Annotated in this window: 55 protein-coding genes and 1 other RNA gene (2 of these 56 running past the window's edge); 38 read left to right on the top strand and 18 right to left on the bottom strand. The window is 64.6% G+C overall.

Annotation, left to right across the window (positions count from 1 at the left end):
- Nucleotides 1–327, top strand: partial view of a DUF2336 domain-containing protein gene (locus AC1RQP_RS36535; RefSeq protein ID WP_197967870.1) — the 3' end only. It extends 798 nt beyond the left edge of the window; only the last 327 of its 1125 coding nucleotides appear in the window; its start codon lies off the left edge, out of view; it ends in the stop codon at nt 325–327.
- Nucleotides 328–374: 47 nt separating this feature from the next.
- Nucleotides 375–617, top strand: coding sequence for a hypothetical protein (locus AC1RQP_RS36540; protein WP_197967869.1), 243 nt, complete (start codon nt 375–377; stop codon nt 615–617).
- 32 nt (nt 618–649) lie between these two features.
- Here AC1RQP_RS36540 and AC1RQP_RS36545 read toward each other — a convergent pair whose 3' ends face one another.
- The 10 genes from AC1RQP_RS36545 to ssrA all read right to left on the bottom strand — a co-directional run bounded on the left by AC1RQP_RS36545 (nt 650) and on the right by ssrA (nt 10315).
- Complete coding sequence (locus AC1RQP_RS36545; protein ID WP_239626331.1) at nt 650–2368, bottom strand: ATP-binding protein; 1719 nt, start codon at nt 2366–2368, stop codon at nt 650–652.
- Nucleotides 2368–3879, bottom strand: coding sequence for an ATPase domain-containing protein (locus tag AC1RQP_RS36550; protein WP_492942204.1), 1512 nt, complete (start codon nt 3877–3879; stop codon nt 2368–2370). Before AC1RQP_RS36550 ends, AC1RQP_RS36545 begins: the two co-directional genes overlap by 1 nt.
- Before the next feature lie 227 nt (nt 3880–4106).
- Nucleotides 4107–4604, bottom strand: a complete 498-nt coding sequence (locus AC1RQP_RS36555; RefSeq protein ID WP_492942296.1) for a GNAT family N-acetyltransferase — start codon at nt 4602–4604, stop codon at nt 4107–4109.
- Nucleotides 4605–4787: 183 nt separating this feature from the next.
- Nucleotides 4788–6656: a ferrous iron transporter B gene (gene feoB, locus AC1RQP_RS36560; RefSeq protein ID WP_492942206.1), complete on the bottom strand. Its 1869-nt coding sequence runs from the start codon at nt 6654–6656 to the stop codon at nt 4788–4790.
- Nucleotides 6657–6692: 36 nt separating this feature from the next.
- Complete coding sequence (locus tag AC1RQP_RS36565) at nt 6693–6968, bottom strand: FeoA family protein (RefSeq protein ID WP_061879324.1); 276 nt, start codon at nt 6966–6968, stop codon at nt 6693–6695.
- A 115-nt stretch (nt 6969–7083) separates the two neighbouring features.
- Nucleotides 7084–7335 (bottom strand): ribbon-helix-helix domain-containing protein, encoded by a 252-nt coding sequence (locus tag AC1RQP_RS36570; protein WP_025038043.1) that lies wholly within the window; start codon nt 7333–7335, stop codon nt 7084–7086.
- Complete coding sequence (locus AC1RQP_RS36575; RefSeq protein WP_028177109.1) at nt 7332–7520, bottom strand: DUF4169 family protein; 189 nt, start codon at nt 7518–7520, stop codon at nt 7332–7334. The genes AC1RQP_RS36570 and AC1RQP_RS36575 overlap by 4 nt, the downstream gene beginning before the upstream one ends.
- A gap of 278 nt (nt 7521–7798) precedes the next feature.
- Nucleotides 7799–9226, bottom strand: coding sequence for a class II fumarate hydratase (gene fumC / locus AC1RQP_RS36580; RefSeq protein ID WP_492942298.1), 1428 nt, complete (start codon nt 9224–9226; stop codon nt 7799–7801).
- A gap of 87 nt (nt 9227–9313) precedes the next feature.
- Complete coding sequence (locus AC1RQP_RS36585) at nt 9314–9832, bottom strand: SspB family protein (protein WP_492942209.1); 519 nt, start codon at nt 9830–9832, stop codon at nt 9314–9316.
- A 117-nt stretch (nt 9833–9949) separates the two neighbouring features.
- Nucleotides 9950–10315, bottom strand: a transfer-messenger RNA (tmRNA) gene (ssrA, locus tag AC1RQP_RS36590).
- 84 nt (nt 10316–10399) lie between these two features.
- On the opposite strand from ssrA, the gene AC1RQP_RS36595 reads away from it, so the two are divergent.
- The 12 genes from AC1RQP_RS36595 (at nt 10400) to AC1RQP_RS36650 (ending at nt 21126) form a co-directional block, all read left to right on the top strand.
- On the top strand, nt 10400–10996 hold the full coding sequence (locus AC1RQP_RS36595) for a chromate transporter (protein ID WP_239626324.1): 597 nt from the start codon (nt 10400–10402) through the stop codon (nt 10994–10996).
- Entirely contained in the window at nt 10993–11523 is a 531-nt protein-coding gene (locus AC1RQP_RS36600) for a chromate transporter (RefSeq protein ID WP_197967864.1), read from the top strand. The genes AC1RQP_RS36595 and AC1RQP_RS36600 overlap by 4 nt, the downstream gene beginning before the upstream one ends.
- 95 nt (nt 11524–11618) lie before the next feature.
- On the top strand, nt 11619–12380 hold the full coding sequence (locus AC1RQP_RS36605) for a tripartite tricarboxylate transporter TctB family protein (RefSeq protein ID WP_492942212.1): 762 nt from the start codon (nt 11619–11621) through the stop codon (nt 12378–12380).
- A gap of 7 nt (nt 12381–12387) precedes the next feature.
- Nucleotides 12388–13902, top strand: coding sequence for a tripartite tricarboxylate transporter permease (locus tag AC1RQP_RS36610; protein WP_239626320.1), 1515 nt, complete (start codon nt 12388–12390; stop codon nt 13900–13902).
- 136 nt (nt 13903–14038) lie between these two features.
- Nucleotides 14039–15019, top strand: coding sequence for a tripartite tricarboxylate transporter substrate binding protein BugD (locus tag AC1RQP_RS36615; protein WP_492942214.1), 981 nt, complete (start codon nt 14039–14041; stop codon nt 15017–15019).
- 188 nt (nt 15020–15207) lie between these two features.
- A complete protein-coding gene (locus tag AC1RQP_RS36620; RefSeq protein ID WP_492942216.1) occupies nt 15208–16002 on the top strand; it encodes a thymidylate synthase in 795 nt (264 codons plus the stop codon).
- A 5-nt stretch (nt 16003–16007) separates the two neighbouring features.
- The gene (locus tag AC1RQP_RS36625; protein ID WP_239626315.1) at nt 16008–16493 is read left to right on the top strand and encodes a GNAT family N-acetyltransferase; all 486 of its coding nucleotides are present in this window, start codon (nt 16008–16010) and stop codon (nt 16491–16493) included.
- A complete protein-coding gene (locus AC1RQP_RS36630; RefSeq protein ID WP_492942218.1) occupies nt 16493–17026 on the top strand; it encodes a dihydrofolate reductase in 534 nt (177 codons plus the stop codon). The genes AC1RQP_RS36625 and AC1RQP_RS36630 overlap by 1 nt, the downstream gene beginning before the upstream one ends.
- A gap of 128 nt (nt 17027–17154) precedes the next feature.
- Complete coding sequence (gene hflK / locus AC1RQP_RS36635; RefSeq protein ID WP_271530818.1) at nt 17155–18294, top strand: FtsH protease activity modulator HflK; 1140 nt, start codon at nt 17155–17157, stop codon at nt 18292–18294.
- A complete protein-coding gene (gene hflC, locus AC1RQP_RS36640) occupies nt 18291–19187 on the top strand; it encodes a protease modulator HflC (protein WP_239626309.1) in 897 nt (298 codons plus the stop codon). Before hflK ends, hflC begins: the two co-directional genes overlap by 4 nt.
- Nucleotides 19188–19258: 71 nt before the next feature.
- Nucleotides 19259–19465, top strand: coding sequence for a DUF2065 domain-containing protein (locus AC1RQP_RS36645; protein WP_028177121.1), 207 nt, complete (start codon nt 19259–19261; stop codon nt 19463–19465).
- Between the two features lie 143 nt (nt 19466–19608).
- Nucleotides 19609–21126, top strand: a complete 1518-nt coding sequence (locus AC1RQP_RS36650; RefSeq protein WP_239626307.1) for a Do family serine endopeptidase — start codon at nt 19609–19611, stop codon at nt 21124–21126.
- A gap of 95 nt (nt 21127–21221) precedes the next feature.
- Here AC1RQP_RS36650 and serB read toward each other — a convergent pair whose 3' ends face one another.
- Nucleotides 21222–22127, bottom strand: a complete 906-nt coding sequence (gene serB / locus AC1RQP_RS36655; protein WP_492942221.1) for a phosphoserine phosphatase SerB — start codon at nt 22125–22127, stop codon at nt 21222–21224.
- 10 nt (nt 22128–22137) lie between these two features.
- Between serB and miaA the strand changes: the two genes are divergently transcribed.
- From miaA to ilvC, 7 genes are all read left to right on the top strand, one after another.
- On the top strand, nt 22138–23079 hold the full coding sequence (gene miaA, locus AC1RQP_RS36660; RefSeq protein ID WP_492942223.1) for a tRNA (adenosine(37)-N6)-dimethylallyltransferase MiaA: 942 nt from the start codon (nt 22138–22140) through the stop codon (nt 23077–23079).
- A gap of 425 nt (nt 23080–23504) precedes the next feature.
- Nucleotides 23505–25280, top strand: a complete 1776-nt coding sequence (locus tag AC1RQP_RS36665) for an acetolactate synthase 3 large subunit (RefSeq protein ID WP_492942225.1) — start codon at nt 23505–23507, stop codon at nt 25278–25280.
- Between the two features lie 24 nt (nt 25281–25304).
- Complete coding sequence (gene ilvN / locus AC1RQP_RS36670) at nt 25305–25847, top strand: acetolactate synthase small subunit (RefSeq protein ID WP_028177127.1); 543 nt, start codon at nt 25305–25307, stop codon at nt 25845–25847.
- 3 nt (nt 25848–25850) lie between these two features.
- A complete protein-coding gene (locus tag AC1RQP_RS36675; protein ID WP_492942228.1) occupies nt 25851–26546 on the top strand; it encodes a class I SAM-dependent methyltransferase in 696 nt (231 codons plus the stop codon).
- Nucleotides 26547–26716: 170 nt separating this feature from the next.
- Nucleotides 26717–27592, top strand: coding sequence for an EamA family transporter (locus AC1RQP_RS36680; RefSeq protein ID WP_492942230.1), 876 nt, complete (start codon nt 26717–26719; stop codon nt 27590–27592).
- 7 nt (nt 27593–27599) lie between these two features.
- The gene (locus AC1RQP_RS36685) at nt 27600–28202 is read left to right on the top strand and encodes a LysE family translocator (RefSeq protein WP_492942232.1); all 603 of its coding nucleotides are present in this window, start codon (nt 27600–27602) and stop codon (nt 28200–28202) included.
- Between the two features lie 133 nt (nt 28203–28335).
- The gene (gene ilvC / locus AC1RQP_RS36690) at nt 28336–29355 is read left to right on the top strand and encodes a ketol-acid reductoisomerase (protein WP_257176015.1); all 1020 of its coding nucleotides are present in this window, start codon (nt 28336–28338) and stop codon (nt 29353–29355) included.
- A gap of 273 nt (nt 29356–29628) precedes the next feature.
- Here the strand turns inward: ilvC and AC1RQP_RS36695 are convergent, their stop codons facing one another.
- Nucleotides 29629–30249 (bottom strand): hypothetical protein, encoded by a 621-nt coding sequence (locus AC1RQP_RS36695; RefSeq protein ID WP_492942234.1) that lies wholly within the window; start codon nt 30247–30249, stop codon nt 29629–29631.
- 107 nt (nt 30250–30356) lie between these two features.
- Between AC1RQP_RS36695 and AC1RQP_RS36700 the strand changes: the two genes are divergently transcribed.
- A complete protein-coding gene (locus AC1RQP_RS36700) occupies nt 30357–31010 on the top strand; it encodes a TetR/AcrR family transcriptional regulator (protein ID WP_492942236.1) in 654 nt (217 codons plus the stop codon).
- Nucleotides 31011–31326: 316 nt separating this feature from the next.
- Nucleotides 31327–33039: a sulfatase-like hydrolase/transferase gene (locus tag AC1RQP_RS36705; RefSeq protein ID WP_492942238.1), complete on the top strand. Its 1713-nt coding sequence runs from the start codon at nt 31327–31329 to the stop codon at nt 33037–33039.
- 6 nt (nt 33040–33045) lie between these two features.
- Here AC1RQP_RS36705 and AC1RQP_RS36710 read toward each other — a convergent pair whose 3' ends face one another.
- Complete coding sequence (locus AC1RQP_RS36710; RefSeq protein ID WP_492942240.1) at nt 33046–34605, bottom strand: glycine betaine ABC transporter substrate-binding protein; 1560 nt, start codon at nt 34603–34605, stop codon at nt 33046–33048.
- On the bottom strand, nt 34602–35384 hold the full coding sequence (locus AC1RQP_RS36715) for an ATP-binding cassette domain-containing protein (protein WP_492942242.1): 783 nt from the start codon (nt 35382–35384) through the stop codon (nt 34602–34604). Before AC1RQP_RS36715 ends, AC1RQP_RS36710 begins: the two co-directional genes overlap by 4 nt.
- A 145-nt stretch (nt 35385–35529) precedes the next feature.
- Here AC1RQP_RS36715 and AC1RQP_RS36720 point away from each other — a divergent pair, with 145 nt between their 5' ends.
- From AC1RQP_RS36720 to AC1RQP_RS36770, 11 genes are all read left to right on the top strand, one after another.
- Complete coding sequence (locus AC1RQP_RS36720) at nt 35530–36348, top strand: ABC transporter ATP-binding protein (RefSeq protein WP_492942245.1); 819 nt, start codon at nt 35530–35532, stop codon at nt 36346–36348.
- Nucleotides 36348–37136 carry an ABC transporter permease gene (locus AC1RQP_RS36725; protein ID WP_061879298.1) on the top strand — a complete coding sequence of 263 codons (789 nt, stop codon included), beginning with the start codon at nt 36348–36350 and terminating at the stop codon, nt 37134–37136. Before AC1RQP_RS36720 ends, AC1RQP_RS36725 begins: the two co-directional genes overlap by 1 nt.
- 90 nt (nt 37137–37226) lie before the next feature.
- Nucleotides 37227–38252, top strand: coding sequence for an ABC transporter substrate-binding protein (locus AC1RQP_RS36730; RefSeq protein ID WP_239626282.1), 1026 nt, complete (start codon nt 37227–37229; stop codon nt 38250–38252).
- Between the two features lie 30 nt (nt 38253–38282).
- Complete coding sequence (locus AC1RQP_RS36735) at nt 38283–38987, top strand: NUDIX hydrolase (RefSeq protein WP_492942248.1); 705 nt, start codon at nt 38283–38285, stop codon at nt 38985–38987.
- A 94-nt stretch (nt 38988–39081) separates the two neighbouring features.
- A complete protein-coding gene (locus tag AC1RQP_RS36740) occupies nt 39082–40392 on the top strand; it encodes an ABC transporter substrate-binding protein (RefSeq protein ID WP_492942250.1) in 1311 nt (436 codons plus the stop codon).
- Nucleotides 40393–40407: 15 nt separating this feature from the next.
- Nucleotides 40408–41175: an ABC transporter ATP-binding protein gene (locus tag AC1RQP_RS36745; protein ID WP_061879292.1), complete on the top strand. Its 768-nt coding sequence runs from the start codon at nt 40408–40410 to the stop codon at nt 41173–41175.
- Between the two features lie 3 nt (nt 41176–41178).
- Nucleotides 41179–41883, top strand: coding sequence for an ABC transporter ATP-binding protein (locus tag AC1RQP_RS36750; protein ID WP_492942252.1), 705 nt, complete (start codon nt 41179–41181; stop codon nt 41881–41883).
- A 5-nt stretch (nt 41884–41888) separates the two neighbouring features.
- Nucleotides 41889–42770 carry a branched-chain amino acid ABC transporter permease gene (locus AC1RQP_RS36755; protein WP_492942254.1) on the top strand — a complete coding sequence of 294 codons (882 nt, stop codon included), beginning with the start codon at nt 41889–41891 and terminating at the stop codon, nt 42768–42770.
- Complete coding sequence (locus AC1RQP_RS36760; protein ID WP_028177145.1) at nt 42767–43786, top strand: branched-chain amino acid ABC transporter permease; 1020 nt, start codon at nt 42767–42769, stop codon at nt 43784–43786. Before AC1RQP_RS36755 ends, AC1RQP_RS36760 begins: the two co-directional genes overlap by 4 nt.
- Entirely contained in the window at nt 43746–44675 is a 930-nt protein-coding gene (locus tag AC1RQP_RS36765; RefSeq protein ID WP_492942256.1) for a polyphosphate kinase 2 family protein, read from the top strand. Before AC1RQP_RS36760 ends, AC1RQP_RS36765 begins: the two co-directional genes overlap by 41 nt.
- Nucleotides 44672–45709, top strand: coding sequence for a patatin-like phospholipase family protein (locus AC1RQP_RS36770; RefSeq protein WP_194392461.1), 1038 nt, complete (start codon nt 44672–44674; stop codon nt 45707–45709). Before AC1RQP_RS36765 ends, AC1RQP_RS36770 begins: the two co-directional genes overlap by 4 nt.
- A 290-nt stretch (nt 45710–45999) precedes the next feature.
- On the opposite strand, the gene AC1RQP_RS36775 is transcribed toward AC1RQP_RS36770, so the two are convergent.
- Nucleotides 46000–46884: an MBL fold metallo-hydrolase gene (locus tag AC1RQP_RS36775; protein WP_492942258.1), complete on the bottom strand. Its 885-nt coding sequence runs from the start codon at nt 46882–46884 to the stop codon at nt 46000–46002.
- Between the two features lie 717 nt (nt 46885–47601).
- On the opposite strand from AC1RQP_RS36775, the gene AC1RQP_RS36780 reads away from it, so the two are divergent.
- The 4 genes from AC1RQP_RS36780 (at nt 47602) to AC1RQP_RS36795 (ending at nt 52920) form a co-directional block, all read left to right on the top strand.
- Nucleotides 47602–49932 carry a mechanosensitive ion channel domain-containing protein gene (locus AC1RQP_RS36780; RefSeq protein ID WP_492942260.1) on the top strand — a complete coding sequence of 777 codons (2331 nt, stop codon included), beginning with the start codon at nt 47602–47604 and terminating at the stop codon, nt 49930–49932.
- Between the two features lie 286 nt (nt 49933–50218).
- Nucleotides 50219–51871 carry an NAD-dependent malic enzyme gene (locus AC1RQP_RS36785; RefSeq protein WP_492942262.1) on the top strand — a complete coding sequence of 551 codons (1653 nt, stop codon included), beginning with the start codon at nt 50219–50221 and terminating at the stop codon, nt 51869–51871.
- Nucleotides 51872–52121: 250 nt separating this feature from the next.
- Nucleotides 52122–52640: a septal ring lytic transglycosylase RlpA family protein gene (locus AC1RQP_RS36790; RefSeq protein WP_492942264.1), complete on the top strand. Its 519-nt coding sequence runs from the start codon at nt 52122–52124 to the stop codon at nt 52638–52640.
- A gap of 103 nt (nt 52641–52743) precedes the next feature.
- Nucleotides 52744–52920, top strand: coding sequence for a hypothetical protein (locus AC1RQP_RS36795; RefSeq protein ID WP_492942266.1), 177 nt, complete (start codon nt 52744–52746; stop codon nt 52918–52920).
- A gap of 142 nt (nt 52921–53062) precedes the next feature.
- On the opposite strand, the gene AC1RQP_RS36800 is transcribed toward AC1RQP_RS36795, so the two are convergent.
- The 3 genes from AC1RQP_RS36800 to AC1RQP_RS36810 all read right to left on the bottom strand — a co-directional run.
- Entirely contained in the window at nt 53063–53368 is a 306-nt protein-coding gene (locus tag AC1RQP_RS36800) for a hypothetical protein (protein ID WP_239626257.1), read from the bottom strand.
- 98 nt (nt 53369–53466) lie between these two features.
- Entirely contained in the window at nt 53467–53739 is a 273-nt protein-coding gene (locus AC1RQP_RS36805) for a hypothetical protein (RefSeq protein WP_239626255.1), read from the bottom strand.
- A 131-nt stretch (nt 53740–53870) separates the two neighbouring features.
- Nucleotides 53871–56027: the 3' portion of a flavin-containing monooxygenase gene (locus tag AC1RQP_RS36810; RefSeq protein ID WP_492942268.1), read on the bottom strand. Its footprint extends 525 nt past the window's final position; 2157 of the gene's 2682 nt are visible here — the last part of the coding sequence; the start codon falls outside the window, past its right edge; the stop codon is at nt 53871–53873.

A 56027-nucleotide genomic window follows, 5' to 3' on the forward strand; every position in this document is an offset into this window, starting at 1 on the left:
CGCTTCGACGAGGTGCAGATCGGCCTGTCGCTGCTCTCGTCGCTTCCTGTCGACGTGATCGAGCGCGCGCTGATGGACCGCAACCGCGAGATGATCCTGGTCTTGTGCAAGGCGCTCGACTTCTCCTGGGACACGACGATGTCGCTCCTGTTCCTCGGCGCCAAGGATCATCTGATCACGGCGCGCGAGCTCCAGGACAACGAGCGCGAGTACGGCCGGCTCAAGATCGAGACCTCGCGCAGCATTTTGAAGTTCTACCAGTCGCGCAAGAATGGCGCGGGTGCCGAGACCGTTACGGGCCGTCAGCCCGAGTTCCAGGTCCACTAGTCGGGTGCACTGAGCATCATCCCGGAATTCGAAGGGGAGTATTTGCAATGTTGCCTCAATTCGGCACCGCCGTTCGCAAGAAGAACCTCGGCAATGCGGTCACCGCCGATCTCGGCGGCGGAGCACCGGACAAGGCGTCGGTCGACGCCGCCTGGCTCGTGCTGGAAGCCGCCAACGATCTCGGCGACCACGCCGCCGTCGATGCCTGCCGTCGCGTCATCGACGCGGAGTTGAACGGCGCGGTCGCGGGCAGCGCGGATGTCGATCTCGTGCTGGGATATTTCCGGTAGGCACGGGTCAATCCTGCCTGACGCACCGAACCTCAAGAGTTCAGCAAAGAGCTGGAGCGTTTGGATTGCGTATCAATTTGAAGGGTCGACTTCGCGGCATTCAGTGCCGCGGCCAGCTCGTCGATGTGATACGGCTTGGCTAATATCTGGATACCCGCCGTTTCGGCTTCATGGATCGCGGCCTCGGCGTATCCGCTGGTCAGCAGTACGGGTATGTCGCTGCGCCGTCTCCTGATCTCCCGCGCGAGTTCCACGCCATTCATGCCGCCCGGCATCATGATGTCCGAAAAGATGAGATCGACGGAACGACCATCGGCCAGAGCACCGAGAGCAGCTGCAGCGCTGGCGGCCCGCGTGACTTCGTAGCCGAGCTGACCAAGCATCTCACCAACGAGTGCGGCCACCTCGTCGTCATCTTCGACCAGCAGGATTTGGCCCTGGCCGTTCTTCTTCGGCCGTACCGCCCTGTTGAAATCGATCAAGTGTCGTTGCTTGGAAGCGAGATTCAACGAGCGGGGCATGTAGAGCTCGATGCTGGTGCCCTGATCGACTTGCGATTTGATGCGGACGGTCCCGCGTGACTGGGTCGCAAACCCGTGGACCTGCGCGAGCCCCAGTCCGGACCCCTTGCCGACGTCCTTAGTCGTGAAGAACGGCTCGAAGACCCGCGACAGGATCTCCGGAGGCATGCCGACGCCCGTATCGATGACCGACAGCCTTACATAGTCGCCGGCGATCTCCCCGTCATTCAGACCAGGCAGATTCTCGCCGCGGACGACGATGGTGCCGCCGTTGGGCATCGCATCCCGGGCATTGACGGCCAGATTGAGAATGACCAGCTCGAGCTCGCCGGGATCGACCTCCACCGGCCAAAGAGCATCCGGGAAGTCGAATTCGACGTGGACGTCGCCTCGCAGGCTTCGATCGAGCAGCTCGCGCATACCGCCGATCTGCATGGCGACGTCGACGGCTTCCGGGCGCAGCCTCTGCCGGCGTGAGAATGCCAGCAGCTGCTTGGTCAGGCTGGCGCCGCGCTGTGCGGCCTGGATCATCCCGTCCATCAGACGCCGGCGCCGGTTTGGATCCGTCTGGCGGTCCAGCATGTCGAGGCCGCCGGAAATCACCATCAGCAGATTGTTGAAGTCGTGCGCGACCCCGCCGGTGAGCTGGCCGATAGCTTCGATTTTCTGCGCCTGGCGAAGCGTTTCCTCGACGCGAGCGCGCTCGTTCATTTCGAGACGCAGTTGCTCGTTGGCCTCCTCCAGCTCTCGCGTGCGCTCGACCACCAGTTTTTCGAGCTCCTGCGCAGTCTGCTCGCGCGCTGCGATCAGGGCCCGGATCTCATATTGACGCCGCCGCGCCCGCATCGCCGATTGAACCGCGCTGGTCAGCGTGATCGGCTGGACCGGTCGTTCGAGCAGCGAAACGTTACGAAGCAGGGCGACGATATTGCGGCGCCAGGCGACGACCGCGGGCTGCTCTCGATGGCTGGTGAGAACGACAAAGGGGAGGTCGGACCATGGCGGTTGGCTCGCGATCCATTCAGCGAGCGGCGCCGTGTCTTTCCCGAATAGTCCTTCCTCGGCAAGGAAGACCGCGCCCACGCCGGCACTCATCTCGCTGACGAGTTCGGGCAGACTTCGGCAGTTGACCGCTTCGAGGCTCGCACCGCGGAAAAGCTCGGCCGACGCCGGCCCGTCGCGGCCGATCGGAGCGAAGATAAGAACGCGGTGTCCGCGGTCGGCGCTCATCAGGCCGATCCTTCCGGGATGTCCGTGCCGGTATAACGCGGATTGCCCGAAAAGATGCCCATGAAGTTGGTGAGAGGCGGGCCGAGCTTGACACCGGTGCTGCCGAGCCGAAACTCGCGGATGGTGTGCTCGTGGTTGCCGCTGCGCTTCTTGACGACAGACAAGGCGCGCCGCACCGATCCGCCGGCCTCGAAATAGCGCAGCATGAGCACCGCGTCGCTCAAATAGCTGATGTCGAGCGGTGTATCCATCGGGCCGACCAGCCCATGTTGAGCGAGGATCAGGATGGTGAGCACTCCCTGCTGCGCCAGGTAGGTCAGCAGTTCGTGCATTTGCAGGATGAGAAACCGCTCGTCCGGCATCGCGTTCAGGTAGCCGTTCAGGCTGTCGATGATGACCACGCGGGCGTTGTCAATTTCCGCGCTCCGGCGCAGGGTCGCCGCGAACTCGCCCGGCGACAGCTCGGCTGGATCGATCTGTTGAAAGCGGATAAGGCCGGACTCGACGTACTTTTCGAGCGGCAGGCCGAGCGTCCGGGCGCGAGCTTCCACGGTGCCGCGGCCTTCATCGAAGGCAAAAAACGCAGCGTGCTCGCCGCGTTCCGCGGCCGCTATCGCATAAGTGAGTGCGAGCGAGGATTTACCTACTCCGGCAGCGCCGATGAACAGTGCGTTGGTGCCGCGCTCGAGCCCGCCTCCGAGCAGTTGGTCCAGCTCGGGATTGCCGCTGGGCGTGAACTCGCCGGGAAACGGTTTGTGATGCTCGGCCGCCACGAGGCGCGGGAAGATCCGCAAGCCACCCTTTGCAATCGTAAAGTCGTGGAAGCCGCCGCGGAATCGAATGCCGCGCATCTTGATCACGCGGACCCGTCGTCGCTCTGCCCCGTAATCGACCGCGAGCTGTTCGAGCATGACGACGCCGTGCGCAATCGAATGCAGTTGCAGATCATCCTGGGAGGACGAGAGATCGTCGAGGAGCACGACGGTGCAATTGCGGTTGGTGAAGAAATGCTTCAAGGCCAGCACCTGGCGCCTGTAACGAAGCGGGTTCTGGGCAAGCAGACGCAGCTCGGAAAGGCTGTCGAGCACGACGCGCGTAGGGTTGATCCGCTCGACCTCCTTGAAGATCAGACCGGTCGTTTCGCTCAACTCCATCTCGGCGGGATGGAAGACCGTGAGCTCCCGGTCCGGATCGAGCGTGGTCTCGGGGGGGACCAGCTCAAAGATGTCCACCCCTTGCAGGGACCAGCCGTGCCGCTGCGCGACGACCGTCAGCTCCCGCTTGGTCTCGGACAGGGAGATATAGAGCACGCGTTCGCCATCACGCACGCCGCTAAGAAGGAATTGCAGAGCAATCGTGGTTTTGCCCGTGCCCGGCCGCCCCTCGTACAGATACATCCGATTGGCGTCGAAGCCGCCGCCCAGAATGTCATCCAGGCCGTCGCTGCCAGTCGAAACTCTCGGTAAATCCTTGAGGGCGCTGTCTGGAGCGGCCTGGGATGGGCCAGTCATTGTACCCCCTTACGCAGGTTCCGGAAGCCGATGTTTGCCCCAAGCGTCCACAAGCTGGGTTGGACCGAGATTGGTCCGTACAAGGAACTCTTCAGCAGCGGTCGAGTTCCCGGCGAGCTGTGTCCTGCCGCTCAGAAGCAGGTGCGGATGATGCTCGTTCTGTCTGTTCAGGATTGAACACAATCAGGGCCGGACTTCAGCGCGCTCCAATCCGGTGATTGTGACCTTCACCGCCGGATGCGATAAATCACGACATCCTCGCCGTGGCGGTTCGTGCTCCGCTCGAGAAGGTAGTTCGACTTCTCCAGCACGCGGCGGGATGCACCGTTCCCGACATGCACGATGCCGACGACGGACGTTAGCGCGAGCTGTGACAATCCGATGCGCGTCATCGCGGTCGCGATCTCACCGGCAAGTCCCCGGCCCCAGAGCTTGTGCGTGAACGCGTAGGCGATCTCGATCTCGTCGATGTCATCCACCAGGATGTGCCGGAGGCCCGCCCGTCCTGCGAACGCCCCGTCGCCCGTTCGCAGCGCCCACAGCCCAAAGCCATACCGGTCCCAATGCGCCATGTTGACGTCGAGATATTCCTTCGTCGTCTCGGCCGAGCGCACGCCGCCGAGATGACGGGACACCTCGGGATCCAGATGCAATGCGACGAGATCTGCGAGATCAGCCTCGCGCAGTCGTTCGGCGGTCAGTCGTTCGGTGACGAAGCGATCGATGGAGCCAGATGGACGCATTTCGAGAAGGTCGCCATGCCGTATGCCGTTGCGAGCCGATGATGCCATTATGCCGCTGTTTTGCCCGACGGTGCAAGCGGACTTAGGATAATCCGTAAGTCATTGTTTTCACGGCTCCCGTCTACTGTGCATGGGGTTGTTTTCGCGTTTTTGATCTGGCGAGGGCTATCCCGCTCCGAACGCGACCGCGACATTGTACGTCACGAGGCTCGCCGCATAGGCCAGCACCAGCATGTAGGCGAAGGTCACGGCCATCCAGGCCCAGCTTCCGGTCTCGCGCCGGATCACGGCCAGCGTCGAGGCGCATTGCGGGGCGAAGATGTACCAGGCCAGCAGCGACAGCGCGGTCGCCAGCGACCATTTCGTCGCCAGCACCTGGCCGATCTGCTCGGCCGCTTCCTTGCCGCCCTCGATCGCATAGACGGTGCCGAGGGCAGCGACCGCGACTTCGCGCGCCGCCATGCCCGGGATCAGCGCGACCGCGATCTGCCAGTTGAAGCCGACCGGCGCGAGCAGCGGCTCCATCGCCTTGCCGATGATCGCGGCGAGACTGAAGTCGATGGCGGGTTGGGTGGCGCCCGCGGGCGGCTGCGGGAACGAGGCCAGGAACCAGATCAGCACCATCATCGAGAAGATCGTGGTGCCGGCGCGCTGCAGGAACATCTTGGCGCGGGTGTAGATGCCGATCGCGATCGATTTCAGCCGCGGCATCTTGTAGTCCGGCAGTTCCAGCATGAACGGCGCCGGTGCAAAATCGCGCAGCATGAAGAATTTGATCAGGAACGAAACCAGCAGCGCACTGATGATGCCGGCCGCATAGAGGCCGAACATCACGAGGCCCTGGAGGTTGATGAAGCCCCAGACGTCCCTGGCCGGAATGAAGGCCGAAATGATCAGCGTGTAGACCGGAATGCGCGCCGAGCAGGTCATCAGCGGCGCGATCAGGATCGTGGTCAGCCGGTCGCGCTTGTTGTCGATGACGCGCGTCGCCATGATGCCGGGAATGGCGCAGGCAAAGCTCGACAGCAGCGGAATGAAGGCGCGGCCGTGCAGGCCGGCGCCGCCCATGATGCGGTCCATCAGGAAGGCGGCGCGCGCCATGTAGCCGAAATCTTCCAGCAGCAGGATGAACAGGAAGATGATGATGATCTGCGGCAGGAACACGATCACGCTGCCGACGCCCGAGATCACGCCGTTCTGGAGGAAGCTCTGGAGCAGGCCGCCGGGCAGGGTGTCGTGGACGAACTCGCCGAGCGCATCGAAGCCCGAATTGAGCAGGTCCATCAGCGGCTGCGCCCAGGCGAACACCGCCTGGAACATCACGAACAGGATCAGCGCGAGCACGATGAGGCCGCCGACCGGATGCAGCACCACGGCGTCGATCCGCGCGGTCCAGGTGTCGGGCCTGGCAGGCAGGCTGACGCAGTCGGCGATGATGCGGTCGGCCTCGCGCTGGGTGGCGCGCAATTCGCTGACGCTGAGCGCGCGCCAGCTGTTCTCCCGCGGCTCGGCGAGCTTCGCCGAGATGTCGTCGGTCAACTGGAGCAGATCGGCGGTGCCGCCCTTGCGCACCGCGATCGAGGTGACCACGGGCACGCCGAGCTCCTTGGCGAGCCGCTCGACGTCGACGGTGATGCCGCGGCGGCTCGCGATGTCGAACATGTTGAGCACCAGGATCATCGGCCGTCCCGTGCGCTTGAGCTCGAGCAGCAGGCGGATGGTCAGGCGCAGATTGGTGGAATCGGCGACGCAGAGCACGAGATCGGGCACCGTCTCGCCGCTGGCCTTGCCGAGCACGAAGTCGCGGGTGATCTCTTCGTCCGGGCTGCGGCCGCGCAGTGAATAGGTGCCGGGCAGGTCGACCACCGAGACCTGGCGTCCCAGGGGGGTGACGAAGAAGCCCTCCTTGCGCTCGACCGTGACGCCGGGATAATTCGCGACCTTCTGCCGGCTGCCGGTCAGGGCGTTGAACAGCGAGGTCTTGCCGCTGTTCGGCGTGCCCACCAGGGCGAGATGCAGCAGGGGTAGTTCCATGTGATCAAGGGCCCGGATGAGGCGTCCCGTCGCGATCTAGGCGACGATGATGGCCATGGCTTCGCGACGGCGGACCGCGATGGTGATGCTGTCGACCCGTACGGCGATCGGATCGCGCCCGACCAGCCCCTCATGCAAGATCTCGACCCGGGCGCCCTCGACGAAGCCGAGTTCGATCAGGCGGCTTTCGAGCTCGACGTCCGAGAGCGCCGAGCCCGCCTGCTTGGCGGAAAGGTGCTGGATGACGCCGGTATAGCCGCGCTGGGCCAGACCCAGCGGCATGTGCGGACGCGTGTCAGTGGTGTCGGTCATGCCCTGTATTTTCAACGCAAGGCATCGAGGTCAAGCGCGCACGTTCGCGGAAGCTGCACCTTAGAGTGATTTTAAAGTATTGCAGCCGGGGTGCCCTCGTGGGCGCCCCCGAGGGCTACTGGGCCGGGACCTTGTCCGGCTGGGCGGCCATGGCGCGGCTCTTGAAGTAGTCCAGGACGAAGAGGCGGATCGCCGACGACAGATTGCCTTGCTGGCGGTTGTTGTCGATCTCGCCGACCAGCTCGGACAACGTCATGTTGCGCAGGCCGGAAATCTCCTTCATGCCGTTCCAGAACGCCTCTTCCAGGCTGACGCTGGTCTTGTGGCCGGCGACGACGATTGACCGTTTCACGACGGGCGACTTCATGGCTGCTCCTCGTGATCGATCCGGTGCTGGTCCAGGTGCTCCTTGGCCTGGTCCGCCCGCTTCTCCTCCGCCGAGCGTGCCGCCTTCGTGCGACCGAATTTCGCCCGGTTGGCGTCCGCCTGCTTCGCCGAGGCTTCCCGCTCGGCGCGCTTCCTGAATCGATTCAGGTTGATGACGTTCCCCATGCCGTGTCTCCATCATCCGATCCTCTTCAGGCAGGATGAAACATTCAGAAACAGGGTGCCGCGTTGCGCCCCGCAAGACTTGATCGTCATTCGCTCGTCCTCGTCAATCGGCCCATCGGGCCATCAAACGATGAATTTCGCCCGTCGAGGGCAGAAGAGCTGCGTAACACGCCGCTCCGCCGTAACATTGACGGTAATCAAATCCCTCCTCCAAAACCGCATATTTCTGGAGGGTCGAGGCTCCGTATCATTACGGAGTGCTGTCGGAATTCGGAAATCTATCCCGGGCTGGTCATCTTCTCGGGGCGTACCAGACGGTCGAACTCGTCGGCCGAGACGAACCCGAGCCGCAGCGCTTCCTCCTTCAGCGTCGTGCCGTTGGCATGCGCCGTCTTGGCGACCTTTGCCGCGTTGTCGTAGCCGATCTTCGGGGCCAGCGCCGTGACCAGCATCAGCGAGCGCTCCATCAGCTCCTTGATGCGCTTTTCGTCGGCGCGGATGCCGCTGACGCAATGTTCGGTGAAGGAGCGTGCGGCATCCGCCATCAGGCGGATCGAGTGCAGCATGTTGTAGGCGAGCACGGGCTTGTAGACGTTGAGCTCGAAATGGCCCTGGCTGCCGGCGACGGTGATGGCGGTGTGATTGCCGAACACCTGGCAGCACACCATGGTCATCGCCTCGCATTGGGTCGGATTGACCTTGCCGGGCATGATCGAGGAGCCCGGCTCGTTCTCCGGCAGGATCAGCTCGCCGAGGCCCGAACGCGGGCCGGAGCCGAGCAGACGGATGTCGTTGGCGATCTTGAACAGGCCGGTCGCGACCGAATTGATGGCGCCGTGCGCCAGCACATAGGCGTCGTTCGAGGCCAGCGCCTCGAATTTGTTGGCGGCGCTGGTGAACGGGAGCTTCGTGATGCGGGCAACATGCTTTGCGAACAGCTTTGCAAAGCGCGGCTTCGAGTTGAGGCCGGTGCCGACGGCGGTGCCGCCCTGCGCCAGCGGATAGAGGTCCTTCACCGCGACCTTGAGCCGGGCGATGCCGCTTTCGACCTGCGCGGCATAGCCGGAAAATTCCTGGCCCAGCGTCAGGGGCGTCGCATCCTGGGTGTGGGTGCGACCGATCTTGACGATCCTTGCGAACTCCTTCTCCTTCTTGCGCAGCGCGCGGAGCAATTCGCCGAGGGCAGGGACGAGATCGGCATTGATGCGGCTTGCGGCGGCGATGTGCATCGCGGTGGGAAACGAGTCGTTCGACGACTGGCTCATGTTGACGTGGTCGTTGGGATGCACCGGCTTCTTGGCGCCGAGCTCGCCGCCGAGCAGCTCATTGGCGCGGTTGGCGATCACCTCGTTGAGGTTCATGTTGCTCTGCGTGCCGGAGCCGGTCTGCCACACGACAAGCGGAAAATGACCGTCCAGCCGGCCTTCGATCACCTCGCGCGCGGCGCGGATGATGGCGCCCGCCCGGCGCTGGTCGAGCAGGCCGAGCTCGAGGTTGGACTGCGCCGCAGCGAGCTTGACGATGCCGAGGGCATGCACCAGCGAGATCGGCATGCGGTCGGTGCCGATGCGAAAATTCTGGCGCGAGCGCTCGGTCTGGGCCCCCCAATAGCGGTCGGCGGGGACCTCGATGGGACCGAAGCTGTCGGTTTCGATGCGGGTCGCGGAGCGTGAAGGGCGGGTCTTCTTGGCCATGAGCACATCCATTCCGCCGCGCGAATGCCGCACGGCCATTTCATGTGCTCTCTATATACGCAGTTTGGCTGTGTGCGACGGGCTCAAGCCCAACCTAGATCATTTCTTACGGAAACGATCGAGCCGCACGACTTCGGCGCCGCCCTGGCTCGGCGGGGTCGGCTCGTCGGTGGCTTCCGCTGTCTCGGTCGCAGGTGCCGGGACCGAGACAGCCGACGGCGCGGGCGCTGCAGGCAAAGTCTCGGACGCGACCTCGGCGACGTCGGAAGTGTCGAACTGGAGGCCGAACTTCACGGACGGATCGAGGAAGCTCTTGATGGCACTGAACGGCACCACCAGCCGCTCCGGAATGCCGCCAAAGGACAGGCCGACCTCGAAGCGGTCCTCGAGCACGGTCAGGTCCCAGAACTGGTGCTGGAGGATGATCGTCATCTCTTCCGGATATTGCGCGAGCAGTCGCGGCGACAGCTTCACGCCCTCGGCCTTCGACACGAAGGTGATGAAGAAATGGTGCTCGCCCGGCAGGCCATGGGCCGCGGCATCGGTCAGCACCTTCCGCAGCACGCCGCGCAGCGCGTCGCGGGCCAGCACATCATATCGGATATGATCGGTCGCCATGGTGGTCCTGTTGCATTCCCGAAGCCGGACCCTGCCGGCCCGACTCGCCAAGCCGCAATAGTACCGCGCCTGACGGGTGAGCAGGAGTCCCCGCCGGGGAAGAATTGAAAGAGTTAAAGTGGAGGCTTCTGTTGCCAGGTGCCTCCGAACCCCGCCTAGCGGAGCTTAACCCGCTAGGACTTTAGAGTGGTCTTTCAAACTGCGTTACGCAGCCTGAGCAACCGGAGCAAAGTTGTCGTTGGCAACTATTGCAGTAGCCCGATAACGGCGGAACAATACCGGGAAAAAGTACGCCCTTTACGCCCTCGTCGATCCTATTTCGCCCCCGCCAAAGCCCGCTTCGGGACTGCCCGATGGTGGGCTTTGGTGGAGGCGCCGGGTACCGCCCCCGGGTCCGAATGGTTTATTGCGACGACCGTTTATTTCCATAGCCGGCGAACCGGCACTCCCAATATAGGACGCAAAGCTTTCGAAAAACAGGGGTTTCGAGCGGATTGGCTGCGGTTCCCTTTGGATAGGTTCCGGACCGTCTTGGCCACGGCGCGACCCTCGTTCTAAGCTCCTGACATGTCCTCGGGTTCAGCACCGGCCGTCCAAGAGCCGGATCTCGCCACCGCACCGCCAAGCCTGGTCGCGCTGTTTCTGGCCTTCGCCAGGATGTCGCTGGCGGGTTTCGGCGGGGTCCTGGTGTTTGCCCGGCGAGCGATCGTCGAGCAGCACCGCTGGATGACGGCGGACGAGTTCAACGAGACCTTTGCGCTCTGCCACTTCCTGCCCGGGCCCAACATCGTCAATCTGTCGATGGTGTTCGGATCGCGGCTGCGCGGCATCGCCGGCGGCGTTGCCGCCTTCGCCGGGCTGTTGCTGCCGCCGACGCTGATCATGACGGCGCTTGCGGTCGCTTACGCCCGTTTCGGTGATCTCGAGGTGCTGCGCCGAATCCTTGCCGGCATCTCCTGCGCGGCGGTCGGCCTCTTGATCGCCGTGGTCTTCCGCATGATGACGCCGCTGCTCAAGCGGGCGGATCCCTTCGCGGTGATCCTGATGCTCGGTGTGTTCCTCGCCATCGGCGTGCTTCGCCTGCCGCTCCAGGCGGTGCTGCTGGTCGCGATCCCCGTCAGTGTCGGCCTCACTTATTTCCTGCGGCGGAAAGTAGCAGCATGACTGGCCACAGCCCGATCTGGTCGCTGATCTCCACCTTCGGTCTGATGTCACTATTTGCCGTCGGCGGGGCCGCGGCAGCGGTGCCCGAGATGCACCGGATCGCGGTGGAGGTGAATCACTGGATGACCGACAAGCAGTTCGCGGACGCCTATGCGATCGCGCAGCTCTCGCCAGGTCCGAACGTGCTTATCGTGACGTTAATCGGCTATGCCGTGGCCGGCGTCCCCGGCGCGCTGGCGGCGACGCTGGCGATGTGCCTGCCGACGGCGCTGCTTGCCTATTATGTCAGCCGGCTCCTGAATCGCCCCAGCCAATCGCGCTGGCCCGGCCTGATCCAGGCTGCACTGGTTCCGCTCTCGATCGGTTTGATGGCGGCGAGTGCCCTGATCCTGGCCCAGTCCACCGATCGCAGCATTGCTGCACTGCTTCTGACCGCAATGGTTGCGGTGATGGCATCCGTCTCGCGGGTCAATCCACTGTGGCTCCTGCTCGCCGGGGGCGTGTTGGGTTTTGCTGGCATTGTGTAATGAAAATCGCTAGGCAGTGATCCGGGCGGGGGATCCAGTTCCAGCCGATTTAGAACAACAGTGCTCGTGACTTACGGGTCGCGGAGGAGACAGGCATGGCCGACACGATGGGCCACTCAGCGACAGCCACTCGAAACACCAAGGTGGTGCTCGGCTTTTGTCTGCTGGCGATTGCGCCGCAGATTTTCGAATTGATCTGGTCGATCGGAACACTCTTCGGCTGGGGGACCGGCCGCGGTCCGGCGACGGTCGTCACCAGCCACGCGACGGCGCTGCTCGCCGGCGCACCCAGTGCCATATTCGGATCGTTCGGCGGCGGCACCAAGAAGATGTCGTCCGAGGTGCTGCTGGCGCTGATCTATTCCTATCCGCTGTTCGCGGTGGCGATCCTCACGCTGTTCATGACGATCAACTCGGCGCAAGACTATGTCGGCGGCGTCGTCCTGATGGCGGTCGCCCTGTTCGCGCTGTGGGCATCGAGTGATTTGCAGGGCATGCGCGGCTTCTCCTTCGGTGCAGGCACCGCGCCGCGCATGTTCGGCGGGCTACTGGTCGCCTTGTCCGCCGGCATCGCCCTGACCGGCCTTCTGACCGATGGGCCTGCGATGGCCCATTACTCCTGGCGCGGACCGCTGTTCGTGGTGGCCGCGATCCTCTTCTTCGCGCTGGCGATTCGGCCGCTCGGCGTCGTGGTCACGGCCTTCGCGAGCTTCATGATCGCGGCGACGGGCTCGCACGAGACGCGGTGGCTCGAAGCGGTGATCGTCGGCGCCTGCCTGACGATCGGCTGCGCCATTCTGTTCCCCTTTGTGCTCGGGCTGCCGATGCCGATGTACCCGCGTTTCCTGATCCAGTGAGGGCGTGATGGATATTTTTGCCAACCTCGCTCACGGCTTCGCCGTCGCCTTCTCTCCGATCAACCTCCTGATGTGCCTGATCGGCGCGCTCGTCGGCACGCTGGTCGGCGTGCTCCCGGGCATCGGCACCATTGCGACGGTCGCAATGCTGCTGCCGATCACCTTCGGACTGCCGCCGGTCGGCGCGCTGATCATGCTCGCCGGCATCTATTACGGTGCCCAGTATGGCGGCTCGACCACGTCGATCCTGGTCAATATTCCAGGCGAGGCGACATCGGTGGTCACCGCCATCGACGGGCACCAGATGGCCAAGCAGGGCCGTGCCGGCCCGGCGCTGGCGATCGCCGCAATCGGCTCGTTCTTCGCCGGCTGCGTCGCGACCGTCCTGATTGCCATCCTCGGCGCGCCGCTCACGAAGCTCGCGCTGGCGTTCGGCCCGGCCGAATATTTCTCGCTGATGGTGCTCGGCCTGATCTTCGCGGTGGTCCTGGCCAAGGGCTCGGTGCTGAAGGCGATCGCCATGATCGTGTTCGGCCTGCTGCTGTCGATGGTCGGCTCGGACATCGAGACCGGCGCCTCGCGCATGGCCTTCAACATTCCCGAGCTCGCCGACGGTCTCGGCTTTGCGACCGTGGCGATGGGCGTGTTCGGCTTTGCCGAGATCATCCGCAACCTCGACCATGGCGCCGGGATGAACCGCGACCTCGTGCAGCAGAAGATCACCGGCCTGATGCCGACCAAAAAGGATCTGCTCGACTCGGCGCCGCCGATCCTGCGCGGCACCGTGCTCGGCTCGATCCTCGGCATTCTGCCCGGCGGCGGCGCGGTGATCGCATCCTTCGCGGCCTATACGCTCGAGAAGAAGCTCGCCAAGAACCCGTCGCGGTTCGGCCGCGGCGCGATCGAGGGCGTGGCGGGGCCGGAAAGCGCCAACAACGCCGCGGCGCAGACCTCGTTCATCCCGCTGCTCACCCTCGGCATCCCGCCGAACGCGGTGATGGCGCTGATGGTGGGAGCGATGACCATTCACGGCATCGTGCCGGGTCCGCAGGTGATGCAGAAACAGCCGGACCTCGTCTGGGGCATGATCGCCTCGATGTGGATCGGCAATCTGATGCTGATCATCATCAACCTGCCGCTGGTCGGAATCTGGGTGCGCCTCTTGCGCGTGCCGTACCGGCTGATGTTCCCCTCGATCGTGATCTTCTGCGCGATCGGCATCTATTCGGTGAACAACGCACCGGTCGACGTCATCCTGGCCGGTATCTTCGGCCTCGTCGGCTACTGGCTGATCAAGCACGATTTCGAGCCGGCGCCGTTGCTGCTCGGCATGGTGCTGGGACCGCTGATGGAAGAGAACCTGCGCCGCGCGCTGCTGATCTCGCGTGGCGACTGGAGCGTGTTCGTCACGCGTCCGTTGTCGGCGGTGTTGCTGGCGGTTGCGGCGGGCCTTCTTGTCCTTACGGTGCTACCGGCGTTGCGCGCCAAGCGCGACGAGGTGTTCACCGAGTCCGAGAACTGAGGTCGCCGCCCAACGGCGCGCCACGTCCTGCGTCGGCGCGCCGCATTCGGAAGTCGAATCGACTTGTGTGACGGCTTCGTGAAATGAAAATAGCGGCCTTTGGGCCGGTAGTTTGCTTGTGTCCAAGGGGATCCACATGACCTTTCTTCGCGCGCTCACGGGCGCATGTGCCGCAGCGCTTGCCTCGCTGGGCGCCTTCATCGCGCCGGCCGAGGCGCAGACCTACCCGACGCGCAGCATCACGATGATCGTGCCGTTCGCGGCCGGCGGACCGACCGACGTCGTCGCGCGCATCGTCACCTCGCACATGGCGCAGACACTGGGACAAAGCATCATCATCGAGAACGTCGTCGGCGCCGGCGGCACCACCGCGACCACGCGCGCCGCGCGCGCGGCCAATGACGGCTATACGCTGATCACCGGTCATATGGGCACGCATGCCGCATCTGTGCCGCTGTATCCGAAGCTCGCCTACCATCCCGAGAAGGACTTCGAGCCCATCGCGCTGCTCGCGGGCACGCCGATCCTGATCCTCGCGCGCAAGGACTTTCCGCCGAAGGACCTGAATGAGTTCGTCGCCTATGTGAAGGCGAACGCCGATAAGGTGAACGCCGCGCATGCCGGCGTCGGCTCGGTCTCGCATGTCTCCTGCGAATTGCTGCACTCCATCCTCGACATCAAGCCGGTCGGCGTGCCCTTCAACGGCACGGGACCTGCGATGAATGCGCTGGTCGGAGGCCAGGTCGATTACATGTGCGACCAGATCGTCAACGCCGTGCCGCAGATCAACGCCGGCACCATCAAGGCCTATGCAATCGCAACGCCGGAGCGCAATCCGTCGCTGCCGAACGTGCCGACGACGGCCGAAGCGGGCCTGCCGAAGTTCCAGGCCCAGGCCTGGAACGCGATGTTCGCACCCAAGGGAACCTCGCCGGCGGTCGTGGCGAGCCTGAACGCTGCGGCCATCAAGGCGCTCGATGACGAGACCGTGCGCAAGCGCCTGCTCGAGCTCGGCAGCGTCATCCCGGGCCCCGCCGAACGGACGCCGGAATCGCTGGCCGCCCTCGTCAAGAACGAGATCGCGAAGTGGACCCCGGTGCTCAAGCCGGCAACTTAGGCAATGCGATCAAGCCGATAGGCTGGAAGGGCGGGACGCAGGTTCCGCCCTTGTCGTTTGTGCCGGGACCGCTCATTTTTCCGGGTATAATCGCGACAGACAGCGAATCGCTGCTGTCGCAGCATGGGGGCGGCCGCTAACTTCGCCGCCTCCCCCAGAGGCTGCCGTCTTCCTAAGGTTTTTGGCACATGCACCAGTATCAGGACCTGCTCGAGCGGATTCTTTCAGACGGCGCCGAGAAGACCGACCGGACCGGTACCGGCACGCTTTCCGTGTTCGGCCACCAGATGCGCTTCAATCTGTCCGCCGGCTTCCCGATGCTGACCACCAAGCGGCTGCCGCTGAAGGCGATCGTGCACGAGCTGTTGTGGTTCCTGAAGGGCGACACCAACATCAAATATCTGCGCGACAACGGCGTCACCATCTGGGACGAATGGGCGGACGCCAATGGTGATCTCGGCCCGGTGTACGGCCATCAATGGCGCTCCTGGCCCACGGCCGACGGGCACAGCATCGACCAGATCGCCAATGTCGTCGACATGATCAAGCGCACTCCCGATTCCCGCCGGCTGATCGTCACCGCCTGGAATCCGGCCGACGTCGAGAAGATGGCGCTGCCGCCCTGCCACCTGCTGTTCCAGTTCTACGTCGCGAATGGCAAACTGTCCTGCCAGCTCTATCAGCGCTCGGCCGACGTCTTCCTCGGCGTGCCCTTCAACATCGCCTCCTATGCGCTGCTCACCATGATGGTGGCGCAGGTCACCGGGCTGAAGCCCGGCGACTTCGTGCACTCGCTCGGCGACACCCATCTTTATTCCAACCATCTGGAGCAGGCGAAGCTCCAGCTCACGCGCGCGCCGCGCGCGCTGCCGGTGATGCGCATCAACCCTGATGTAAAGGACATCTTCTCCTTCCGCTTCCAGGATTTCGAGCTCGTCGGCTACGATCCGCATCCGCACATCAAGGCGGAAGTCGCGGTCTAGCGCAGATGTCGTTGGCCATCCGTCGTGTCCAGGCTGGAGAAGCCGGCCTCGTTCTGTCCTTCATCCGCGAGCTTGCCGAATACGAAAAGCTGTCGCACGAGGTGGAGGCGACCGAGGCTGACATCGCCGACGCGCTGTTCGGTGAAAGGCCGCAACTCTATTGCGCGATCGCCGAGTGGAACGGTGAGCCGGTCGGCTTCGCGGTGTGGTTTGCGAATTTCTCCACCTTCAGCGGCCGCCACGGCATCTATCTCGAAGATCTCTACGTGCGGCCGTCGCATCGGGGCAGGGGCCTCGGCAAGGCGCTGCTGGTCTATCTCGCCAGGGAATGCGTCGAGAACGGCTGGTCGCGCCTGCAATGGGCGGTGCTCGACTGGAACGCGCCGTCGATCGCGTTCTACAAGTCGCTGGGCGCCGTCATGATGGACGACTGGACGCTGTGCCGCGTCACCGGGCCTTCGCTGAGGCGGCTTGCCGGGAGTGCGCCCTGATGGAGATCGTCTTCGTCGTCGCGATTGCGGAGAACGGCGTCATCGGCGCCGGCAACGCCATTCCGTGGCGATTGAAATCCGACATGGCGCGCTTCAAGGCGCTCACGATCGGCAAGCCGGTGATCATGGGTCGCAAGACCTTCGAATCCCTGCGCCGGCCGCTGCCGGGCCGCACCAACATCGTGATCACGCGCGATGCGGCTTATCGTGCCGCCGGCGCCGTCGTCACGACATCGGCTGCGGATGCGGAGGCGGTCGCGCGCGGCGATGCCCTGCGGCGTTCGGTCACTGAGATCGCCGTGATCGGCGGCGCCGAGATCTACCGGCAATGGCTCGATCGCGCCGATCGCCTCGAAATCACCGAAGTGCATGCGCGGCCCGAAGGCGACACGCGTTTCGACATCGACAAGGCCGGGTGGGAGGAGACCACGCGCATGCGTCATCCTGCCGGACCCGACGACAGCGCCGACTTCTCCTATGTGACATATCGTCGGCGGGCGGCCATTAACCGCATTCGCCAATGTTTACATTGACTTTTTCGTGCCCGAGCATAGCTCGGAAGACGGCCCGGGTTGCGTTGTAAGGGACCTGCCTGTCCCCTATAAAGCCGGACCGGACAAAGCGGGCGGGGGCAATTCGACCCTGCCGAGGAGATCATCGAATGCCGTGGAAGAATCAGGGCGGTGGCCCATGGGGCTCGGGTCCAAAGGGACCATGGGGCTCAGGCCCGCAACCGGTTGGGCCGAGGCCGCCGGATCTGGAAGACCTTCTGCGGCGCGGCCAGGACCGCCTCCAGCAGATCATGCCGGGCGGCTATTTCTCCGGCATCGGTATCACGCTGATCATCCTGCTGATCGTTGCATTCTGGCTGCTGTCGGGCTTCTTCCGCGTGCAGTCCGAAGAGCTCGGCGTCGTGCTGCGCTTCGGCAAGCATGTCCGCACCGTGCAGCCGGGCCTGAACTATCATCTGCCATATCCGATCGAGACCGTGCTGCTGCCGAAGGCGCTGCGCGTCAACACCACCTCCATCGGCATGACGCTGATCGACGATCCGGCGCGGCGCGGCCGCTCCATTCGCGACGTGCCTGAAGAGAGCCTGATGCTGACCGGCGACGAGAACATCGTCGACGTCGACTTTACCGTGCTCTGGCGCATCAAGCCGGACGGCGTCGGCGACTTCCTCTTCAACATCCAGAATCCCGAAGGCACCGTGAAGGCGGTCGCCGAGAGCGCGATGCGCGAGGTGATCGGCCGCTCGCAGATCCAGCCGATCCTGACCGGCGCGCGGAACGTGACCGAGCAGAACGTGCACGAACTGATCCAGAAGACCCTGGATAGCTACGGCGCGGGTATCCAGATCAGCCAGGTGCAGATGCAGAAGGTGGATCCGCCGGCGCAGGTGATCGATGCCTTCCGCGACGTACAGGCGGCGCGCGCCAATCTCGAGCAGCTGCAAAACGAAGCCCAGACTTACGCCAACCAGGTGGTGCCGCAGGCGCGCGGCCGTGCCGCGCAGATCCTGCAGGCTGCCGAAGGCTACAAGGAGCAGGCGGTCGCCGAGGCCAAGGGCCAGAGCGCGCGCTTCCTGAAGGTCTACGACGAATACAAGAAGGCGCCCGACGTGACGCGCGAACGGATCTATCTGGAAACCATGGAACGCGTGCTCGGTGGCGCGGACAAGCTCATTTATGACGGCGGCAGCGCCTCGGGGCAGGGCGTCGTGCCCTATCTCCCGCTTCCCGAACTGACGACCAAGCGGCCGCCTACCACCGGTCCGCAGTCGAGCGGAGGCAGCCGATGAGGTCCCCGGTTACAGGTTTCGTCACGCTGCTCGGGCTGCTTCTGGTCCTGATCGTAGCCTACATGTCGCTGTTCACGGTGCAGCAGACCGAGCAGACGATCGTGCTGCAGTTCGGCCGGCCCGTCGACGTCGTCACCGCGCCCGGCCTGCATTTCAAGGCGCCGTGGAATTCGGTGATCAACATCGACAAGCGGATCCTCGACCTGGAGAATCCGTCGCAGGAAGCGATCGCGTCCGACCAGAAACGGCTCGTGGTCGACGCCTTCGCGCGCTACCGCATCAAGGATGCGTTGCGCTTCTATCAGAGCATCGGCTCGATCCAGGCTGCCAACGTCCAGCTCACCACGCTCCTGAACGCGGCGCTGCGCCGCGTGCTCGGCGAGGTCACCTTCATCAACGTGGTGCGCGACGACCGCGAGAAGCTGATGCAGCGCATTCGCGACCAGCTCGATCGCGAGGCCGACGGCTACGGCATCGAGGTCGTCGACGTCCGGATCCGCCGCGCCGACCTGCCGGATCAGAACAGCCAGGCGGTCTACCAGCGCATGAAGACCGAGCGCGAGCGCGAGGCCGCCGAGTTCCGCGCGCAGGGCGGTCAGAAGGCGCAGGAGATCAAGTCCAAGGCCGACCGCGAGGCCACCGTGATCGAGGCAGAAGCGAGGTCGCAGGCCGACCAAACGCGCGGCATTGGCGACGCCGAGCGCAACCGCCTGTTCGCCGAGGCTTACGGCAAGGACCCCGACTTCTTCGCCTTCTACCGGTCGATGACGGCCTATGAGAACGGGCTCCGTTCGAACGACACCCGCTTCCTGCTGCGACCGGATTCGGATTTCTTCCGGTACTTCAGCAACCCGTCCGGCAAGATGGCGACCGAGACGCCGGCGAAGCCGTAAGCTAGACAAGGGCGGCCGGTCTGGCCGCCCTTCGTCCAGACAAGAAAGTATAGCGGGGAGGTTCCATTCCGATGAGGTCCATTGCGTTCGCCGACTTCCTCATCGGCCTAGGCATCCTGTTCGTGCTGGAGGGCTTGATGTTCGCGGCCAGTCCCAACTGGATGCGCAAAGCCATGAAGAGCGCCATCGCTACGCCGGACAACGTGCTGCGGGCGGTTGGGATCGGTTCGGCCGTGGCCGGTCTGGTCCTGATCTGGGTTATCCGGCGCCCAATTTAGGGCATCAGGCCAACGCCAAAGTGAAGGCGCCAGACCGGTTTTCGTCGTATTGTCGGTGTCTTGAGGCCCGTTAAGCTCCGCGCTTGCGCCGTGCCCCCGTTCGAGCGCAGTCTGGCGCCGAATCCCTTTGCCTGGAGATCACAATGACCGCTGCCACCACTGCCCCGTCCCGCTCGCGCCGTTGCGTGCGACTTGGTGTGCGAATTGGGCTGGCCGCGCTCGCCGTCGGTGCTTTCAGCGCGTTCGGCACGCCGGCCCATGCGCGCGGACCGGATGGCATCGCCGACGTCGCCGAGAAGGTGATCGACGCGGTCGTCAACATCTCGACTTCGCAGACGGTCGAGGCCAAGGGCGGCGGCGGCAGCAACACCATGCCGCAACTGCCGCCCGGCTCGCCGTTCGAAGAGTTCTTCGACGACTTCTTCAAGAACCGCCGGGGTCCCGGTGGCGGCAGCAAGGGCGGCGACAACCCGCCGCGCAAGACCAACTCGCTCGGCTCCGGCTTCATCATCGACGCATCAGGCGTCGTCGTCACCAACAACCACGTCATCGCGGACGCCGACGAGATCCACGTCATCCTCAACGACGGCACCAAGATCAAGGCAGAGCTGGTCGGCGTCGACAAGAAGACCGATCTCGCCGTGCTCAAGATCAAGCCGCCGAAGCCGCTGGTCGCGGTCAAGTTCGGCGACTCCGACAAGCTGCGTCTGGGCGATTGGGTGGTCGCGATCGGCAACCCCTTCAGCCTGGGGGGAACGGTGACCGCCGGCATCGTCTCGGCCAAGAACCGCGACATCTCATCAGGACCATACGACAGCTACATCCAGACCGACGCCTCCATCAATCGCGGCAATTCCGGCGGTCCGCTGTTCAACCTCGACGGCGACGTCATCGGCGTCAACACGTTGATCATCTCCCCATCCGGCGGCTCCATTGGCATCGGCTTCGCCGTGCCGTCGAAGACGGTGGTGGGCGTCGTCGATCAGCTCCGCCAGTTCGGCGAACTGCGCCGCGGCTGGCTTGGGGTGCGCATCCAGAGCGTCACTGACGAGATCGCCGAGAGTCTCAACATCAAGCCGGCGCGCGGTGCGCTGGTCGCCGGCGTCGACGACAAGGGTCCGGCCAAGCCCGCCGGCATCGAGCCCGGCGACGTCGTCGTCAAGTTCGACGGCAAGGACGTCAAGGATCCGAAGGACCTGTCCCGCGTCGTCGCCGACACGGCGGTCGGCAAGGAGGTCGACGTCGTCATCATCCGCAAGGGGCAGGAAGAGACCAAGAAGGTCACGCTCGGCCGCCTCCAGGACCCCGAAAAGGTGCAGGCCGCGGTGAAGACCGACGAGCCCGCGCCCGAGAAGCCGGTGACGCAGAAGGCGCTTGGCCTGGACCTCGCAGCGCTCAGCAAGGATCTGCGCGCGCGCTACAGGATCAAGGACAGCGTCAAGGGCGTGGTCGTCACCAATGTCGACGCCAATTCGGACGCGGCCGAGAAGCGCCTGTCCGCCGGCGACGTCATCGTCGAGGTGGCGCAGGAGGCCGTTTCCAGCGGTGCCGACATCCAGAAGCGGGTCGATCAGCTCAAGAAGGACGGCAAGAAATCGGTGCTGCTGCTGGTCTCCAACGGCGACGGCGAGCTGCGTTTCGTGGCGCTGAGCGTGCAGTAACTTCATCCGTCATTCCGGGGCGATGCGAAGCATCGAACCCGGAATCTCGAGGTTCCGGGTCTGGTGCTTCGCACCATCCCGGAACGACGATTGTGTCAGCCCTCCACGAACTCCTCCCGCCGATATCCCTGCGCATAGAGCAGCGCGGTGAGATCGCCGTGATCGATCCGCGCGGCCGCGGCCGCCGCCACCGCGGGCTTGGCGTGATATGCGACGCCCAGCCCTGCCGCCTGGATCATCGCAAGATCATTGGCGCCGTCGCCGACTACGACGGAGTCGATGTCGTCGAGATCGAACGACTCCATCAAATCCACCAGCGTCGCCAGCTTTGCGGCGCGGCCGAGGATCGGCTCCTTCACTTCGCCGGTGAACTTGCCGTCGCGCACGACGAGTTCGTTGGCACGGTTCTCCTGGAAGCCGATCCTGGCGGCGACCGCGGTCGTGAAAAGCGTGAATCCGCCGGAGACGAGGCAGGTGTAGGCGCTGTTCGCGCGCATGGTCGCGACCAGTGTTCTGCCGCCCGGCGTCAGCGTGATGCGCCTGGCCAGCACCTCGTCGACCACGCTTGCGGGCAGGTCCTTGAGCAGCGCGACGCGCTCGCGCAGCGCCGGCTCGAACTCGATCTCGCCGCGCATCGCGCGCTCGGTGATGGCGGCGACATGCGCCTTCACCCCGACGAAATCGGCGAGCTCGTCGATGCATTCCTGGCCGATCATGGTGGAATCCATGTCGGCGAGAAAAAGCTTCTTGCGCCGGGCGCCGACTGGCTGCACGACGATGTCGATGGGCAGGTCGCCGCGGAGGTCGCGCAACCGCTGCTCGATGGCGTGTCGGTCGCCTTCGAGGTTACTGTCGGTGCCGAAGGGGATGTCGACCGCAACCCCGTCGAACAGCCAGTGCGCGGGCGCCGCCTGTGGCAGCACGGCGCGGGCGCCGTCGACGATGGTCGAGTCGAGCGCGGGATTGTCGGGGTTGCAGATCAGCGTGGCAACGAGGGACATTGAGGTTTTCGTGAGCGAGGGGCATTCAAGCAAGGCCGTGCTTATCGCAGGCCCGACCGCCAGCGGCAAGTCGGCGCTGGCGCTCGAGCTTGCGCTCGCCGCCGGCGGCGTCGTCATCAATGCCGATTCCATGCAGGTCTACCGCGACCTCCGCATCATCACGGCGCGGCCGACGGCGGCGGACGAGGCGCTCGTGCCGCATCGCCTCTACGGCCATGTCGATGCCGCCGTGAATTTCTCGGCGGGTGCCTGGGTAAGCGACGCGGCGAAGGCGCTCGATGAAGCGAGGGCTCAAGGCCGCCTGCCGATCTTCATCGGCGGCACAGGGCTCTATTTCAAGGCTCTGACGGCCGGCCTCTCCGTGGTGCCGCCGATTCCTGCCGAGGTGCGCGACGATGTGCGTGCGCGGTTGGAACGGAACGGCGTCGAGGCGCTGCACGCGGAACTTGCGCGCCGGGACCCAGCTGCCGCCGAGCGATTGAACCTGCGCGACCGCACGCGGATTGCGCGCGCGCTCGAGGTGATCGAGGCGACCGGGCGTTCGCTGCTCGACTGGCACCGGGAGGGACAGCCACCGCTGCTGCCGAAGGACAGTTTTCGCGCTGTGTTTCTCGCGCCCGAGCGGGACGAGCTCTATGCCCGCATCGATGCCCGCTTCGACGCCATGTTGGGAGCCGGCGCGTTGAGGGAAGTCGAGCGGCTCGCCGCCCGACACCTCGATCCGCTGCTGCCGGCGATGAAAGCCCATGGCGTGCCGGCCTTGATCCGGCATCTGCGCGGCGAGTTCGGCCTGGAGGAGGCCGCCAGCATTGGCCGCGCCGACACCCGACACTACGCCAAGCGGCAGTTCACCTGGTTCCGGCACCAATTGCCGGAATTCGAATGGATGAGGCCGGGTGCGGCGCGGGGATGGCTCGCGGCCATCGTCAGTGCGGTCCGGGACCCCAGCTGACCGTCATTCCGGGGGGCGCCAGGCGAGAACCCGGCATCTCGGGATTCCGGGTCTGGTTATGCGGACCGTCCGAATGACGATCCGCGTGGGCAGGCGACACGCTTTTGCGCCGGGTTCCCGAATTTACCTCTCGCCGAACTGCGGGAACACCGCTACACTGCCAAAATCGCGCGGGAACGGCCGCATTGCCTTGACATCCGGGCTTTGGCCGCTATGTTTCGCGCAACCTTTGGGAAGCCGATCGCCTGCCATGCGTAATATTATTACCAAACTCCTTATCGCCGTCGTACCCAGGCACACCGCCGGGGATGGCTAGCTGCCATCCACAAGACAGGCGGTGTGCATGGGCCCTCTTCGGGGCCTTTTTTATTTCCCGAACCCGACACGAACGAAGCCGCTGACAACAGCGCATCCGGAGCAAGCCAATGAGCGACAAGAGCCACGATCCGAACCAGATGACCGGCGCCGCGATGATCGTCCGCGCGCTCATCGATCACGGCGTGACCGACATTTTCGGCTATCCCGGCGGCGCGGTGCTTCCGATCTATGACGAGATCTTCCAGCAGAGCGAGGTCCAGCACATCCTGGTCCGACACGAGCAGGGCGCGGGCCATGCCGCCGAGGGCTATGCGCGTTCGACCGGCAAGCCCGGCGTTGCGCTCGTGACCTCCGGCCCCGGCGCGACCAACATGGTGACGCCGCTGACGGATGCCCTGATGGACTCGATCCCGCTGGTCTGCATCTCAGGCCAGGTGCCGACGCATCTGATCGGCAATGACGCGTTCCAGGAATGCGACACCGTCGGCATCACCCGTCCCTGCACCAAGCACAATTGGCTGGTGCGCGACGTCAACGATCTCGCCAAGGTGCTGCACGAAGCCTTCTATGTCGCGACCTCCGGCCGGCCCGGCCCGGTGCTGGTCGACGTGCCCAAGGACGTGCAGTTCGCGACCGGCACCTATCACCCGCCGCGCAAGTCCGACGTGCACCGCTCCTATGCGCCGCGCGTGAAGGGCGATGCGACGCAGATCCGCAAGGCCGTGGCGCTGCTGGCCAATGCCAAGCGCCCCGTGATCTACAGCGGCGGCGGCGTCATCAATTCCGGCCCCGAGGCGACCAAGCTCTTGCGCGAGCTGGTCGAGGTCACCGGCTTCCCGATCACCTCCACGCTGATGGGTTTGGGGGCGTACCCGGCCTCGGGCAAGAACTGGCTCGGCATGCTCGGCATGCACGGCACCTACGAGGCCAACATGACCATGCATGATTGCGACGTCATGCTGTGTGTCGGCGCGCGCTTCGACGACCGCATCACCGGCCGCGTCGATGCGTTCTCCCCGGGCTCGAAGAAGATCCACATCGACATCGACCCGTCCTCGATCAACAAGAACATCCGCGTCGACGTGCCGATCATCGGCGATTGCGGCAACATCCTCGGCGACATCCTCCAGGTGTTCAAGGCGGAGGCGAAGAAGCCCGACATCAAGAGCTGGTGGCAGCAGATCGCGCAGTGGCGCGCCCGCAACTCGCTCTATTACAAGAAGAGCAACGACGTCATCCTGCCGCAGCATGCGATCCAGAGCCTGTTCGAGGCCACGCGCGGCAAGGATACCTACATCACGACCGAGGTCGGCCAGCACCAGATGTGGGCGGCGCAGTTCTACGGCTTCGATGAGCCGCATCGCTGGATGACGTCGGGCGGTCTCGGCACCATGGGCTATGGCCTGCCGGCGGCGGTCGGCGTGCAGGTTGCCCATCCCGACAGTCTCGTCATCGACATCGCGGGCGATGCCTCGGTGCAGATGACGATGCAGGAGATGTCGACGGCGGTGCAGTACGAGCTGCCGATCAAGATCTTCATCCTGAACAACCAGTACATGGGCATGGTGCGGCAGTGGCAGCAGCTGCTGCACGGCAACCGCCTGTCGCATTCCTACTCGGAAGCGCTGCCGGATTTCGTCAAGCTCGCGGAAGCCTATGGCGCCGTCGGCCTCCAGGTGCACAAGCCCGCCGATCTCGAGGGCGCCATCCAGGAGATGATCTCGGTCAAGCGCCCCGTGCTGTTCGACTGCCGCGTCGCCGCGCTGGAGAACTGCTTCCCGATGATCCCCTCCGGCAAGGCGCACAACGAGATGCTGTTGCCGGAGCAGGCCAATGACGAGGCGACCGCGAAGGCATTCGCCGGCGGCAAGGCGCTGGTGTGACGAGCGACATTTGAGGGGACGACAATGAACCAGCCCGCATCCGCCTATTTCATCGAGGACCGCCACGATCCCAACGAGACGCACACGCTTGCGGTGCTCGTGCAGAACGAGCCGGGCGTGCTCGCGCGCGTCATCGGCCTGTTCTCGGGTCGCGGCTACAACATCGAGAGCCTCACGGTCTCGGAGACCGAGGCCCAGAAGCATCTGTCGCGAATCACCATCGTCACCACGGGTACGCCGATGGTGATCGAGCAGATCAAGCACCAGCTCGATCGCATGATCCCGGTCTACCGCGTCGTCGACATGACCCTGACCAGGCGTTCGATCGAGCGCGAGCTGGCGATGGTCAAGGTGCGCGGGCAGGGCGAGCACCGGGTCGAGGCGCTCAGGCTGGCGGATGCATTCCGCGCCCGCGTGATCGACGCCACCACCGAGAGCTTTGTGTTCGAGATCACAGGCAATACGGACAAGATCAACCAGTTCATCGACCTGATGCGCCCGCTCGGCCTTGTCGAGGTGTCGCGCACCGGCGTCGCCGCGATCGGTCGCGGACCTGAAGGGATGTGAGCCATGTTGGCGCGCGACTGGTACTACAACGAGCGGAACCGGATGGGAATCGAGCCCGCGGTGGCATCGATCTACGACAGCCATGACGATGCCGATCTGCTGGCGCGCGCCGCGCTGAAAATGCTCGGTGTGCAGCGCGGCTGGCGTATCGCCGATATCGGCTGCGGCAACGGCGTGCTCGCCACCGAAGCCGCGCTGATGGGCGCCGAGGTCGACGCCATCGACATCTCGCCGGCGATGCTGGCGCTCGCCGAGATCTACGCCCGCGACCGCAAGGCCCCGGTGCGCACCCAGTCGGCGGGCCTGCTCAGTTTCGCCTACCGGCCGGCCTCCTATGACCTGATCGTCAGCGAGTTCACGCTGCACCATCTGCCGGATTTCTGGAAGGCGGTGGCGATGTCGCGGATCTATCGCGCACTGAAGCCGGGTGCGAGCTTCTACCTGCGCGACATCGTCTATACCGCGATGCCCGACGCGGTCGAGCGTGACGTCGAGCAGTGGGCCGACTTCCAGATCAAGAACCACGATTTCGCGCGGGAGAGCGTGGTGACGCATATGCGCGACGAATATTCCACCTTCGGCTGGGTGATGGAGCGGATGCTGACCGACGTCGGCTTCACGCTGGTCTCGGCCGACTACCATGCACCCATGCACGGCACCTATCTGGTGCGCAAATCGAAAGCCGGCGAGCAAGGCTGAAGCTGTGAGAGCAAGCTGCAACTACGTCGTAGCTGCGCTCCCTCCCCCGCTTGCGGGGGAGGGTCGGGGAGAGGGTATCTCCACAAGCGAGAACCTCCAAGAGAAGAAAGCCCTCACCCGCGCCTTCGGCGCGACCTCTCCCGCAAGCGGGAGAGGTTAGGGAGTCTGGAATGAAGCCGGCCGACATCCTCATCGCCGTCACGGTGGCGATCATCTGGGGACTTGCCTTCGTGGCGAGCCGGATCGTGCTCGACGAGCTGTCGCCGGAGTTGATGACGGCGCTGCGCTTCACCATTGCCGCGGTGCCCTGCCTGTTCATTCGCAAGCCGAAGATTGCCTGGTCGCTCCTGATCGCGATCAGCTTCACGCTGTTTCTCGGCCAGTTCCTGAGCCAGGCCTATGGCATCGCCCATGGCGTTCCGGTGGGCTTGACCTCCGTCGTGGTGCAAAGCCAGGCGCTGTTCACCATCGGCCTTGCCGCGCTCGCCTTCGGTGAGCGGCCGACGCCGGTGCAGACGCTGGGCATCGTCGTTGCCGCTGCGGGCCTGCTGATGATCTGCGGCACCGTTGGCTATGATTTCAGCGTCGCGGCGTTCGCGGTGCTGATGATCTCGCCGCTCAGCTTTGCGGTCGGCAATCTCCTGCTGCGCAGCGCCCGCGGCGTGCCGATGTTCGATCTGTTCGCCTGGCTCTGTCTCGCCGCGGCGGTGCCGCTGTTCGCGCTGGCGCTGATCGCCGATGGGCCGGCGCCGACGTGGACGTCGCTGACGCACCTATCGCTGACGTCGGCGCTCTGCATGCTGATGCTCGGCGGCATCTCCACCAGCATCGCCTATTGGCTGTGGGGCCGCCTGTTGCGCGACTATCCCGCCGCGCAAGTAGTGCCGTTCGCGCTGCTCGTGCCGTTCGTCGGCTCGGCCGCCTCCAGCATTGTGTTCGGCGAGCGGTTCGGACCGTTGCGCCTCGCCGGCATGCTGACCGTGATCGGCGGCATCGCCGTGATGGTGCTGGCGAAGCGCCCGCAAGTCCTGCCCAAGATCGCGTGAGGTGAATATGACCTACTCGCTGTTCTACGCCTTCCTCGCCTTCATGGCGGTGATGTACTTCACCCCGGGGCCGAACAACATCATGTTGTTGTCCTCCGGCCTGACCTACGGCTTCCGGCGCACGATCCCGCACATCGTCGGCATAGTCATCGGCTTTGCCTTCATGATCGCAGCCGTCGGCCTCGGGCTCGGCACCGTGTTCCTGGCCTATCCGATCCTCCAGACCGTCCTGAAATATGCCGGCGCCGCCTACCTGATATACTTGGCCGCCGTGATCGCGATGTCCGGTCCGGCGAAGCCGGGCGAGGAGAAGGCGCGCGGCCCGATGACCTTCTGGGGCGCGGCGATGTTCCAGTGGATCAACGCCAAGGGCTGGGTGATCGTGATCGGTACCATCACCGCCTATGCCGCGATCGCTCAATTCCCGCTCAACATCGCCATCCAGACCGTGATCAGCCTCGTCGTCGGCACGGTCTCGACCGTGGTCTGGGCCCTGTTCGGCACTGCGCTACGGCCGGTCCTGACCTCCGAGCGGCTGGTCCGCGCCTTCAATATCCTGATGGCGGTCCTGCTGCTCGCTTCCCTCTACCCCGTTTTCATGGATGCATGATGTCGCGGATTTCCATGCAGAAACGGGTTTCCCTCAGGGCTGAAAATGCTCTAGACAGCCCCCGAAATCCGCAAATTTCACCCTTCGGACACTGACCATCGGCCGATTTTCGGCCCTGAACGAGGAAACGACCATGCGTGTTTACTACGATCGCGACGCCGACCTGAACCTGATCAAGGGCAAGAAGGTCGCCATCGTCGGCTATGGCAGCCAGGGCCACGCCCATGCGCTCAACCTGAAGGATTCCGGCGTTAAGGAAGTCGCCATTGCGCTGCGCAAGGGTTCGGCCTCGGCCAAGAAGGCCGAGAACGCCGGCTTCAAGGTGATGGAAGTCGCCGAAGCCGCCAAATGGGCCGACCTCGTCATGATGCTGACTCCGGACGAGCTCCAGGGCGACATCTACCGCGAGCACCTGCACGACAACATGAAGAAGGGCGCCGCCCTGGTGTTCGCGCACGGCCTCAACGTCCACTTCAACCTGCTCGACCCGCGCGCAGACCTCGACGTGCTGATGATCGCGCCGAAGGGCCCCGGCCACACCGTGCGCTCGGAGTATCAGCGCGGCGGCGGCGTGCCCTGCCTGATCGCGATCGCCAAGGACGTCTCGGGCAACGCCCATGACCTCGGCCTGTCCTACGCCTCCGCCATCGGCGGCGGCCGCGCCGGCATCATCGAGACCACCTTCAAGGAAGAATGCGAGACCGACCTGTTCGGCGAGCAGGTCGTGCTCTGCGGCGGCCTGGTCGAGCTGATCAAGGGCGGCTACGAGACCCTGGTCGAAGCCGGCTACGCGCCGGAGATGGCCTATTTCGAATGCCTGCACGAAGTGAAGCTGATCGTCGACCTGATCTATGAAGGCGGCATCGCCAACATGAACTACTCGATCTCCAACACCGCCGAATATGGCGAGTACGTCACCGGCCCGCGCATCATCACCGACGAGACCAAGAAAGAGATGCGCAAGGTTCTGGCCGACATCCAGGGCGGCAAGTTCGCTCGCGACTGGATGCTCGAGAACAAGGTCAACCAGACCTCGTTCAAGGCGACCCGCGCCAAGCTCGCTCAGCACCCGATCGAGGAAGTCGGCGCGAAGCTGCGCGACATGATGCCCTGGATCAAGAAGGGCGCGCTGGTCGACAAGAGCAAGAACTGACGGCTGCGCCGTCATTCCGGGGGCGCGAAGCGCAACCCGGAATCCAGAGGTTGTTGATCGAGATTCCGGGTTCGCGCTTAGCGCGCGCCCCGGAATGACGAGCGAAATTCAAGCTTCGCTCGTCAAGCCAAATCTTGGACCTTGGCGACTATGGTCGAGCGAGATCGCAAATAGCGGTCTCGCTCTTTTCATCTCGGCGAGACATTGCTCTCTCGTTCTTTCCGCGACCTGAAGCACTTGAGCGGCTCGGCTCCTGCCAAACACGGCGTCGCTTCAGCCCGCCGGGACGGTCTGCCCACGCGGATGGCGGGCCATCGCGATCATGCGCAGCGTCAGCACGATCAGGAGCGGAACGAGGAAAGCGGTATAGAGCGGCATCGCCGGCACGCGCTTGCCGAACGACACCATGAACTGGAACCATAGATAGTAGCCGCCTACGAGGTGCAGCGCGCGCCAGGCGCGCGAGCCGATCAGCGCGGCGGTGCGGTCCAACGAAGTCGCGCTCATGGCGATGATGAAGGCATAGCCGATGCCGCCAAAAATGTAGGAGGCGGCCGAGGTGGCGTCCGCAAAGCCAGCCGGATCCATGTTGGCAAAGATGACGATCGCCACCCCGTGGATCGCGTGGGAGGCCGCAAAGCTCAAACCCAGATAGCGGCGGTTGCGACGCTGCCAGCGCGTCCAGGAATTGGGCCAGAGTTGCGCCAGAGCCGCGGCGCTGAAGGCAAGGCAGAACAACAGGAGCGAGCTTCGCGCCGTGAAGCGGATCACCATGCGGACGCCCTCGACCTCGAACTGCCGCATCGAGGCGATCCAAAGGCTGAGCGCGATCAGGCTCAAGGAGAGGGCGGCAAGCAGCCGCCAGCCTTCGAACGAGCTTCGATGTCGTGACATGGGGCGGTCTCCTCTTTATGTAATCATCGATTACATTTGGACGGGGCGCTATCGTCAATGGTGTAATCATTGCTTACATTCACGTTCGAGTGAGCCTAGAATGGTCTATGCCCTTCCGTCAGCCCTCCAAGCCGCGCGCCCGTCGCCCCGCAGCCGAATCCCGGCCGTATCACCACGGCGACCTCCGCCGCGTGCTGATCGATGCTGCGCTGCAACTGGCCGCCGAAGGTGCCGAGGTCTCCGTCCGTGAGGCCGCGCGCCGAGCAGCAGTGTCGCCGGGAGCGCCGTTCCGGCACTTTCCGACCCGCGACGCGCTGATGGTGGCAGCAGCCGAAGAGGCGCAGCGGCGCTTTCGTGCCGAGATCGAGACGTCGCTGGCGCAGGCTCCGGCCGCCGATCCGCTGGCCCGCTTTCGCGCCTTTGGCCTCGCTTACCTGCGCTGGGCGATGCGCAACCCCGCGCATTTCGAGATCATCTCGACCGGGCGCTATTTTGCCCATGGCAGCTCACCGGAGCTGACGCGGGACAATGCCGAGCTGGTCGCGCTGACCGAGCGGATGCTGACCGACGCCGCAGAGCAGGGCCTGCTACGGTCGGCCGACCTCAAGCGCGTCCAGATCGCCGGCCGCGCCCTGGTCTACGGCTTCGCTCGGATGAATCTCGACGGCCACTTTCCGCGCTGGGGCGTGGAGGAGAGTGAGATCGAGCGAATGGCCGAAGGGGTGCTCGACCTGTTCATCGCCGGCATCACCAGGGGTTAGGAACGGCGCGATACCGCACTGGCCAGAATCCCGTTTCTTTTGCGGTGGCGGGCGCTGCCTCAAATCCATTCGAGATGCCTGTAGCTCCGCCGGCCGGTCAGTGTGGACGGCATTCCACCGCGAGCCTCTCGGGCGCTGGGTCGCGCCAGACGCCGGCTCCCGCATTGAGCGAAGGGCGGACGATGGTCCGCGTTGCCTGTCCTTGACCATTCCGTTACAGTTTTGTGACACGGTGCAGGCTTCCGGCTGCGCCGGACGCCCTGACCCGCCGGTCAGACGTGTCACCGGGCCGGACTTGAAGTTTAGCGTATTGTCGATGGCGTCCGCGCCCAATCCAGGTCCTTCTGCCACGATGGCCGTGCTGGCGAGCGTTGCCGCGCTCGGCATCTGGCGCCTGCTCGCGGTTGCAGCGCCGCATCTCGCTGCGCTCGCGCTGATGTACAAGACCGAGACCGATTTCGGCTCGCGCCTGTCCTTTGTGCTCGCCTGGGGCATCCTGAACTTCTTCTGGATCACGCTGCTGCGGCGGCCGGCGCTCTCGGGCGCATTGTCGCTGACCATGGTCGTCGTGCTGGTGCTGCTGTCGCAGCTCAAGCACGAGGTCGTGCAGATGACGGTCAATTTCATCGACCTGATGATGATCGACCGCGACACCGTCGCGTTCCTGTTCACGATCTTCCCGAACTTGCGCTGGTCGGTGATTCTGGCCGGCCTGATCACGCTGCCGTTGATGTATTCGCTGTGGTGGCTCGACCCGTTCCGCGTCCGCCGCCTGCCGGCGCTGGCCTGCAAGCTCGCCTGCCTCGCCGGGCTTGTCGGGTATTCGCTCTACCATCCGGATGAAGCCTGGCGCAGCTATTACGACGACGGCTATCTCTCGAAATTCTTCCGCTCGGGCGTCAGCGCGGTGTCGGATTTCGCGCAGCACGGCTTCATGGAGGCGGCCGCTTCGACCAATGAACGGCTCAACATGCCGCTGGTCGATGCCTGCCATCCCGCCGGCCGCCGGCCGAACATCGTCATGATCCATGATGAATCGAGCTTCGACATCCGCGCGGCGCAGGGCATCAAGGTGCCGCAGGGCTATGGCAGCCACTTCACGTCCTGGGACGGCAAGCAGCGCACGTTCCTCGCCGAGAGCAATGGCGGACCGAGCTGGTTCACCGAATACAACGTGCTCGCGGGGCTTTCTTCGCGCTCGTTCGGACGCTTCGCCTATTTCGTGACACGCATTGCCTCGAGCCGGGTTGAGCGCGGCCTGCCGCTGGCGCTGCGCCGCTGCGGCTACGAGACGCTGTCGCTCTATCCCGCCAACGGCGGCTTCATGGGCGCGCGCAGCTTCCAGATGACGACCGGCATCGAGCGCTTTCTCGATTCGAAAGATCTCGGCGCGAAGGATGTCGAACCCGACAGCTTCTTCTACGACAAGGCGCTCCAGCTGATGGGCCAGCAGCCGCCGAACAAACCGCTGTTCACCTTCATCTATCTCGGCGCCAATCATTTCCCCTGGGAGACGCGCTTCCGTCCCGAGCTGCTGCCGAACTGGCGCGCGCCGGGCAATGTGCCGTCGATCGACGAATATCTGCGCCGGCAGGCGATCAGCGCCGAGCAGTACAGGGCCTTTGTCGCAGGCCTGAAGAAGAACTTTCCGGGCGAGCCCTTCCTGATCGTGCGCTACGGCGATCACCAGCCGGAATTCGCACCGCAGATCCTCGAGCCCGGGCTCGACGAGGGCGCTCTCGGCAAGAAGCTGGACAATTACGATCCGCGTCTCTACGCGACCTATTATGCGATCGACGCCGTCAATTTCGAGCCGCTGAAGAGCGCGGCGGTGATGGACACGATCGACGGTCCCTATCTGCCGCTGGTGATCCAGGAAGCTGCCGGCATCCCGCTCGACCCGTCCTTCGCCGAGCAGAAGGAGATCATGCTCCGCTGCGAGGGCATCTTCTACGGCTGCAAGGACGGCGCCGAGGCGCGGCGACTGAACCGGCTGCTGATCGACGCGGGGATGATCAGGGGACTGTAGCCGTCTTTATTGTCGCCTGATCTTGTCCAACAGCCACTTCGCCACCGCATCCGGCGACGAGTTCGCATCGTTGCCGCTGGCGCGCAAATTGGCTTCGCGCATGGTGGCGATGTCGATCTTGCCGAGCAGCGGCCTCAGCGCCGCCTGCAATCGCTCGTCACCGGCGCGTTTCGGCGCGAGCAGCAGGATCGCGTCGTAGGGCGGGATGGCGTGCCTGATATCGTCCAGCGCGACGAGATCGTACTTCGCGATCAGGCCGTCGCTGGTGTAGCCGGCGATCACGTCGACCTCGCCGCTGGCGGCGGCCGCATACATGAAATCCGGCTGCATCTGGCGTTGGGCGCGGAACGAAAGGCCGTAGGCCTTTTGCAGGGCCGCCCATTCGGGCCGCGAGAAGAATTCGTAGTCGCCGGCAATCGACATCGTCGATGTTTGTGCGGCGAGATCGGCGATGGTGCGGATGCCGAGCGCCTCGGCGCGCTTCCTCGGCATCACCAGCGCATAGGCGTTCTCGAAGCCGAGGTCGCCGAGCAGGGTGATGTTGTCCCTGGCGAGCGCTGTCTTGAGTTCCGCGAGCAGCTCGGTGCGCGGCTTGATATCGCTGCGATGCAGCTGGTTGGCCCAAAGCGTGCCGGAATAGTCGACATAGAGATCGATATCGCCGGCCTTCAGCGCTTCGAAGATCACGCTCGAACCGAGGCTCGAGCGTGCCGTCGCGGACAGGCCGGCGGCCTGAAGACGGTCCCTGAGCAGCGCGGACAGCACATATTGCTCGGCAAATGTCTTGGCGCCGACGATGTAGCCCTGCGAGGAGCGCCCCATTGTCGGCACCAATGCTGCGGCAACGAGGGTCGCGATCCCGACGCAGCCGAGCGCTGCGCGCAGACGGCTGCGACGACGCAGACCGTTCTCGATCAGGCCAAGCAGTTGATCGACGGCGAGCGCGAGCAGGGCCGAGGCCAGGCAGCCGAACAGCACGAACACCCAGTTCTGGGTCTGGAGCCCGGCAAAGATGTAATTGCCGAGGCTGGTCTGCCCGATCGGGGTCGACAGCGTCGCGGTGCCGATCACCCAGACTGCGGCGGTGCGGATGCCCGCCATCATCACCGGCAGTGCCAGCGGCAGCTCGACCATGAGCAGCGATTGGCGTCCGGTCATGCCGACGCCCTTGGCGGCTTCGATCAGCGCGGGATCGATGCCGTTGAGCCCGGTAATGCCGTTGCGCAGCACCGGCAGCATCGAATAGAGCGCCAGCGCCAGCATCGCCGGCAGGAAGCCGAACGCGGAGAAGGAAACGCCGAACCAGGCCAGCGCGACCGAGGCCGCCGCGAGCAGCAGCGGATAGAACAGTGCAAGCAGCGCCAGTCCCGGCACGGTCTGCACGATGCTGGCGAACGCGAGCAGCATGCCGCGCGGCGCCGGGCGATTGCGCGTGAGGATCGCCAGCGGCAGGCTGACGGCGAGACCGAGCGCCAGTGCGGCAAGGCTGACCTGCACATGGTTGCCGAGATAGTCGGGCAGATGCGCCAGCGCCTCGCCCCAGCGTGGATCGGCGAGGAGGCTCATGCCGCACCGCTCTGCGGCAACAGCGCATTCAGCCGCTCGGCCTGGCGCCGCGGTGTGCGCAGCAGCTCCAGCACGTAGGCGTCGCCGCTCTTGGCGAGCTCATTGGGCGTGCCCTGCGCCAGCAGCTGTCCGCCGCGCATCACTGCGATGCGGTCGGCGAGCAGAATCGCCTCCGTCATGTCATGGGTGATCATCACTGTGGTCAGCCCCAGCTTGCGATGCAGCGAGCGATAGTCGTCGCCGAGCGCATCGCGGGTGAGGGGATCGAGCGCGCCGAACGGCTCGTCCATCAGCACGATGCGAGGCCTTGCCGCGAGCGCCCGCGCCACGCCGACGCGCTGACGCTGGCCGCCGGAGAGCGCTTCCGGCAGACGGTCGCGATGCGCAACACGGTCGAGCTGCACCAGCTCGAGCAGCTCGTCGACACGCGCGGCGATATCCGCCGCCGACACACCCAGCAATCTCGGCGTGATCCCGATATTGTCGGCGACGCTCAAATGCGGGAACAGCCCGCCGCTCTGGAACACGTAGCCGATCCGCCGACGCAGCGCCACCGGATCGACGTCTCTCACGTCCTCGCCCTCGACGGTGATGGTACCGCCGTCGGCCTCGATCAGCCGGTTGGCGAGCCGCAGCAGCGTGGTCTTGCCCGAGCCGGAGCCGCCGACGATCGCCACAAACTCGCCCTCGGCGATGTCGAGCGATACATCGCTCAGAGCCATGAGGGAGCCGAAGCTCTTGGTGACGTGCTGGTAGCTGATCGCCAGCTGGGAGGGCATCGCAGGTGAGCTCGTTTCTTTCTTACCCTTCCCCTCCAGGGGAGGGTAAGAGCGCGGCAGCGCGGTATGCGTAGCATGCTTGGCGCCTTGATTGAACTTGGCCGCGCGAGCGGCTAAGGCATCGGCCTGAATTCGGAGGAAGCACATGACGACGCCCACGGCAGTGGCGCTGGAAGATGCCAAGGTCGCGTTCCGCCTCGGGGACGGGCGGGTCTATACGGCGGTTGAGAAAGCCCATCTCACGGTCGCCCAGGGCGAGTTCGTCGCCATCGTCGGCCCGACCGGCTGTGGGAAATCGACGCTGCTCAACGTTGCGGCCGGGCTGCTGAAGCCCGCGGCCGGCAGCGTCCAGATATTCGACCGGCCGCTGGCGGGGCTGAACCGAGATGCCGGCTACCTGTTCCAGGCCGATGCGCTGTTCCCGTGGAAGACCGCGCTCGACAATGTCGCGATCGGGCTCGAGATCAAGGGCACGCCGCGCGCCCAAGCGCTGCCGCGGGCGCAAAAATGGCTGACGTCAGTCGGCCTCGGCGCCTTTGCGGGCCGCTATCCGCACATGCTCTCCGGCGGACAGCGCAAGCGTGTGGCGCTGGCGCAGGTGCTGATCCGCGATCCAAAAATCCTGCTCATGGATGAGCCGTTCGGGCCACTCGATGCGCAGACCCGCCAGGTCATGGGCAACCTGCTGCTCGACTTGTGGAACGCCGACCGCAAGGCCGTGCTGTTCGTGACCCATGATCTGGAAGAGGCGATCGCGCTCGCCGACCGCGTCGTGATCATGTCGGCCGGGCCGTCCTCGCGCATCATCGGCGATTGGCGGGTGAGCTTGCCGCGCCCGCGCGACATCTTCGAGGTGCGGCTGGACAAGGAATTCCATGCGCTGCATCGCGAGATCTGGAGCGTGCTCAAGGACGAGGTGATGAAGGGCTACGCGCAATCCACGCACGCGGCGGAGGCGGTCTGATGTCGCGTCCGACGTTGCTTGCGCTGCAAATCCTGGTCGCGGTCGTCTGCATCGTGCTGTGGCAAGTGCTGTCGACCGTTCCCGTGTTCGGCAAGATCCTGCTGCCGCCGTTCTTCTTCTCCAACCCATTCGACGTGTTCAGCCAGATCGTGAAATGGTTCTCGTCCGGCGTGATCTGGAAGCACCTCGGCATCACATTGGCGGAATCGATCCTCGCCTTCGTGATCGGATCGCTCGGCGGCGTGCTGGTCGGCTTCTGGTTCGCGCGCCAGCCGCTGGTCGCCGCCGTGTTCGACCCCTACGTGAAGATGGTCAACGCGCTGCCGCGCGTCGTGCTGGCGCCGATCTTCGCGCTGTGGCTCGGCCTCGGCATCTGGTCCAAGGTCGCGCTCGGCGTCACCTTGGTGTTCTTCATCGTGTTCTTCAACGTCTATCAGGGCGTGAAAGAAGTCAGCCGCACCGTGCTCGACAACGGCCGCATGCTCGGCATGAGCGAGCGGCAGTTGATGCAGCACGTGTATTGGCCGTCGGCGCTGTCCTGGATGTTCTCCTCCCTGCACACCTCGGTCGGCTTCGCGGTGGTCGGCGCGGTCGTCGGCGAATATCTGGGATCGGCGGCGGGGCTCGGCTATCTCATTCAGCAGGCCGAGGGCGTGTTCGACGTTGCCGGTGTGTTCGCCGGCATGTTCGTGCTCTCGGCCTTCGTCATCCTGATCGACTTCGGCGTCACGCTGGTGGAGCGGCGGCTGTTGGTCTGGAGGCCGACCGCGTCGGACGGGCGCGGCTAGGCTGTGACGGTCTCGATTGAATGACCGGAGCAGCGCTTCTCAAGCCCGTCCCGCTGCTTTATGGTGCCGCCGGCCGAACGGAGGAACCCAATGAAGAACACGATTGCCAGGCTCGCCGGCGCGCTGCTCGTGCTGACGCTCACCACCTCGCTTGCCGCGGCGCAAAGCAAGGTGACCATCGCGGTCGGCGGCGGCTCGTGCCTGTGCTACCTGCCCACGGTGCTGGCCAAGCAGCTCGGCGAATACGAGAAGGCCGGCCTCAATGTCGAACTCGTGGATCTCAAGGGCGGTTCGGACGCGCTGAAGGCCGTGCTCGGCGGCAGCGCCGACGTGGTCTCCGGCTATTTCGACCATTGCGTCAATCTCGCGGCCAAGAAGCAGGAGCTCCAGTCCTTCGTGGTCTATGACCGTTACCCCGGTCTCGTGTTGGTGGTCGCACCCTCGCGCACCAACGACATCAAATCGGTCAAGGATCTCGCCGGCAAGAAGGTCGGCGTCAGCGCGCCCGGATCTTCCACCGACTTCTTCCTCAAATACATGCTCAAGAAGAACGGCGTCGATCCCGCCGATACCGCCGTGATCGGTGTCGGCCTCGGCGCCACCGCGGTCGCCGCCATGCAGCAGGGCCAGATCGACGCGGCCGTGATGCTCGATCCTTCGGTGACCGTGCTTCAGGGCAGCCACAAGGATCTGCGCATCCTGTCGGACACCCGCACCCAGAAGGACACGCTCGAGACGTTCGGCGGCGAATATCCGGGCGGCGCGCTGTACTCGACCGCGGCCTGGATCAACGGCCATGAGAAGGAGACGCAGGCGCTCACCAATGCGATCCTCGCGACGCTGGCCTGGATCCATGCGCATTCGCCCGAGGAGATCATGGCGAAGATGCCGGAGCAGGTGGTCGGCAAGAACAAGGACCTCTATCTCGCCGCGCTGAAGAACACGATCCCGATGTTCTCGGAAACCGGCAAGATGGATCCGAAGGGCGCGGATGCCGTGCTTGCGGTGTTCAGCGTCGGCTCGCCCGAGGTCGCGAACGCCAAGATCGACGTCAGCAAGACCTTCACCAACAAATTCGTCGACCAGGCCAAGAAGACCACGGGCAATGCCAAATAGCCGACGCGAAGGCGTGGTATCCGCCCCGTCATGACGTCACCTGTCATTCATCGCGTCACGACGCTTGATCTTGCCGTCCGGCCGGTCGTGTGGCCGTTCGCGGAGGAACGGCGCGCCGAGATTGCGGCGCATTTCGCCGAGAAGCAGCGCGAGCGGCCGAAGATCTGGAACGGCCGCGTCTTGCTCGGGCGCGATGCCGTGTTCACCGATCGCCATCTCGCCGCGACCTATTTCGAGACCGATTTCGCCAGCTTCCTCGCCTGGCGCGACTGGGGCTTTCCAGACACGGCCGTGTTCAACGGTTTCGGCATGGGCGCACTGCGCACCTCCGACGGCGCCTTCGTGATGGGCGAAATGGGACAGCACACCGCCAATGCGGGCCGCATCTATTTCCCGTCGGGCACGCCCGACCTCGGCGACGTCAAGGGTAGCGCCCTCGACGTTCCCGGCAGCGTCGTCCGCGAGATCGCGGAGGAAACCGGGCTGACCCCCGACGACTACGCGGCGGAGGCGGACTGGCACTGCGTCGTCTCCGGCCGCGCGATTGCGATGATTCAGATCCTCAACCTGGACATGCCGGCCGACGAGGCCCGCGCCCGGATCGAAGCCAATCTCGCACGTGACGACGAGCCTGAATTGTCGGCCATTCATCTCGTGCGCGACATGGGTGATCTGAGGCCGTCCATGCCGCGATTTGTCACGGCCTTCGTCGAGCGCCAGTTCGCCTCGCGCTGATGCGCGAGGCTTGACATCGCCGCGCTCAGCCCATGTGATGGGCAAAAAGCAAAACCAACAAGAATGCGATGCACAATCGTCCAGGGAGGTTTTGATGCGCCTGCGCATGGCTACCCGTTTGGTACGTGGGCTGTTGGTCGCGATATCAGCGACAGGCTTGGCGGTGTCCGCCGAGGCCCAGGAGAAGAAGCTCAAGATCGGCGTCATCTATGATCTGACCGGCCCGCTCGCCGGCGGCGGCTCGGAGCTGCAATATACCGGCGCAAGAATCATGCTGGATCAGTACAGCGCGAAGGATGTCGAGGGCTACAAGATCGAGGCGATCTATGCCGATGCTCAGAGCAAGCCGGACGTCGCCATCAATGAAGCGATACGTTTGATCGAGCAGGAAAAGGTCGACATGCTGCTCGGCTTCTTTTCCTCGGCGCAGTGCGTGCCGGTGGCAGCGCGCGTCGAGCAGCTGAAGAAGTTCATGTGGATCACGACCTGCATTTCGTCCGCGGTGCTGGAGAACAAGAATTACAAATACGTGTTTCGGCCGCAGGCCTCCGGCGATCAGTTCGGTATGATGACGATGGACTTCATCGCGCAGAATACGAAGGAAAAGTTGGGCAAGGATCCGAAGGACCTGCGGGTCGCCATCATCCATGAGGACGGCGCCTACGGCGTCGACGTTGCCAAAGGCAATGAAGCTGGTGCCAAGAAGGCCGGTTTCAACATCGTGCTCAGGGAAGGCTATTCGGCCACGGCTCCGGATTTGTCTGCGCTGGTCACCAAGCTGAAGCGGGCCAAGCCGGATGTGATCTTCCACACCGGCTACAATCCCGACATCACCCTGTTGCTCCGGCAAGCCCGCGAACAAGGGCTGAAGTTCGGTGCATTGGTGGGACATGGCGCCGGCTACGGGGTCTATGAGAAGCTGAAGGAAGGCCTGGGCGCCGACGTAAACTACTTCTTCAACACCGATCCGATCTCGATCTGGCTCGCCAACCAGAAGAGCATGGATCCGAAGCTGCCGCCGATCATCAAGGCGGTTGGCGAGGAGTTCGACAAGCGCAAGCCGGGCGTCGCCATCCGTTCGGCTCATGTCGGCATGGCTGCGTCCAACACCTACCTGTTCCTGACCGACGTGCTGCCGCGAGCGATCAAGAAATATGGCGGCATAGATCCCGACGCCCTGCGCAAGGCAGCACTCGACACCGACATACCCGAAGGTGGCACCATGCTCGGCTTCGGCGTCAAATTCCACGGCGATGGCTCGCCAATGGCCGGCCAGAACGAGCGCTCGTTCCCCGTCGTGATCCAGTACGTCGACGACAAGTCCTACGTGGTGTGGCCCAAGAGCCAGGCGCAGCGCGAGGCCGTGCTGCCGCTGCCGAAAGGCACCACCTACAGCAACCAGTAGCGGCGGAGAGCGGCGGTGCTGGAAGTGAACGGGCTGGTGAAGCGATTTGGCGGCTTCACCGCCGTGAACAACGTGTCGTTCAAGGTCGACGAGGGCGAGATCCTCGGTCTGATCGGCCCCAACGGTTCGGGCAAGAGCACGATCTTCAACATGCTCTCCGGCACGTTGGCGCCGACATCAGGTTCGATACTTTTCGCCGGCCACGAGATCGCGGGCCTCGCGCCGCACCGGATCATCAACAGCGGCATCGGCCGCACCTTCCAGATTCCGCGCCCCTTCCGCCGCCTGACCATTTTCGAGAACGTTGCGCTTGCCGGCTTCTACGGCCAGGGCCGCCACAGCCGCGCCAGGGCGGAAGAGGCGGCCGAGCGCTCGCTCGCCATGGTCGGCCTGCCCACCGATCGCCATGCCAGCGTCGATGGCCTCGGCGCTGCCGGCCTGAAGAAGCTCGAGCTCGCCAAGGCGCTCGCCACCGCACCGAAGCTGCTGCTCGCCGACGAGAGCCTCGGCGGTCTCGACGAGGCCGAGATGGATCAGGCGGCCGACATGCTGCGCAACATCCGCGACGAGCTCGGCATCACCATCATCTGGGTCGAGCACATCATGGGCGTGCTGATGCGGGTCGTCGATCGCGTCATGGTGCTCGATCACGGCGAGAAGATCTCGGAAGGCCTGCCGAGTGCGGTCGCCGGCGATCCGCGCGTGATCGAGGTCTATCTCGGCACCGATGCCGAGACCACGCAGGCCGCGGCCGCCGAAGCGCGCCGCCGGGCGGGAGGCTAGCCGATGCTGGAGCTTCGCGGCGTCAATGCCGGCTATGGCACCTTCCAGGCGTTGTTCGATGTCAATCTCGACGTGAAGGCCGGCGAAGCCGTCGGCGTCATCGGCCCGAACGGCGCCGGCAAGACCACGCTGATGCGCGTGATCTCCGGCCTGATCAGGCCTTCGCGCGGCTCGATCAGAATGGAAGGCGTCGACCTCGTGGCGACGCCATCGCACAAGATCGTCAGCCTCGGCATTGCGCATGTGCCGGAGAACCGGCGGCTGTTTCCGCAGCTCACGGTGGACGACAATCTCAAGATGGGCGCCTTCATGAAGGAGGCGCGCGGGCACTATGCCGAGCGGCTCGACGTCGTGTTCGAGCTGTTCCCGCGGCTGAAGGAGCGCCGCCACCAGATGGCGGGCACCATGTCCGGCGGCGAGCAGCAGATGTGCGCGATCGGCCGCGCGATGATGTCCAATCCGAAGCTGCTGCTGCTCGACGAACCCTCGGCGGGGCTTGCGCCGGTCGTGGTGCAGCAGGTGTTCGAGCTGGTGAAGCGGATTCGCGCCAGCGGGCTAACCGTGCTGATCGTCGAGCAGAACGTGCAGCAGGTGCTGAAAGTGGTCGACCGGGCCTATCTGATCGAGGCCGGCTCGATCCGCGCATCCGGCACCTCGGCCGAGATGCTGGCGAGCGACACGGTCAAGGAAGCGTATCTCGGGGTGTGACGGGCATGCAGGCGTTCCTGGACATTTTCGACATCTACCTGTTGGAGGCCGTGATCAACGGCATCCTGCTCGGCGGCGTGCTGGCGCTGCTCGCGCTCGGCCTCAATCTGATCTTCGGCGTCATCGACGTCACGTGGATCTGCTATGCCGAGCTCGTGATGATCGGCATGTACGGCATGTACTTCATGGTCCAGTACTACGGGCTCAGCTATTTCGTCGCCGCGCCGCTCACCATCCTGCTGGTCGCGGTGCTTGGCGCTGCGCTGCACTACCTCGTGATCGCGCCGCTGCTGACCGCGCCGCCGATCAACCAACTGCTCGCGACCGGCGGCGTGCTGTTCGTGCTCCAGAGCTTTGCCACGGTCGCCTTCGGCATCGACTTCCGCAATCTCGGCATCCGCCTGCCGGTGCTTGCCTTCGGCGAAATGAACTTCAGCTATGCACGGCTGCTATCGTTCCTGGCGGCGCTGGTTGGCATGGTCGCCGTCTATCTGTTCATGACGCGAACCTTCACCGGCACGGCGATCCGCGCCATCTCGCAGGACCGCCAGATTATGGCGCTGATGGGCGTCGACACCAGGCGGATCTATCTGATCACCTCGGCGCTGGGCGGCGCGCTGGCCGGCCTCGCCGCCTGCCTCCTGGTGCTGCAATATGACGTGCATCCCTTCGTCGGCCTGTCCTTCGGGCCGATCACCTTCCTGATCTGCGTGCTCGGGGGCCTCGGCAATTTCATCGGCGGCTTCATCGCCGCCTTCGTGTTCGCCGAGATCATCTCGCTCGGCGGCCTGTTCTCCGATCTCGAATGGGGCTATGTGCTCGCCTTCGCCTTCTTCATCGTCATGATGTTCATCCGGCCCGCGGGCCTGCTTGCGAGGCGCCGATGATGGGGCAGGGGCGGCTTGCAGCCTGGGGAATAGGCCTGGCGGCGCTGATCGCGCTGCCCTTCGTCTATCGCGATCCCTATCATCTGCACATCCTGGTGCTGATCCTGATCTGGTCGTTCGCCTACACCTCCTGGTCGATGATGGGGCGGTTCGGCCTGGTCTCGCTCGGCCATGGCGGCTTCATGGGGATCGGCGCCTATGTCACGGCGCTGCTCTGGAATCACCTCGGCCTGTCGCCCTGGATCGGCATCCCCATCAGCATGGTCGCGGCCGGCGCGCTGGCGCTGATCGTCGGCTATCCCTGCTTCCGCTTCCGCATCACCGGCCATTATTTCGTGCTGGTGACGCTGGCGCTCTCCGGCATCGTGCTCCAGGTCATCACCGCAACACGCGACTACACCGGCGGCTCGCTGGGCTACACGCCGAACCGGACCTCGGGCAACAAGCTGCTGGCGCTGCAGTTCGACGACAAGACGACCTGGTACCTGATCGCGCTCGGGATCTGGCTCTTCGGCATCGTGGTCTGGCACTGGGTGGATCGCAGCATGGCGCGCTATGCGCTGGAGGCGATCTCGGAGGACGAGGACGCCGCTGCCGCCGCCGGCGTCGATGTCACGGCGGAGAAGCTGAAGATCACGCTGCTCAGCGCGCTGATGACGGCGCTCGCCGGCGCGATCTACTGCCAGTACCAGATGTTCATCACGCCTGACACGGTCAGCGGCATCGCGGTGTCGCTCCAGATGGTGTTCGCTGCCATCGTCGGCGGCCTGTTTGTCTCGCTCGGCCCGACCGTCGGCGCCATCATCACCATTCTGCTGGCCGAAACGTTGCGCATCGGCTTCGGCACCAAGGCGGTCGGCTGGGACAACCTCGTCTACGGCGTGCTGCTCGTCCTTTTCATCATATTCCTTCCCAAGGGCATCCTTGGTAGCTTGCTCGACCGATTGAAGCCGCAACGCAAGGTGCCCCGCGCTCATGAACAAGAAGCCGTCCAAATCGCTCGCCCAGGAACTTGACCGCTACATCTCGCCATTCCGCCACGATGGTTCGGGCAAGTTTCACCTCAAGGACCACAAGACCGACGAAAGGGGCGATCTCGACAAGGAGAAGGCGCAGGCGGTCCTCGAGTCGAACAAGAAGCGGATGATCGAATTTCAGGAGAAGCTTTACGCGCAGGACCGCTGGTCGCTCCTGATCGTGTTCCAGGCGATGGACGCCGGCGGCAAGGATTCTGCGATCAAGGCGATCTTCGAGGGCATCAATCCGCAGGGCTGCGAGGTTCATGCCTTCAAGGCACCGAGCAGCAAGGAGCTCGATCATGACTTCCTCTGGCGCCATATGATCGCGCTGCCCGAGCGCGGGCGTATCGGCATCTTCAACCGCTCCCATTACGAGGAATGCCTGGTGACGCGCGTGCACCCTGAGATTCTCGCCAAGGAGAAGCTACCGCAGAAGCTCGTGACCAAGCACATCTGGAGGGAGCGGTTCGAGGACATCTCGGCCTTCGAGCGCTATCTCTGCCGCAACGGCACCGTCGTGCTGAAATTCTTCCTCAACGTCTCCAGGGAGGAGCAACGCAAGCGCTTCCTCGAGCGGCTGGAGGATCCGGCCAAGCAGTGGAAGTTCTCGATGGACGACATCAAGGAGCGCGCGCTGTGGCCTCGCTACCAGGCGGTCTATCAGGACATCGTTCGCCACACGGCGACGCCCCACGCGCCCTGGTACGTCGTGCCCGCCGACCACAAATGGTTCGCCCGTGTCGTGATCGGCTCCGTGATCAACGCGACGCTCGAAAAGCTCGACCTGCGCTTTCCTCGCGCCGACAAGGCCTCCCTCGCCGAGTTCGAGCAGGTACGCAAGGCGCTGGAGAAAGAGGAGACGGGAGGCAGGAAGAAAGCCAAGTGACAGCCAACCGTACCTCGGACCGCAAGACCGTCAATTTCGCGCTCCAGGGCGGCGGCGCGCACGGCGCCTTCGTCTGGGGCGTGCTCGACCAGGTGCTCGAGGACGGCAGGCTCGCGATCGAGGCGATCAGCGCGACCAGTGCGGGCGCCATGAATGCGGTCGCGATGGCCTCCGGCATGGCGCACGGAGGTGCTGAGGCCGCGCGGGAGAGCCTGCACGCTTTCTGGTACGAAGTGTCGCGCATGGACATGGCGTACGATTTGATGTCGCCGCTGAACCAGTGGATCCAGGCGCTGAGGCTGCCGCCGGAATATCATCCGGTCCACGCCGTCATCCATACGCTGACGCACACGCTGCCGCCGGGCCTGCTCAATCCCTTTCATTTCAATCCGCTCCGCGCGTTGCTGCAGCGCGTGGTCGATTTCGACCTGCTCAATTCCTCGCCCGAGGCGCCGCAGCTGTTTCTCAACGCCACCAACGTGCGCACCGGCAAGATCAAGGTGTTCCAGAGCCCGCTGCTCACGGCGGAGACCGTGCTCGCCTCGGCCTGCCTGCCGCCCTATTTCCAGGCCGTCGAGATCGACGGCGAGCATTATTGGGATGGTGGCTATCTCGGCAATCCCGCGATCTATCCGCTGATCTACCGCAAGGGCAGTCACGACGTCATCATCGTGCAGGTCACGGCGATCCGGCGCGACGAGCTGCCGACCAGCGCAGCCGACGTGCTCCACCGCATCAACGAGATCAGCTTCAATTCGTCCCTGATGCGCGAGATGCGCGCGATCGCCTTCGCCACGCGGCTGATCGACGACGGCGAGCTCGACAGCGACAGGCATAGTCGCATGTACATGCACTGGATCGGCAACGACCAGTTGATGTCGCAGCTCGGCACCGCCACGCAGTTCCACCCAGAGTGGAGCCTGTTGTGCCGCCTGCGCGACGAGGGCCGCGAGGCGGCACGAAGCTGGCTGGCACGACACTTCGACCAGATCGGAAAATCCTCGACGGTCGACCTGGCGGACATGTTTCTCTAGGTCGCCCCGCCTGCATCGACAAGAAAGTACGAAAACAACCCCATGCACAGTAGCCCGTGCCAGCGGAATCAATGACTTGGCGAGGCAGCTCGTGCTTTACGGATTTGGCGAAGCCGTTTGACTCGTCGGGCAAAACAGGGGCATGATGTCATGATCGCCGCGGACCGGTACGGTGGGCGAAGCGTGGCCACTATTGTTCATGCGAAAGGGATGGCGGGCACGGCGCTCTGGCGCCTTTGCCTATCCTGAACCCTCACGGCCCTCTGTAGACTCCCCTCTGTAGACTCCCCTCAATATCCGCGAGCCCACCAGTAGCAGAAGCGCTCGATATTAGCGGGAAGCGCGGTCTCGTAATTCGCCCATTTCTCGTATTTCGGCAGCTTCACTTCCTTCATCGCGACGTCGACGCACTTGCCGGCATCCGCCGCCTTCTTCACCTCGGCCGAGAGGTCCTCCATGTAGGCGATGTCGTCCTCGACGTCCTTCCTGGTGCCGAGGCGACCGCCGGCATAGGGATGGCCGGGGATCATCCGCTCCCAATCGAGCGACGCCAGCTTCTTCAGCGAGGCGATATATTCCAGCGGCGAGGCGTTGTCGGGGATGTTGCGGAACTGGACCTGCTCGATCGGAGCGAAGTCGACCACGAAGACGAGCTTTTCCTTCGGCAGCCGCATCACCAGCGAATTGTCGGAATGGTTGCGGCCGACATAGTTCAGCTCCAGCGTGGTGCCGCCGAGCGTGATGCTCTTCCTGTCATCCACCACCTGATCCGGCATCACGACGTCCGCGAGCAGAGATTTCTGCTTCTTCAGCTCGAGCAGGCGCTCCCTGGTCTTGCGGTGCGCGATGAAAGTCGCGCCGAGGTCCTTGAAGGGCTGGCCTCCGGCGATGTGATCGTAGTGATGGTGGCTGTAGATGACGTATTTGATCGGCTTGTCGGTGACCGCCTTGATCGCGTCGATATAGGGTTTGGCGGGACGCAAATAGGAGATCGGATCGGTCGCGATCACGCCTTGCGGGGTCACCACGAACATCGACTGATGGCCGCCATAGCGGAAGATGTAGACGTTGTCGGTGCCGTCGACCTTCCTGGTGGACGTCTGCGGCGGGTTCTGCGCGAATGCTGATCCGGTGACGAGGGCAGCGAGAACAGCGATGCAAAATGATGCTTTCATCTCTGGCTTTCCGGACATGAACGAGGGCGACGGAGGCGGATATTCTCTTCGATACAAACGCTGCCGTCAGGGATTTATTCCGCCGCTTTCACGGGGCCAATCGCTCGTGGGAACGGCCTGGAACGCGCCTTCAAATGTGATTTTAGGGCCTTTGATCCCGCTTGACAGTTTTGTGTCGCAGGAGGACCATGCCGAGGGTCGCAAACAAGCGACACGCAACGTCCACCTCATGAGCAAGGGGAGGTCTATGACGCCACCTCCGCAAATCCAGCCGCGTTAATTGCGATGGAGCTCGTTCGGACTATCGCATAGCGGCAGAAACCGCGAACGGCACGCCGGGACAAGGTTTAGCGGGCTGCATCAGTGAGGCAAAGCCCCTACCTTCCCGGCGCTGTATTTTGCATCACATCGATCGCGTCTGACGGCCGTGACGAGGCCGCCGCGATGGGCATTCATGACATTCTGCTGTCCGCCGTCCTGCTCCTCGCCGTCGTTCCGCAATGACGGGAGAGGTCTTTGCGCGCACGGGGACCGAAGGCGTTTCGTTGACGCCGCGGCTCCTGATCCTGCATTGCGGCAAATGCCAAGAGAATGTCGCCTCAAAGGCCAACTTCCGACACAGGACCCGGGCGAATAGCGGCAATCCGACATGATGCATGTGCTTCGTCGGTGACGGTCCCGACGCCGCCGGCGCATTCGTATTTCCAGGGAATCCTCGTGTCGCATAAGCTGGCCGCGGCGCTCCTCGCCGCTCTCTTCCTCACGATTTCGCCTTCCTCCGGCGCCCGTGCCGAGCCGTCTTCGCGGCCGGCAAACAGCGCTGCCGCACTGTCGCCCGACGAGGCGAAGCGCGCGCTGGAAACCCTTCAGGACGACAAGAAGCGCGCGCAGATGATCGACACGCTCCGCGCGATCGCCAACGTGTCCGGTCCGCAGCAACCCGCGCCCGAGCCAAAATCGCCGATCCCGCTCTCAGCCGACGGCCTCGGTGCGCAGCTCCTGCTCACGGTGTCGGAGGAGATCGGCGAGATCTCGGGTGAGATCGCCAGCATGGCGCGGACGCTCACGCACTTCCCGGCGTTCTATTACTGGATCATGCGGACCGCGAACGATCCCGCGGCCTACAACCTCCTGATCGAGATCGCCTGGAAGCTGGCGCTGGTGTTCGGTTCTGCCTTCTGCGCGGAATGGGTGATCTTCCGCCTGATCCGGCGTCCGGTCGCGTTCCTGGAAGCGCGCGCGCCGCAAACAGCACGTCTGCCAGTGCAGGCCCCGCCGATCGCCGATCCGCCGTCATCGGTCGCGGATGTCACCCCGGAGCCGGAACTGCACAAGCGCCGTCACAGCCTCGCGCGGATCTGGCAGCTGTTGCTGCGGCTGCCTTTCGTGCTGGGCCGCATCGTGCTTGAACTGCTTCCCGTGATCGTCTTCGTGGGCGTTGCTACGGCACTGCTCGGGACCGAGATCGGCGAACCCACCACCGTCCGCCTCGTGATCCTCGCAGTCGTCAACGCCTACGCGTTCTCGCGCGGGCTCATCTGCATGGTCCGGGCACTGGTGGGGCCATTCGGCCTGTTCCCGGTGCGCGCCGAGACCGCCGCCTATATCGAGATCTGGGCGCGCCGCATCGTCGGTGTCGGCGTCTCCGGCATCGCCTTTGCCAATGTGGCGCTGCTGCTCGGCCTGCATCGCGCCGGCTACGCCGCGCTGCTGCGCATGGTGATGCTGGTCGTGCACCTCTTCATCGTCGTCATCATCCTGCAATGCCGTCGCCAGGTCGCCGACGCCATCCGCGCGCCGGCCGAGCGGCAGGGGATTGCGGCCCGTTTGCGCAATCGCATCGCCGGGGGCTGGCACTATCCTGCCATCGCGCTCGATCTCGCATTGTGGGCGGTTTGGGCGCTCAACATCCGCAACGGCTATTCGCTGCTGCTGCAATATTTCGTCGGCACGGCCGTGGTGGCGCTGGTCACGCGCGTCGTCATCATGGTGACGCTGGGCCTGATCGACCGCGGCTTCCGCATCAAGCCGGAGATCCTCCAGCGCTTTCCGGGCCTCGAGACCCGTGCCAACCGCTATCTGCCGCTGCTGCGCAGGATCGTGTCCGGTGTGATCGCCTTCATCGGCTTCGTCGCCGTGCTCGAAGTCTGGGGCGTCGACGCCATCGTCTGGTTCTATGGCGGCCAGATCGGCAGCAGGCTGATCTCCGCCGTGGTGACGATCGGCCTTGCCGTGTTCATCGCAGCCGCGATCTGGGAAGCCAGCAACGCGCTGCTGGACCGCCAGATCAATGCGCTGTCCCGGGACGGTCATTATGCCCGCGCCGCGCGTTTGCGCACCTTCCAGCCGATGCTGCGCACGGCGCTGCTCTGCCTGATCGCCACGGTGGTCGGCCTCACGGCGCTCAGCGAGATCGGCGTCAATGTCGCGCCGCTGCTCGCGGGTGCCGGCATCGTCGGCATCGCGATCGGCTTCGGTTCGCAAAAGCTGGTGCAGGATCTCATCACCGGCCTGTTCCTGCTGCTGGAAAACACGGTCCAGGTCGGTGACAATGTCAGCGTCTCCGGGCTCTCGGGCGTGGTCGAGAACGTCTCGATCCGCACCATTCGCCTGCGCGCCGGCGACGGCGCCGTCCATATCGTGCCCTTCAGCGCGGTCACGACCATCACCAATGCCAGCCGCGGCGCGGGCAACGCCTCGGTCAGCGTCAACGTCGCCTACAAGGAGGACACCGACCGTGCCGGCCAGATCCTCAAGGACATCGTCGACGAGATGCGCCGCGAGCCTGAATTCCGTGCGTTGATACGCGGCGACCTCGAGCTCTGGGGCATCGACAAGGTCGACGGTGCGATGGTATCGATCGTCGGCCAGATCCGCTGCACCGAGGCCGGGCGCTGGCCGGTCCAGCGCGAATTCAACCGGCGCATGAAGCTGCGCTTCCAGCAGAACGGTATCGAGGTCGCATCCGCCACCCAGACCATTTTGATGCACATCGCGCCGCCAGCGGATAGCGCCGCCAGTCTGACGCCGCGGCGGGCGGCTGGATAAGCTGTCCCCAAGATTTCCGGCTTGCCTCTATTGATTGATGCGGCAGCGCGAACATGGCCGCTTTCATGAGGCCGAGACGGTGACATGGTAGCCTCTCGTTGTGACGGCCGACATCAGGCCGGAGTAGCGCCGTTAACCCTTTTTCTCGCGCGCAACTGCCAGGCGCTCGCGAAAAGCTCGCTGCGGTGCGAGATCACAGTTCATGCCCAGTCTCTCCGTCCTTGATCTGGATGAAGCGCTGGCCGACAATGTCCGCGGTTCAAATAGAAGCTCCTTGGGGGAATTCGTGAATAGACCTGCCCGGGTCGTTGCCCAATCGACGTCGTCCAATTCGCAGCAAGGCATGACGCTGCTGCGCGATCCCTTGCTCAACAAGGGGACTGCCTTCACGGAAGCGGAGCGCGAGACGCTCGGCCTGCGCGGCCTCCTGCCGCCTTGCGTGCTGACGATGGAGACGCAGGCCCAGCGCGTGCTCACCAATCTGCGCACGCTGCCGACGGATCTGGAAAAATACGTCGCCCTGAATGCGCTGCATGACCGCAACGAGGCGCTGTTCTTCCGCGTCGTCGTCGACAATATCGACGAAATCCAGCCGATCATCTACACGCCGACGGTCGGGCTCGCCTGCCAGAAATACGGCCTGATCTTCCAGCGGCCGCGCGGCATGTTCATCTCCTCGCGCGATCGCGGCCAGATCGCGGAGATCCTGAAGAACTGGCCCTATCCGGCCAAGCTGATCGTCGTCACCGACGGCGAGCGTATTCTCGGCCTCGGCGATCTCGGTGCCAACGGCATGGGCATTCCGGTCGGCAAGCTCTCGCTCTATTCGGCCTGCGCCGGCGTGCATCCGGAAGCGTGCCTGCCGATCGTGCTCGATGTCGGCACCAACAACGAGGAGCTGTTGAACGATCCCTATTATCTCGGCCTGCGCGAGCGGCGGCTGACCGGCGAAGCCTATGACAGCTTCGTCGACGAGTTCATGCAGGCTGCGCGAAAGACTTTCCCGGGCGTGCTGATCCAGTTCGAGGATTTCGCCAATCACTCCGCCTTCAAGCTGCTGCACAAGTACCGGGATGAAGCCTGCGTCTTCAATGACGATATCCAGGGCACCGCGGCGGTGGCGCTCGCAGGCCTGTTCTCAGGCTTGCGCATTTCCGGCGGCAAGCTCAGGGATCAGCGCATCCTGTTCCTCGGCGCGGGCGAGGCCGCAACCGGCATCGCCGATCTCGTGGTCTCCGCCATGATGGCCGAGGGTGCCACCGAGGCCGAGGCGCTCCGCCGCAACTGGCTGGTGGATTCCCGCGGTCTCGTCGTCGGCGGCCGCGAGGGCCTCTCCGGTCACAAGCTCCGCTATGCCCACACTGACCAGGCACCGATCGCCGACTTCCTCACCGCGATCAAGACGCTGAAGCCGACGGCGATCATCGGCGTCGCCGCGGTTGGCGGCGCCTTCACACCCGACGTGCTCAGGACAATGGCCGAGCTCAACGAGCGGCCGATCGTGTTCGCATTATCCAACCCGACGTCGAAGGCCGAGTGCTCGGCGGAAGATGCCTATCGCTACACCGAGGGCCGCGCGCTGTTCGCCTGCGGCAGCCCGTACGATCCGGTGAAGCTCAACGGCCGCAGCTTCGTGCCGCGCCAGGGCAACAATTCCTACATCTTCCCCGGCGTCGGCCTCGGCGTCATCGCCAGCGGCTCGCGCCTCGTCACCGACGAGATGTTCATGGCGGCGGCCCATACGCTTGCCGATTGCGTCGGCAAGGAGGACCTCACGCAAGGCAGTCTCTATCCGGCACTGCCGCGCATCCGCGAGGTCTCGGTCCGCATCGCTGCGGCCGTTGCCGACGTCGCCTATCAGCGCGGGCTCGCGGACGGACCAGCGCCGAATGACGTGAAGGCTTTGGTCCAGTCGCAGATGTACGAGCCGAAATACTGAGGCCCCAAAGCGCGATGCGATCAGGATCGCCGGAACGCAATCCGGTCAGGCGCTCGCCATCCTCCGATGAGGCGCCTGATTTCGCAGCCTCGCACGCTGGCCAAGGGCCGACTGTTCCGATTCAGAACACGCACTGTGGTGGAATCGTCACAGCCGGTCGTGAAACGTCCGCGGCCCCAGAGCCGCTTTTGTTCCGACAAGGTTCTGCCCTCATTGCCGACCGAAAATCCGGTCGTTCGGAGGGCGTACCATGTCTCGCATTGCACGTGCCGAAACTGCCCGGATTTCCTTCGTAACCTCGTGCCGGCTGCTGCTCGCGGTCGTCGCCGCAGCATCGCTCGCCGCCTGCGCTCAAGCGCCGGTCGGCCGCCAGAAGGCCGATCTCGCCGGTACCAGCCGGCATGCCGCGGTGGAGCGGCTGCACAGGGTGGCGGCGCTGCATCCACGCCCGATCAGCCGGGCGCGTGCCCCGGACCGTGACGCCAAGCAGACCCCCGCGCATGGCGTCGCCAGCTTCTATTCGGATACGGAAACCGCGAGCGGCGAGAAGTTCGACAAGAACGAGTTGACCGCGGCGCATCCGACCCTGCCGTTCGGCACCAAGCTGCGGGTCACCGATACCTCCTCCGGCCGCTTCGTCACCGTCAGGGTCAACGATCGCGGACCCTATATTCGCGGGCGCGTGGTCGACATCACTCCCTCTGCGGCCGAGGCGCTCGGCATGGTCGACAAGGGCATCACCAATGTCAGGCTTGAGGTCGTGCAATAGGGCACGACTCGGCAAGACCGATGCGACGCGCTTAACCGGCTGTTAGCTGCTTCTCAAGCACCATGGCTGCCCACACAATTCGGGGCATTCGGGGAGGCGGCGCTTGAACACGATCCAGTATCTCGAAGATCAGGCTGCGCGCGCCGAGCGGCTCGCCAAACGGATCACGGATACGCTGACGATCGAAAAGCTCCTGACCTTCGCCCGCGAGCGCCGCCGCGAGATCGAGGTCATCGCCGGCAAGCACCGCGGCACGCGTTCCCCGCAGACCATGCTTTGAGCTCATCGCGCCACGTCATTCGGCGCGGAGCTCCTTTTTTCGGGCGCCGTCCCTGCGTGCATGAAAATGACACTGAGGTGCGCCCTCGAAGAGCGCCGCGGAGCCGGCGCTTCTTTATCGCCCGCAATCGGCGCAACGGGCTTTAGCGGTGGCTCTCGACGAAGTCGCTGAGATAGTCGGGCAGCGTCACGCCATCGATGTCGCAGCGCGCCTTTATCTCGCCGGCGACATCGGCCGAGATGTCCTTCATCCAATGCTCGAGCGTGTTGAACGAAATCACCTTGACGGGGTCGTTGAAGCAGCCGGCGACGAGTTCGTCGATCGTGGTTTCGAGATCGCTCCGCTCAATGCGGATTTCGGTCGACCGGTCGAGGCGATCGATCACCACGAAGAGAGTCTGGTCTGCGCCATAGGGCACGACAGGTGAAGGTATGCCAGCTTCAAGCATCTGAGGCGCTCACGCCTTGGCTTCCGATCTTGGCTTCCGATCGCTGACAACGGAAAAGTCCGGATGAAGGTTCCTACGCGCGTGCTTGCAAGCTGCCGTCAGAGAAATTCCCTCAGCCGCGACAACTCGATGACGTGCTCGGGCGAGAGGATCTCAGTCACGAGTGGCGGCTGCGGCGCCGTCCGGATCTCATAGAGATGCCGGGTCGCTGCCGGCTTCTCCATGAAGGCCGAGATGCACTCGTCGAGGGTACCTTCGCTGATCTGGTATGATTCCCGGTCCGGCCGGCGCTGGTTTGCAAGCGACGGCCATTTGTACAGCACCGCGAGCGCACCAAAATCGACCTTTGAACCCGCGACTGCATCCCCCATCGCCTCGCCTCACGCAAGAAGCACCCCAGCACGCCAATTTGCGTGCCGGGGCTCGCACCTATCGCTGCATCTCAATGCCGCAAGCGCCTCAACGCGGCAGCCGGGAAAAGGTTCCCGCCGTCTCGTCGCGATCAGCTCGCCGCCGCCGCGATCTTGAGGCTGGCCTGACCGCTGCTGTGCTCGTCGCCGCGGCTGACCTCCGGCGGGAGCCCGGCGAAGCGGCGCAAGGCTTCGGCCATCCGCACCCGGCCTGGCACTCCGGTGATCACCACATCGACCATGGTGAAGGATGAGTGGAAGTGGCCGCGGGCCTGAAGCTGTTCGACCTGGACGCTGGCTGCGGCCATTGCCTCGGCATAGGCGACGCCCTCGTCGCGCAACGGATCGAACTCGCAGGTGACGACGAAGGCCGGCGGCAGGCCGGCGACCTTGCCGCGCAGCGGCGAGACGCGCGGATCGGTGCGGTCGGCCGGGGAGCAGTAGAGGTCCCAGAACCAGTACATCAGCGAAAGCGTCAGGAAATAGCCGGTCGCATTGTCGTTGTAGGACGGGCGATCGAAGGTGCAGTCCGTGACCGGGCATATCAGGAGCTGGCCCGCGATTTCGGGCCCGCCACGATCGCGCGCGAGCTGGCAGGTGACGGCGGCGATGTTGCCGCCGGCGCTCCAGCCCGCGACCAGCACCGGACCCGGTTTGCCGCCGAGCTCGCCGGCGTGCTCGGCGATCCAGCGCGTTGCCGCATAGCCGTCTTCAGCCGCGGCCGGGAAGCGATGCTCCGGCGCGTGGCGATAGCCGACGCTGACGAACATCATGCCGGTTCGCCGCACCATGTCGCGGCAGAACGGCTCGTCCGACTGCTCGTCGCCGAGCACCCAGCCGCCGCCGTGGAAATAGACCACGACCGGATGCGGGCCGGGCGCTGCGGGCTTGTACACGCGATAGGGCAACGGACCGTCGGCGCCAGGCAGGGTGCCGTCGACGATCTCGCCGACCGGCCGTCCTGCCGGGCGGCTCTTGTTGAACTCGTTGACGAAGGCGCGCGCCCCGATCGCGCCCATCGACTCGATCGGCGGCAGGTTGAGCGATGCGAGCAGGTTCAGCACCAGCCGCACGTCCGGCTGCAGGCGCACCACCTCGCCGTCATTGCACTGCGTGGCACCGTTGGGGCCGGTGAGCCTGAAGCCGAGCATGCCGCGGCTGACCACCTCGTCGCAGATGCTGCGATAGGGGCCGACGCCACCGGTATAGGGCATCAGTCCCTGGACTTTGCCGGGCACGTTGGCGCCTGTGTACCAGGTGTTGGCGAGCCGGTGCAGCGTCAGCGTCGAACAGTCCGCCATGTGCCGGCCCCAGCCGGCCTGCGCAGTTTCTGTCGGCTCGATCGTGGTGAAGCCGTCCTCGCGCAGCGCAGCAAGGCGATCCACGACCCAGTCGACATGCTGCTCGATCGACACCGCCATGTTCGACAGCACCGACGGGCTGCCGGGGCCGGTGATCATGAAGAAGTTCGGGAAGCCCGCGACCGTGAGGCCGAGATAGGTCTCCGGTCCCTTCGCCCACACGTCGGAGAGCGACTTGCCGCCGCGCCCGGTGATCGGGTGCACGGCGCGGATCGCGCCGGTCATCGCATCGAAACCGGTCGCGAACACGATGACGTCGAGGTCGATGCTGCGCCTGGCCGTCGTGATGCCGCCTGCGGTGATCGCCTTGATCGGCTCCTGGCGCAGATTGACCAGCGTGACGTTCGGTCGGTTGTAGGTGGCGTAGTAGTTGGTGTCGAGACAGGGGCGCTTCGCCCCGAACGGATGATCGTCCGGCATCAGCGCCGCCGCGGTTTGCGGGTCCTTCACGGCGGCTGCGATCTTCTCGCGGATGAGATCGCAGATCAGCTTGTTGCCTTCGAGGTCGACCGCCTGGTCGGCCCACAACTGCGTCAGGATGTAGACGAGATCGCCCTTGCCCCAGGCTTCCTCGAACCGCGCGCGGCGCGCGGCGTCGGTGAGCTGCCAGCTCACGACCGCCTGCTGCGGATAGGGCACACCGGCCATCGACTGACGCGCCTGCTCGCGATAGGCGGCGCGATCGCCCTGCAGCAGGCTCATGCGGTCCGACGGCGCCGGGCCGTTATGCGCGGGCAACGCGAAATTCGGCGTGCGCTGGAACACGGTCAGATGTGCGGCCTGCTCGGCGATCAGCGGGATCGACTGGATCGCCGACGAGCCCGTGCCGATCACGGCGACGCGTTTTCCCGACAGATTGACGCCGTCATGGGGCCAGCGGCCGGTGAA

This window comes from Bradyrhizobium sp. GW821-FHT13H06 (assembly GCF_058803975.1).

Excerpts from the sequence above, each read along its gene's own strand:
- AC1RQP_RS36740 (WP_492942250.1), top strand. The coding sequence starts at position 39,082 with ATGCGCCTGCGCATGGCTACCCGTTTGGTACGTGGGCTGTTGGTCGCG.
- AC1RQP_RS36695 (WP_492942234.1), bottom strand. The coding sequence starts at position 30,249 with ATGTCACGACATCGAAGCTCGTTCGAAGGCTGGCGGCTGCTTGCCGCC.
- feoB (WP_492942206.1), bottom strand. The coding sequence starts at position 6,656 with ATGGAACTACCCCTGCTGCATCTCGCCCTGGTGGGCACGCCGAACAGC.
- AC1RQP_RS36775 (WP_492942258.1), bottom strand. The coding sequence starts at position 46,884 with ATGAAAGCATCATTTTGCATCGCTGTTCTCGCTGCCCTCGTCACCGGA.
- AC1RQP_RS36725 (WP_061879298.1), top strand. The coding sequence starts at position 36,348 with ATGTCGCGTCCGACGTTGCTTGCGCTGCAAATCCTGGTCGCGGTCGTC.
- AC1RQP_RS36790 (WP_492942264.1), top strand. The coding sequence starts at position 52,122 with ATGTCTCGCATTGCACGTGCCGAAACTGCCCGGATTTCCTTCGTAACC.
- AC1RQP_RS36705 (WP_492942238.1), top strand. The coding sequence starts at position 31,327 with ATGGCGTCCGCGCCCAATCCAGGTCCTTCTGCCACGATGGCCGTGCTG.
- ilvN (WP_028177127.1), top strand. The coding sequence starts at position 25,305 with ATGAACCAGCCCGCATCCGCCTATTTCATCGAGGACCGCCACGATCCC.
- AC1RQP_RS36685 (WP_492942232.1), top strand. The coding sequence starts at position 27,600 with ATGACCTACTCGCTGTTCTACGCCTTCCTCGCCTTCATGGCGGTGATG.
- AC1RQP_RS36645 (WP_028177121.1), top strand. The coding sequence starts at position 19,259 with ATGAGGTCCATTGCGTTCGCCGACTTCCTCATCGGCCTAGGCATCCTG.
- AC1RQP_RS36715 (WP_492942242.1), bottom strand. The coding sequence starts at position 35,384 with ATGCCCTCCCAGCTGGCGATCAGCTACCAGCACGTCACCAAGAGCTTC.
- AC1RQP_RS36595 (WP_239626324.1), top strand. The coding sequence starts at position 10,400 with ATGTCCTCGGGTTCAGCACCGGCCGTCCAAGAGCCGGATCTCGCCACC.
- AC1RQP_RS36765 (WP_492942256.1), top strand. The coding sequence starts at position 43,746 with ATGAACAAGAAGCCGTCCAAATCGCTCGCCCAGGAACTTGACCGCTAC.
- AC1RQP_RS36540 (WP_197967869.1), top strand. The coding sequence starts at position 375 with ATGTTGCCTCAATTCGGCACCGCCGTTCGCAAGAAGAACCTCGGCAAT.
- AC1RQP_RS36605 (WP_492942212.1), top strand. The coding sequence starts at position 11,619 with ATGGCCGACACGATGGGCCACTCAGCGACAGCCACTCGAAACACCAAG.
- AC1RQP_RS36625 (WP_239626315.1), top strand. The coding sequence starts at position 16,008 with ATGTCGTTGGCCATCCGTCGTGTCCAGGCTGGAGAAGCCGGCCTCGTT.
- fumC (WP_492942298.1), bottom strand. The coding sequence starts at position 9,226 with ATGGATGTGCTCATGGCCAAGAAGACCCGCCCTTCACGCTCCGCGACC.
- AC1RQP_RS36575 (WP_028177109.1), bottom strand. The coding sequence starts at position 7,520 with ATGGGGAACGTCATCAACCTGAATCGATTCAGGAAGCGCGCCGAGCGG.
- AC1RQP_RS36650 (WP_239626307.1), top strand. The coding sequence starts at position 19,609 with ATGACCGCTGCCACCACTGCCCCGTCCCGCTCGCGCCGTTGCGTGCGA.
- AC1RQP_RS36720 (WP_492942245.1), top strand. The coding sequence starts at position 35,530 with ATGACGACGCCCACGGCAGTGGCGCTGGAAGATGCCAAGGTCGCGTTC.
- AC1RQP_RS36755 (WP_492942254.1), top strand. The coding sequence starts at position 41,889 with ATGCAGGCGTTCCTGGACATTTTCGACATCTACCTGTTGGAGGCCGTG.
- hflC (WP_239626309.1), top strand. The coding sequence starts at position 18,291 with ATGAGGTCCCCGGTTACAGGTTTCGTCACGCTGCTCGGGCTGCTTCTG.
- serB (WP_492942221.1), bottom strand. The coding sequence starts at position 22,127 with ATGTCCCTCGTTGCCACGCTGATCTGCAACCCCGACAATCCCGCGCTC.
- AC1RQP_RS36730 (WP_239626282.1), top strand. The coding sequence starts at position 37,227 with ATGAAGAACACGATTGCCAGGCTCGCCGGCGCGCTGCTCGTGCTGACG.
- AC1RQP_RS36620 (WP_492942216.1), top strand. The coding sequence starts at position 15,208 with ATGCACCAGTATCAGGACCTGCTCGAGCGGATTCTTTCAGACGGCGCC.
- AC1RQP_RS36710 (WP_492942240.1), bottom strand. The coding sequence starts at position 34,605 with ATGAGCCTCCTCGCCGATCCACGCTGGGGCGAGGCGCTGGCGCATCTG.
- AC1RQP_RS36550 (WP_492942204.1), bottom strand. The coding sequence starts at position 3,879 with ATGACTGGCCCATCCCAGGCCGCTCCAGACAGCGCCCTCAAGGATTTA.
- ilvC (WP_257176015.1), top strand. The coding sequence starts at position 28,336 with ATGCGTGTTTACTACGATCGCGACGCCGACCTGAACCTGATCAAGGGC.
- AC1RQP_RS36565 (WP_061879324.1), bottom strand. The coding sequence starts at position 6,968 with ATGACCGACACCACTGACACGCGTCCGCACATGCCGCTGGGTCTGGCC.
- AC1RQP_RS36680 (WP_492942230.1), top strand. The coding sequence starts at position 26,717 with ATGAAGCCGGCCGACATCCTCATCGCCGTCACGGTGGCGATCATCTGG.
- AC1RQP_RS36630 (WP_492942218.1), top strand. The coding sequence starts at position 16,493 with ATGGAGATCGTCTTCGTCGTCGCGATTGCGGAGAACGGCGTCATCGGC.
- AC1RQP_RS36545 (WP_239626331.1), bottom strand. The coding sequence starts at position 2,368 with ATGAGCGCCGACCGCGGACACCGCGTTCTTATCTTCGCTCCGATCGGC.
- AC1RQP_RS36735 (WP_492942248.1), top strand. The coding sequence starts at position 38,283 with ATGACGTCACCTGTCATTCATCGCGTCACGACGCTTGATCTTGCCGTC.
- AC1RQP_RS36700 (WP_492942236.1), top strand. The coding sequence starts at position 30,357 with ATGCCCTTCCGTCAGCCCTCCAAGCCGCGCGCCCGTCGCCCCGCAGCC.
- AC1RQP_RS36570 (WP_025038043.1), bottom strand. The coding sequence starts at position 7,335 with ATGAAGTCGCCCGTCGTGAAACGGTCAATCGTCGTCGCCGGCCACAAG.
- AC1RQP_RS36585 (WP_492942209.1), bottom strand. The coding sequence starts at position 9,832 with ATGGCGACCGATCATATCCGATATGATGTGCTGGCCCGCGACGCGCTG.
- AC1RQP_RS36610 (WP_239626320.1), top strand. The coding sequence starts at position 12,388 with ATGGATATTTTTGCCAACCTCGCTCACGGCTTCGCCGTCGCCTTCTCT.
- AC1RQP_RS36800 (WP_239626257.1), bottom strand. The coding sequence starts at position 53,368 with ATGCTTGAAGCTGGCATACCTTCACCTGTCGTGCCCTATGGCGCAGAC.
- AC1RQP_RS36760 (WP_028177145.1), top strand. The coding sequence starts at position 42,767 with ATGATGGGGCAGGGGCGGCTTGCAGCCTGGGGAATAGGCCTGGCGGCG.
- AC1RQP_RS36675 (WP_492942228.1), top strand. The coding sequence starts at position 25,851 with ATGTTGGCGCGCGACTGGTACTACAACGAGCGGAACCGGATGGGAATC.
- AC1RQP_RS36615 (WP_492942214.1), top strand. The coding sequence starts at position 14,039 with ATGACCTTTCTTCGCGCGCTCACGGGCGCATGTGCCGCAGCGCTTGCC.
- AC1RQP_RS36600 (WP_197967864.1), top strand. The coding sequence starts at position 10,993 with ATGACTGGCCACAGCCCGATCTGGTCGCTGATCTCCACCTTCGGTCTG.
- AC1RQP_RS36805 (WP_239626255.1), bottom strand. The coding sequence starts at position 53,739 with ATGGGGGATGCAGTCGCGGGTTCAAAGGTCGATTTTGGTGCGCTCGCG.
- hflK (WP_271530818.1), top strand. The coding sequence starts at position 17,155 with ATGCCGTGGAAGAATCAGGGCGGTGGCCCATGGGGCTCGGGTCCAAAG.
- AC1RQP_RS36750 (WP_492942252.1), top strand. The coding sequence starts at position 41,179 with ATGCTGGAGCTTCGCGGCGTCAATGCCGGCTATGGCACCTTCCAGGCG.
- AC1RQP_RS36665 (WP_492942225.1), top strand. The coding sequence starts at position 23,505 with ATGAGCGACAAGAGCCACGATCCGAACCAGATGACCGGCGCCGCGATG.